Raw genomic sequence first — 56,236 nt, forward strand, 5'->3', positions numbered from 1 at the left:
GTTGATGTCGGCCATCACGCTGTCGACCACGTCGAGCGTCACCCGCTCCACGTGCTCCAGATCGCTCTCGTAGCCCACGCCCACCTGGACCAGGATCGACAACTGCTGTTCCGGCTGGGTGAAGTTGGTCATGTTCGTCCGCGCGAGACGCCCGTTGGGGATGATCACCAGGTTGTTCGACAGGTTGCGGACCACGGTGTTGCGCCAGTTGATGTCGACGACGTACCCCTCCTCCCCACTGCTGAGGCGGATGTAGTCACCGGGCTGCACGGTCTTCGAGGCGAGGATGTGGACGCCCGCGAAGAGGTTGGCGAGGGTGTCCTGCAAGGCCAGGGCCACCGCCAGACCGCCCACGCCGAGGGCGGTGACCAGCGGCGCGATGGACACGCCCACGGTTTCGAGCGCGACGAGCACACCCATCACGAGGACCACGATCCGCGTGATGTTGACGAAGATGGACGCCGATCCGGCGACGCCGGTCCGGGCCCCCGCCACCGACTGGACGAGACCCGCGATGACCCGGGCCGCGCTGAGCGTGGCGATGAGGATGAGCACGGCGGTCAGGGACTGGTTCACGAACCCCAGGACCCGCGCGGTGAGCGGCAGGGTCGAGGCGGCCACCGCGGCGCCGGCGATGACGGCCGCCCAGGGGGCGAGGGTGCGCAGCGCGTCGACGATGATGTCGTCGCCGGTCCACCGGGTCCGCTCGGCGTGCCGGCCCAGCCAGCGCATCAGGGCGCGCAGCAGCAGCCCGGCCAGGCCGCCCGCGGCCAGCGCGATCCCGGCCACCAGCCAGTCGTGCAGGAGGAGTTCCCGGTTCAACGGAGGCCCTCCGCTCGGCGCCGGACCGGGGGAGCGGCGACGGGCCCGGCGGGCCGTCGTATGAGGTGTGTCGTCACCTTGTCACCTGTCAGTTTCTCGTGCGTGGAGCCGCGTTCGGGCGCGTGTACGCATTCCGGAACGGGCTGCCATCCTGCCCCATGGCCCGAGGCCCCCCGCAGGTGGGCCGGTGTCAGGTGGCCGGGACCGTGGCCGTCGGGGTGTTCCAGCCTGTGATCCGGATCCTGGGCGCGGACCCGCGCAGGTCGGCGGTGCGGTAGGTCGCCGTCAGGGTGGCCGACTCGCCGGGCCACAGGCTGATCTGGTTGTCCGACCACTGCACGGGCAGGACGGGGGCGTCCTTGCCGTCGACCAGGTGGAGGTCGGTGAGCAGGGCCGGGGTGTTCCCGGTGCCGGTGTTCCGTACGGTGACGACCGTCGTGGAGGTCGACGGTGCGTCGGCGGCCACGCTCGTCGTCGCCGTGGCGGAGACGGCCGCCTGGGCCATCGACCGCAGCCCGGTGAGATCGGCGTAGGCCGTGGTCGGGGTGTGCCACCAGTCGCTCTCGTCGTAGTCGAGGACGTCCCGGCGCGTGGAGAGCCAGTACACGTTGCGGCTCACCTCGCGCCCGGCGGCGTCGGTCAGGACCAGCCGCGCGAGATGGGTCGTCGACAGCCCGTCCACCGTCGCCGGCAGGGTCAGCGCGATGGCCTTCGCCCCGTCCCCGCCGACGGCGAGGCCCGTCACCGTCCGGTCGTACTTCCGCGTCCCGTCGGTGTTGAAGAGGGAGACCCGCGCGGTCAGCCCCGACACCGCCGCCGTACGGCGGTTGACGACGGCCACCGTCCGGTCGTCGTACGAGTACTGGATGTGCAGCGGCTCGTTCGCCTTCTTCGCGCCGAAGTAGGCGCCGTTCTGGTCGAGGTAGCGGTCCACGAGCTGCCAGTGCAGCGAGGTCCAGCCGCTGTTGAACATCCAGTAGATCACCCCCGTCGACGGCTTCGAGGCGTCGGTGGCGTTGCGCGCGTACGCCTCGTACTGCGCGCGGACGTTCTCGTACTGGGCGAGCTGAGCCTTGGCGACGTAGTCCTCCAGGCTGCGCGGGGCGCCGTACCGGGCGCTCAGCGCATCGTCGTACAGCTTGAGCGTCGCGTACGTGCGCGAGGGCGAGCGGTGGTACTGCGGCGCGGCCGGGTCCTTCCAGAGCGAGGTCAGCTCGGCCGGGGACATCATGCGGCGCAGGGTGTCCAGGGTCGGGATGTCGGGGCCCGCGCTGGTCTCGGAGTTGAAGCCGGTGGCCCCGCCCTCCCGCTTGTCGTACCAGTAGCCCGGCGGCACCCAGTCGTACGGTCCCGGCATCCGCATCCCCGAAGCGCCGGTGAGCGGCGCCGACTTGGCGGTTGCGGCGGGGATCACCGGGGTGGGCCAGTCGGCGGCCCTCAGCGCGTCGACGTAGCCCCGCTCGATCTCCGCGTCCGGGGCGAAATCGCTGCCGATGAGGAAGGAGATGACGCTGGGGTGATCGCGCAGGCGGGCGGCCTCGGCGGCCATGGAGGCCTCGGCGACGGGGTGGTCGGCCTCCGACCAGCTCTCTCCGGCCTCGGTGCCGTTGACCTCGCCCTCCCATTTGGTGCAGCACTGCCAGCCGGGCAGGGTGAGGATCCCGTACCGGTCGGCGAGGTCGAAGAACTCGTCCTGTTCGAGGTGCCCTTCCAGGCGCAGGGTGTTGAGGCCCAGGTCCCGTGCGTACGCCAGCCTGTCCTCCGCGTAGGCGGGGTCCCAGCGCAGCAGCTCGTCGGGGGACCAGCCCGCGCCCCGGATCAGCAGCGGCCGGCCGTTGACGGAGTACTGGCGGGCGCCGTCCTTGTTGAGCGGCGCCTGCACGCTGCGGATGCCGAAGCCGTGGCGGACCCGGTCGGAGACGCCTGCGCCGGCGTCGGCGTCCGATCCCGGGACCGGGACCGTGACCGCCAGATCGAGCTCGTACAGCTCCTGCGCGCCCATTCCGGCCGGCCACCACACCCGCGGCCGGTCGAGGTGCAGCTGCGGGGTGTCGGCCGGGGTGAAGGCCACCGTCTTCGTCTCGTGGGCGCGCAGCGGCACGTCCCGCCGGAAGGCGATCCCCGACCCGATGGTGCCGGAGACCGCGGCGGTGACGTCCTCGGCCGACTCGTTGCGGACCTTCGCCTTCACGGTCAGGTCCGCGGAGTCCAGGGACGGCAGAGCCAGGCTGGTCAGCACGTGCGCGTCGCGCAGGGCGACGGGGCCGCCGCGCCGTACGAGCACGTCGCGGACGATGCCCATGTTCTCGTCCGGGGGCGGCTGCAGCCAGTCGAGCCAGCCCATGGTGAGGTTCTTGCGCGGATTGTTCGGCTGGATCCGGAAGGCCACCGCGTTGGCGCCGGCCCGCACCAGTGCGGTGACGTCGAGCTCGTGGTGCGTGTACGCGCCGACGACCGCGGAGGCCGTGGCGACCTGCTTCCCGTTGACGAACACGTCCGCCGCGGAGACGACCCCGCTGAAGTCCAGGTACGTGCGCGCGGAGGTGTCGGCCACGGTGAACTCGGCGCGGAACCACCACGGCACGGTGAAATCGGCGGCCGGGATGCGCTGCTGGGCGGTGGAGTAGAAGGGGTCGGGATGCGTGCCGTCCGCGACCAGGGCGGCCAGCACGGTCGACCGGGGCCCCGCCGGGTGCCAGCCGGTCGTCCGGTACCCCGGGGCGGAGACGAGGGCCGCCGCGTCGGAGACCTCGGCCGTCGAGCGGATGGCGTACCCGGACAAGGGCGTGGTGCTCCCCGGGTCCGCGGGGACGGCGGTCACCGCCCGTACGTGCGGCGCCCGGGGGGAGGGAGCCGCGGCCGGCGCGCCCGCCACGAGCGCGCCCAAGAGGCCGAGCACGGCCAGGACCGAGGTTTCCCATCGAACGGCGCGGACGACACGGACAGCGCGGACAGCACGGACAGGAGTGGGGAACACGATGGTCTCCGAGAAGCTCAGGCGGCGAGGGCCGAGGTGATCACGAGCGGCGGTTCGGCCCGCTCCGCGGTCCACGGGTAGCGGTGCAGGAGACCCGGGTCGGCGAGGGCCAGTGCCTCGTCCACCGTGGGCCGGCGCTGGGTGACGGCGCGGAAGCGGGCGCTCTCGAGGAGGACCGGCAGCCGGTCGACGGGCCAGGCGTGGTTGCGTACCTCCTGCCAGGTCCCGTCCGTGCGCCGCAGCCGGAGCGGCATCTCCTCGCCCGGCCGGTACGAGGCACCCGCGGTGCCCACGCGCAGCGAGGCGTACTCCAGCTCCGTGCACGTGGGGTCGGTGGACAGCAGGACGAGCGGGGCTCCGGGCCGCAGCAGGCGGCGGATCTCGGCGAACACCCCGAGCAGGGCCTCCTCGGTCGGCAGCGAGGCCAGGACGTGATTGCACATCACCGCGTCCGCGCACCCGTCGGGCAGGCCGGTCACCCGGCCGTCCCTGACCAGGTGGAACTCCGCCACCGCCGTCGCCGTGCTGCGGGCCAGCGCCAGCATCTCGGCCGACGTGTCCACGCCCAGCACCCGCGCGCCCAGCACTCGCGCCGCCCGGTCGGCGACCCGGCCGGGCCCGCAGCCGTAGTCCACGAGCACACCGTCCGTGCCGATCCGGCGGGACAGCGCCTCGAACACGAACGGATAGCCGAGCAGCCAGTCGGTGGCCGCCTCCACCGCCGCGAACGCCTCCGCCCCGGCAGGCCCGGACCAGGCGCCGCCCTCTTCCTCGTGTCCGTCTTCCGCATGTCCCTCTGACGCGTTGTTCACAGCTCCCCACTATCGGCCCGGCGGGCCGGACGGCGGTTGCGGCGCGCCCGTCCGGCACCCCGACGGCGAGGGTCGGCCAACCGGGGCGAGTGCGGTGTTCCACCGGGGCGGCTGGTGTTTCCGGCCACGCGAGCCGGGCAGTGTGGTGGGCCCAGGCCCTCGAACGACGCGAAAGGCACGCCATGACCTCGCCCGTCGGCAGCGAGCCGCTCCCCAACGCCCGCGAGCTGTTCGACATCCCCGACGGCATCGCCTACTTCAACACCGCCAGCGTGGCACCGACGCTGCGCACCGGACTCGTCGCGGGCGAGGCCGCCCTGCTCAAACGTGCCCAGCCCTGGCGGCTCCTGGGCCCCGACTGGTTCAGCGGGGCCGAGGAGCGCCGGGCACTGTTCGCGGGCCTCATCGGGGCCACCGCCGACGACATCGCCCTCGTACCGGCGACCAGCTACGGGTTCGCGGTGGCCGCCGCCAACCTGACGGCGCGGGCCGGCAGCCGGATCCTGGTCCTCGACGGCGAGTACCCGTCAGGGATCTACACCTGGTGGCGGTTCGCCGAGCGTACGGGGGCCTCGATGCTCACCGTCCGGCGCGAGCCCGGCCAGACCTGGACCGAGGCCGTCCTGGACGCCCTCGACGACACCGTGGCCGTGGTCTCGGTGCCCCGGGTGCACTGGACGGACGGCGCCCTGCTCGACCTGGACCGGATCGCCGAAGCCACCCGGGCCGCCGGCGCCGCCCTGGTCATCGACGCCAGCCAGTCCGCCGGTGCCATCCCGATCGACATGGGCACGCTGCGGCCCGACTTCCTCGTCAGCGTCGGCTACAAGTGGCTGCTCGGCCCCTTCGGGCTCGGCTACCTGTACGTGGCTCCGGACCGGCAGGAGGGGCGGCCGCTGGAGGAGAACTGGATCGTGCGCAAGGACTCCGACGACTTCGGGCGGCTCGTCGAGTACCGCACCGAATACCAGCCCGGAGCCCGCCGCTTCGACGTGGGCGCGCGCACCGCCTTCGAACTCACCCCCATGGCGCTCGCCGCCCTGGAACAGCTGTCGGCCTGGACCGTCCCCCGGGTCGCCGTCACCCTGGCGGCCACCACGGCCCGTATCGCCTCGGCGGCGCGGGAGCGGGGGCTGCCGGTCCCGTCGCCGCGCGGCCCGCACATGCTCGGCATCACGGTCCCCGACGGACTCCAGAAGCGCGTGGTGGCGGCGCTGGAGGAGGCGAACGTGTTCGTCGGGGCCCGCGGCTCGGCCATCCGCATCAGCCCCCATCTCCACACCACCGGCGCCGACATCGAACAACTGCTGAGCGCGCTGGACGCCGCGTTGAACCGGCCGTGAGCCGGCCGTGCAGTCGTTCTGGTGGAAACGCACGCCTGTGCGTAGGATTCCGGCGTCCCATCGCACCTTGAACGCAGCTGTCCACAAAGCGAGTTCGGAGGTCCTGTTGAGATCGAACCAGCGTGTCCCGCGTCGATTAGCGGCCTTGGCCGTCGGCTTGGCGGCCGTCCTGGCCGCTCCCGTCGGCTCGTCGGCCGCGGCTGCCGCGCAGCCGGCCGCGCCCGCGGTCACCGCGGTGGCCGCCGCCCCGGCGGTGGCCTTCCCCGGCAACCAGGTCAACTACCAGTACGACAGCGCCCGGCTCCAGATGTCCGCCACCGGCGGCACGACCCCGTATTCCTGGTCGGCGGTCAGCCTGCCGACCGGCCTCACGATCAACGCCTCGACCGGGCTGATCTCCGGCGTGCTGCGCGGCAGCGGCACCCGTACCGTGACGGTCACGGCGAAGGACGCGGTCGGCGCCACGGGCTCCACCACGTTCACCTGGCGCGTGATCCGCGACGCCTGCCCCCGCTGCTGAACCGCCGCTCGGAGCCCCGCGTCGCGGGCGGCGCCGGCGCGCGCCGCGGCGGCCGCCCGCGACGCGGGGCACCCCCGGAAACCATCCGTGCGCCCTGCGGCGTCCCTGCGGGGGAGGGGGGTGGTGTTCATGTCAGAGGCTGAGCCGCGGGTGCGGGGGCTCGCCGCGTTGGTGCCCGTCGTGGCGGCCGCGGCCCTGTACGGCTGGGCGCACTGGTGCTACGCCGGCGCCTCGGCGCCGTCCGGCACGGTCGCGCTGGTGGGCGGAGCGGTCCTGGTCGTCGGCGCCTCGGTGGTGTACTTCGCCTGCGTCGACGGGAGCCGGAGCGTCTTCGGGGCGATCTTTCTGGCCCTGGGGCTGCTGCTCACCGTGACGGCCACGGACCAGGCGGCGGCGCGCGCGGAGGTCGCCCTGTGCGTCGTACGCGAGGTGCAGGAGCAGAAGACGAGCTCCGCCGGCGAGGGCCTCCCGGGCGAGAGGATCGTCTACCGCCACGTACTGAACTGCCCCGGCGGCTATCCGGACGAGCTCGCGGACGACCGGCGCATCGCGGCCGCGGGCGGGGAGGTCCGCGTCGCCTACGACCCCCGGCACCGGGTGTCCCCGGCGCCGGAGGGTGCGAACTCGCCCTGGGCGGCCGCTCTGGGCGCCGTGGCCCTGCTCGCCCTGAGCGCGCTGCTGGCCGGCGCCGGCCGCATCCGGGAGCCGTAGACCTCCCGACGCGGAGCGGGTTATTCCGGCTTCGGGGGTACGTAGAACTCGGTCGTCGCGTGCACCGCCGCGGCCACGGCCGCAGCCGGCTCACCGGACGCCGTGTGCGCCTCGCCCCAGGCCTCGCTGCTGCCCGTCATGAACGCCCGGGCATCGTCCGACGCCATCCACGCGACCGCCTCCGACGGGTGTACGGAATTGCCCGCCAGGTGCATCCCGAGCCCCAGTACGGTGAGGTCCCAGCCGACACCGACCGCCCCGGGCCCGTACTGGCCCCAGAACTTCGGGTCCACCACCGCGACGTGTTCGAGCTCGAAGACGGTCCGCTCCGCGCCCTCGGGAGTCAGCCGCACCTCCACCTCGCTGAACCCGGGCGCCTGGCCCATCACCCAGCTCACCCGCAGCAGCCTCGGCGGCTCGCACCGCAGGATCTCCCCGCCCGCGTTCCCCTCCAGCTGGTAGCGCCCGCCCGGCCGCAGGTCGCCGCTGACCGGGAGGAACCACCGCCCGAGCCGGTCCGGACTCGTACAGGCGTCCCATACGTCCTCGACGCCGGCCGGGTACGTACGGCGCAGCAGTACGGTCCGCGCCTCCTCGCCACCCGCCTCGCGGCGGCCGACCTCGCGGTGGATGTCGTTGATCTGTCCGACGATGTCGCTCATCGCGCTTCTCCTCGTTCCTGTTCCCGCCGCTCGCGGCGGCCCCGCGCGAGCTCCGTGCCCAGCGCGTCCAACCGCTGCTCCCAGAAGCCGCGGAACCTGTCCAGCCAGGCGTCCACCTCGCGCAAGGGCTCGGCCTGGACTGCGTACAACCGCCGGGTCCCTTCCGCCCGTACGACGGCGAAGCCGCTCTCCCGCAGCACCCGCAGGTGCTGCGACACGGCGGGCTGAGAGATCCCGAACTCTTTCCGGATCACTTCGCTGACGGCCCCGGACGGCTGCTCGCCGGCGGCGAGCAGCTCCAATATCCGGCGCCGCACGGGGTCTCCGAGAACATCAAAGGCGTGCACGGCCGCCACTATGCCACTCCTCGCTTATATAAGCAATGGCTTAGATAGCTGGGGCCGTGGCCGACGGCGACGGCCTCGCCGATCGAGTGAATCCGCTTCCCGGACGGACACGCCACCGCGGCCTGCCGGGCGGACGGATGACGGGGCCGGTACGGTCCGGTTCCGTTCAGTTCGGTTCGACGCATCGAGGACGAGGAGGGCCGGACGTGCCCATCGCAACCGTCAACCCCGCGAACGGCGAGACGCTCAAGACCTTCGACGAGCTGGACGCCGGGCAGATCGAGCAGTGCCTGGCGGCCGCCCACGCGGCCTTCCGGACGTACCGCACGACCGGGTTCCCCGAGCGGGCCCGCCTCCTCGACCGCGCGGCCGACCTGCTGGACCACGACCAGGACGACATCGCCCGCACGATGACGATCGAGATGGGCAAGCCGCTCGCCGCCGCCCGGGCCGAAGCGGCGAAGTGCGCGAAGGCCATGCGCTGGTACGCGCGCAACGCCGAGGAACTGCTGGCCGACGAGCACCCCGCGCAGGCCGAGGTGGCGGACGCCGGAGCCTCCCGCGCCCGGGTCCACTACCGGCCCCTCGGCGTGGTCCTCGCCGTGATGCCGTGGAACTTCCCCCTCTGGCAGGTGGTCCGCTTCGCGGCGCCCGCTCTGATGGCGGGCAACGCGGGGCTGCTCAAGCACGCGTCGAACGTCCCGCAGACGGCGCTCTACCTGGGCGACCTCTTCCGGCGCGCCGGCTTCCCCGACGGGGTGTTCCAGACGCTGCTCGTGTCCTCCCGCGCCGTCGAGGGCATCCTGCGCGATCCCAGGGTCGCGGCGGCTACCCTCACCGGCAGCGAGCCGGCCGGCCGGGCCGTCGCGGCGGTCGCCGGCGACGAGGCGAAGAAGACCGTCCTGGAGCTCGGCGGCAGCGACCCCTTCGTGGTGATGCCGTCGGCCGACGTCGAACGGGCCGCGGCGGTCGCCGTCACGGCCCGGGTGCAGAACAACGGCCAGTCCTGCATCGCGGCCAAGCGGTTCCTCGTACACGCAGACGTCCACGAGGAGTTCACCCGCGCCTTCACGGCCCGGATGGCCGCGCTGACCATCGGCGACCCGCTGTCCCAGTCCACGGACGTCGGTCCGCTCGCCACCGAGCAGGGGCGCGCCGACGTCGAGGCCCTCGTCGAGGACGCCGTACGCCGCGGGGCGACGGCCCTGTGCGGCGGGCGGCGGCCGACCGGCCTGCCGGACGACCTGGCGCGGGGCTGGTTCTTCGAGCCGACCGTCCTCACCGGGATCACCCCGGAGATGCGCATCCACCACGAGGAGGCGTTCGGCCCGGTGGCCACCGTCTACCGGGTGCGGGACCTGGACGAGGCGGTGGAGCTCGCCAACGACACGCCCTTCGGCCTGAGTTCGAACGTCTGGACCCGCGACGAGGCGGAACAGGAGCGCTTCGTACGGGACATCGAGGCCGGCGGCGTCTTCTTCAACGGCATGACCGCCTCCCACCCGGCCCTGCCCTTCGGCGGTGTCAAGCGCTCGGGGTACGGGCGCGAGCTGTCGGGCCACGGCATCCGCGAGTTCTGCAACGCGACGACGGTCTGGCACGCGGCCGAGCCCGGCAACGGCGCGTAGGCGCTGCCCGGGCCGGAGGCGGCGCTCGGGCTCAGGCGCGGTGCGAGATGCCCCTGTAGTAGCCGCTCAGGGTGCTGTGGTACGCCGGGTCCCCGAGGTGTTTGTCCTTGTCGAACTCCGGGGCGGACTTGATCTGCTCCTTGGTGAGGTCGACGTGGATCGTGTGCTCGTCCATGTCGATGCGGCTGACGGTGCCGGCCGGCAGCAGTACGTGCCTGCCGAAGATCCACGGACCGGTGTCGACCACGAGGTGGGACGAGTCGGCTTCGTCCGAGTGCTTGTCGACCTTGCCGATGGAGCCGTCCAGCGCCTCGACCTCGTAACCGGTCAGGTCGGTCCCCGCCGGGCGTCCCGATGTCTCACGGTAGATCCACAGACTGGTCATGGCGTTCCGCTCCTCCGTCCTGCTCGATCGCTTCCACGGGCGCGCCTGCCCAGCCGTCCCCGCCCCACACCTCGGCCCGGTCGGGCCGACCGCGCGTACCGGCCGGGCCGAGCGCCCGCCGCACTACAGGTTTCACTCCGGCATCGGGGGTAGGGGCCATGCGTGAACGAGCTGAAGGGGTCAGGTGCCCGGACGAGGCGGCTCGGCCTGTACGGCGCCGCCGCGGTGGTCGGGCGATGCCGGGCCTTCTGCCGCGGCGCGATCGAGGACTGGGCCTGGCCCGCACCGGAACACCACGGCGGGCTCACGGACGAGGAACGGGCCGCCGTCGTCGAGGACGTCCTGCTGCTGGTATCCGAGGCGGTGACCAACGCGGTCAGGCACGGGGGAGGCCCCACGGAGCTCGTACTGAGACTCGGCCCCTCCGGCCCGGACGCCGCGCTCCGGCGAGCGGGAGACCTGCGGATCGAGGTCAGCGACGCCAGCCGTGCGCTGCCGCGGCTCCGGACCCCGACCGTGCGGGGGCTGCCCGGCGGGTACGGCCTGATGGTGATGAACCTGCTGGCCAGGCGCTGGGGAGTGATGCCGCGCGACGGGGGGAAGACCGTCTGGTTCGAGGTGGCGGCCCCGGCTCCGGCCCGCGCGGCGCATTCGTTCCCCGACGGGTCGCCGCAGGCGCGGCGCGGGCGCTGGACCTAGCCGGGGCCCGAGCCGTTCGGGAAGTACGCGAGGGTGCCCGTCAGCTCGAGCAGCCGCGATACCCGGGCACTGGTGTTCCGGACCCGGAAGCGGGGCGCGCGGTGGTCGCGATCGACGCCTGATTCCAGGCGGGCCCGCAGGAGGACGTTCAGGCACGCGCAGTCACAGAAGGTGACGCCGGCCAAATCGAGCACCAGTCCTTCGGGATAGGCGCGCAGGGCGGAGACCAGAGCGTCCCGGAGTTCGGTGGCGCAGTCCTGATCGATCTCTCCGGCGAGGACGACGAGTGCGCCGCCCGTGCCGTCCGGTTCCACACGGAGGGTCGACCTTACGTCGCCCGTCCATGCCGACGTCGTGGGTTCCCGAGCTGGAGACATCTCCCGACTCCCTTGGCCCAGTCGGATCGCTGCCACCTCGATCGTGCGCCGCGAGTCGTCATGCGTCAAGGATTACTGGAAAAGTATTTCGCGTCTTTCCTTACGCGTCTTGCATTACGCGTTTCGTCTCACGCGATCCGGCTTACGCGACTTGTCTCACACGAATGGAGCGGCGCATGATGGAGGCATGGAAAGCAGCTCAGAGCGCCGTCCTTCCTGGACCTTCCTGACCAACCACGCACGGGTCCTGGTGGCGATCTCCCGCGATCCCGGCGTCCGGCTGCGCGATGTCGCGCTCACGTGCGGACTCACCGAGCGCACGGTCCAGGCGATCGTCGCCGACCTCGAAACGGACGGCTACCTGACCCGCTCGCGCGACGGCAGGCGCAACCGCTACGAAATCGCGGAAGGGGCGATGTTCCGGCACCCCGCAGAAGCCGGTCACGAGATCGCCGGCCTGCTCTCCCTGCTCGCCGAGGACACGTCCCCGCTGGGAAGGTGACCACGCGTCCCGCGCGCAGATGCCTGACGCGGGACACCCGTACGGGGGAGAAGGCCGCGGCCGGCCAAGGCGAACGGGCCACAGCCGCCGGGGGAGTGCGAAGTTGCCCGTGGCGGTCGGTGGACACGGCCGTCGCGCCCCGTCCCGTCCCCGGATGCCCGAGGAGCCGGCCATGGTCCAGGTCCCGCGTCCCGCACCGCACGCGGCGTCCTCCGGCGGTGTCGGGCGCCGTTCACTGCTGCTGGGCACGGCCGCCTGGTGCGCCGCCGCCGCAGGGTGCGCGCGGAGTACGGGGCCGTCGGCCGCGACCCCGCCCGCCGCAGGCGTACGTACGCCTCCTGTCGGGGCCGCGCGCGCCACCGCCTCGGCGCCCCCGGGGAGACTTCCTGCCGCGGTGGCGTGGCGGCCGGGGCCGGGCGAGATCGAGCCCGCGGCCAAACTCGCCGCCGTACGGCTCGTCGAGGCTCTCGGGACCTGGCCGGCGGGCCGGGGCGGCCGGAGCAACGCCGCGGCGCGGGCCGCGGCGCTGGGCATCCCCGCGCCACTGGCCGCCGAGCTCGCAGCCGAGGCGGGGCCGTTGACACCGGCCGCGGACCAGGCGGTCGTCCGCGTGATCTACGCCCAGTACGGCGGCCTCCTGCCCGACACGGCGAGCGTCCTGGTCCCCTGTACCCAGTCCACCCGGACCGGCTCCGCCGTCCGCGAGGGGGGAACCACGATCGACGTACGCCTCGACCGCACCCCCGCGGGCTGGGCCGTCACCGCGCTGCACCCGGGGCGCCCGGGCCCCGCGGCACCCCTCGGCGCCCCGGCGCGGGCCGTGCTCGCCCAACCCCGGATCGAGCTGCCGCCCGCCTCGGCCGCGGACGTCCGCAGCGGCGCGGTGCACGAGAGCGTGCTGCGCGCGATGCTCCGGCTCGCGGACACCCACCGGATGTCGGTCAGCGTGGTCCGGTCGGGGCATCCGCTCAACGTGTTCGGCACCGGCCGGCCGAGCGACCACCCGGTCGGCCGCGCCTTCGACGTCTGGGCGGTCGACGGCCGTCCCGTCGTGGACCCCGCGACACCGCGGAGCCTCGTGACCGCGTTCATGCGCGCGGCCGCGGCCGCGGGCTCGTACAACGTCGGTGGCCCCGTGCAGCTTTCGGGTGGAACCCGGCCGAACCAGTTCTTCTCCGACGCCACGCACCACGACCACGTGCACATCGGTTTCGCCACCTGAAGCTCCGCCGCCTCGGCACACGGGTGAACACGCCCGGCTTCGGGGCCGGATGCTTGTAGCATTCCTGCCCATGTCGAAGCCTGACGACCTTCTCGTCGCCATCGCCGCCGCTGTGGAGTCGCAGCAGACCAATCAGATGTCGTTGACCGTCCTGGTGCACGGCGCCGTCATCACCGGCCGCCTCGCTCCCGAGAGCGCGTGGCGCCGGCGGGTGGCCGAGGTCCTGGCGGACTCGGACCGGCTCGGTACGTTCGCGAGCCTGTTCATGGACGCCGAAGACGGCGATTCCGCGCGCAGCGCGCCACCGTCACCCTCCTACCTGCACTTCCACGTGGCCCGGATCCTCCAGGGCACCGTGGGCATCCCCGAGACCGGCGGCATGTACCGGATCGCGATCAAGGACGTAAGCGCCTGGACGATGGGAGACTTCAGCTACTCCGAGCCCGACTGATTTGCAGGCGTACTCCAGGCATGAAACGCGGCGTGGATGGTACACGCAGGGTGTCCTGGTGCACTCGGGTACCGGGGCGCCGGGAGGTAATCGTGATTGTCCTCGGAGTGATTCTTCTGATCATAGGCTTCGTCACCGGAATCTCGATTCTGTGGACGATCGGTCTGATTCTCGCCGTGGTGGGCCTCGTTCTCTGGCTGCTCGGCTCCCTCGGACACGCGGTCGGAGGCCGCAACCACTACTGGTGACGGTGAACCCCTGCGCCATTCGGGCGAGTGGGCGGCATGCCGCCGGACCGGGCGGTGCCTCCCGGGGCAATGTCGATCGCGGGCCGGCCAGGACTGGCGGGCCCGCGACATGTGCCACGGGACGGGAGAAACACATGGGGCAGCGGAACAAGCAGACTCAGACGGTGATGGCGGTGGCCGCCCTGGGGGTGGGGCTGCTGCTCCAAGGGGCGTCGGCGACCGCGGCCCCGCAACGGGCCGCGGCGCAACCGGTACCGGGCTCCGCCACGCCGGCCGCACCGGCCACCGACGCCGCGTCCGCAGAGGCCGCTCGGGCCGCGCACGTGGAGGGCGTCGTGGTCAGCCGCACATCCCTCTACGTCCGGGCCCGGCCCACGACGTCGGCGAAGGCGCTCGGCTCGCTGGACCCCTTCGAGAAGGTGAAACTGTCCTGCCAGGCCAAGGGCCACTCGGTGGAGGGCAACAACATCTGGTACCGGCTGCACGGCGAGCCCGGCTGGGTCTCGGCCCGCTTCGTGCACAACTACACGCCGGTCCGCTGGTGCTGACCGCTGACCGCTGACCGCTGACCGCTGACCGCTGGCCGCTGGCCGCTGACCGCCGGCGCGCCGCGGCGCCCGGCCGGATCGCGTCCTACCGGTCCGCGGCCGAGCGGTCGCGCCACAGCCGGCTGAGCCGCGGGCGCCGGGCGCGCTGCGTGCGCGAGTGCCGGTCGAGCTCCTCCACGAGCCGTTCGGAGCGCTTCTCCACGCCCAGTTCGTCCAGTACCCGGTCGGCTTCCGCGAGCAGGGCCCCGTACAACTGCCACGTCCCGGGCCTCGCCCGCGCCTCCTCCCGCAGGAGTCGCGCGGCCCGCTCGCGGCTGACGCGAGCCGCCGCGAGCTCCTGCGTCAGCCGGGCTTCGGCCTCCTCGGCGCTCGCGCTGATCTGCGCGGTGATCAGCAGGGCGAAGTTCTCGACGGCGCTCGCCATGTGCGCGAACAGCTCCCGCAGCGCCTCCGCGAGGTGTTCCGGGAAGAGGGCGCCGTCCGTACGCGTCTTGGCGAGGTCGGTCAGCGTGCGGCAGCAGACGCGCAGGACCACGGCGCAGATCTCCAGGGTGTCCAGTCCCGTGCGGAGCACGAGACGGAAGAGGAGCCCCTCCTTCACCCGGGGATTGAGCCGCAGGCTGTCCTCGGCCTGCCGCAGCGCCGCGTCCACCCCCGCGATGTCGTTGTCCAGCCGCCGGGCCTCGTGCAGCCGGGCGGCCGCCTTCTCCACCGGGGTGTGCTCCTCCAGCTCGTCGCCGAGGTGGAACAGCAGGTCGCGCATGCGGCCGGCGAGCGAGGTGATCGCCTCGCTCGCCGGCGCCACCCATACGGGCGGCGCGAGGAAGACGTTGAACAGGAGCCCCACGACCGCCCCGATCAGCGTTTCCAGGACCCGGTCCCAGGCGGTGGCCGCCACCTGCGTCACGCCGAGCACCAGCATCGCGCTGATCGCGACCTCGGGGACGAACTCGTCCACCCGAACGAGATGGCCCACGACGAGCGAGGTGAGGATGACCAGCCCCAGGCTCCACCAGGTGAGGCCGACGAGGGCGCTGAACCCGATGGCGACGAGGACACCCGCCACGACCGAGTTCACCCGGCGGATGCCGGTGGTGAGGGTGGTGTAGAGGGTGACCTGTACGACGAGCAGCGCGGTGAGGGGCGCGGTCAGCGGCGCCGGCTCGTTGCTCAGCCAGAGCGCGACGACATAGGACACGACGGCCGCCGCCGTCGACCGGACGGCCTGTACGACGACGGGCTCCCGGCGGCGGTTGACGAGGGTTCGTACGGTGACGATGACTTCGGACATACGTGCCCGCCTTCCCGGACTCGGCGGCACCACGCGTCACACGGATCAAGACGGCACCACCGTACGCGAGGCGGGTTCCTCCCGGCCTCCCGCCGGTTCCTCCCGGCCGCGCCCGCTACCCCGTACGGCCTACGCCGTCTTCGGACCCGAGCGGCCCGGCCTCGGAGCCGGCCGCGCGACCCGGGGCTAGGGTGGATCGGGGGGAGGTCGAGGGAGGTCGGAGCCGGTGTCGACGTCAAGCCATGAGGTGTTCGGGGCGCCGTGCTGGGTCAGCCTGATGACCGGCGACCTCGATGCCGCGCAGCGGTTCTACGGCGCCGTGCTGGGCTGGGGGTTCCGCCCCACCCGCCTCGGCGAGGGGTTCTCCGTCGCGATGCGCGACGGGGCGCCGGTCGCCGGTATCGGCGGGCTGGCCCGGCGCCTGGGGATCCCGGTCGCGTGGACCCCGTACTTCGCCGTCGACGACGCGGACGTCACCGCCGCCCGGGTGCGCGAGCGCGGTGCCACGATGGCGGTGGGCCCGCTGGCCTTCGGGACCGGCCGCGCCGCGCTCGCGGCCGACCCGGACGGCGCGGTCTTCGGGTTCTGGCAGGGCGAGGTGATCCCGGACTGGACGGCGCATCCCGGCGGCGCCGCCGCATGGCTCGAACTGCGCACCCGGGACGCCTTCGCGGCGGCCGTGTTCTACGGCGAGGTCCTCGACTGGGCCTGCGACCGCTCCGGGTGCTGCGACGTCTCGTTCGAGCACGACCACGTCGTCGTCCGCCGCGGCCGCGACACCGTCGCCGTGATCAGCGGCGGAGCCGTGGAAGAGGCCCCCGACCCGCAGGTCCGGCCGCGCTGGCACGTCCACTTCGACGTGCCGGACCTCGAAACCGCCGTCGAGACCGCCACCCGGCTCGGCGGCCGCGCCGTGACACCCGTCCACACCACGCCCACGAGCCGCCGGATCACCCTGGCCGACCCGGACGGCGCCCTCTTCACGGTCGTGACGTTGCAGAACGCCCCGGGGGCAGCCGCCGGGTGAGGGCCGACCGCCCACCTGGGCCGTGTCCTTCGGATCATGCCGGGCCCGCGGCGCCTAACCGCGGGCGGCGAAGGCCTTCGTGAAGGCCAGCGGTTCCTGGACTATGGACGAGCACGTCGCGTCGGCGGAGTTCTTCGCGCCGCCCGGGCACTGCTTGTCACGGGCGCCCGACCACATCGCCAGCCAGCCGAGGCCCTTGGAACGGGCGAAGTCCACGAGCTGCTTGGCGTCGTCCACCTTGAAGACCTCACTGGAGACGTCGTTGACCCCGATCATCGGCGTCACGGCCACCGCCTTCCACGCCGCCGCGTCGCTCAGGCCCAGTACCCCCTTGATCTGTGCCTGCGTCGCGGTGGCCGCCTGGATGGCGTAGCCGCCCATGTCGCCGCTGTACGCCGGGCCGTAGTCCATCGCCATGATGTTGACGGCGGACACCGCCACCCCGTTCTGCTTGGCGTTGGCGATCAGGTCGACGCCCGGCTGCGTGAGCCCCTCCGGCATCACGGGCAGGGTGAACGAGACGTCGAGCCCGGGATGCGACTTCTGGAGCTGCGCGATGGCCTGCGCGCGCCGGGTGTTCGCCGCCGTGTCGGGCAGGGCCGCGCCCTCGATGTCGAAGTCCACCTTGGTCAGCCGGTACGTGTCCACCACCTTGCCGTATGCGGCGGCGAGTTCGGCGGGGGAGCCGCACGCCAGGCCCAGCTCGGAGCCGGCCGCACCGCCGAACGACACCCGGACGTCCCCGCCCTTGGCCCGCAGTGCGGAGATCTGCGAGGCGACCCGGTCGTCCCCGAGGGCCGTGACCCCGCCCCACAGCGGGGAGCAGCCGCCGCCGGAGGTGATGAAGGCCAGGTTGAACTCCTTCACCCCCGTCTTGGCCGCCGTGTCCAGCAGGTCGAAGGCCGGGTAGAGCGAGGTGTCCACGTAGGGCGCGAACCCGGCCGACGTGGTGCTGCCGCCGCCCGGGGGCACGGTCGGGGTCACGGTCGGGGTCGGCTTCGACGTCGCCGTCGCAGTCGCCGTGGGTGCGGCCGTCGGCTTGGCGGTGGGCGAGGCGGAAGCCGTCGGCGCGGTGGTGGGCCGGCCACTCGGGCTGGGCGTCGGCCCGGTGGCCGGTGAGCACTTCTCCTTGTTGATGAGGCACCCGGTGGGACTGCCCGGGTTCCCGCTCGCGTTGGTCACGAACCCGACGGTGACGGAGGCGCCGACCGCGAGCCCGGCCGTGTCCCACCGGGGCGGCTTGACCGTCACGTGCTGCCCGTTGACGGTGTGTTCGCCGTTCCAGAGGGAGGCGAGGGAGGTGCCGGCGGGCAGGTCGAACTCGAGGGTCCAGTCCTTGAGCGCTCCGCCGCTGTGGTTGGTGACGACGTACTGCCCGGTGTAGCCGGTGGTCCAGCTGCTCGCCTTGGTGAAGGTCGCGCCGACCGACGCCGCCTGTGCGGTACCGGTCAGCGCCAGGGCGGTGCCCCCGACGGCCGCCGCGACGGCCAGCGCCGCGGCCGCCTTCGTCTTGGCACTCGTCGTACGGCGATGGGAATGGCCAGCCATGAGGACCTGCCTCTGTGCTTGGGGGATGAGGTTCGAACAGCACGCTAGCGGCCGCAAAACGGACGAATGTGCGGTTCGGGCCCCGCTCCCGCGTTCTTGAGGCCGCCTTAAGGAACGGATCGGGGAGGGTTAATGACCACGGAACGGTGGGCGGCCGCGTGGGCGCTCCCAGGCGTGCGCCGCTGCCCCCGCACGTGACTGCCCGGTGGTGTGTATCCAGGTACACACCACCGGGCAGGGGGGGGGAGCTACTGCTTGTTCTTGGCGAGGTCCTCCTGGAAGGCCTTCGCGCATATCGGGCCGGTCTCCGTCGCGATGAACGAGACGATCAGCAGGGCGCCCGCCTTGCCCTGGTGGCTCGCCTTCACGCTCCAGCCGCTCTTGTCCAGCGACTTGACGACCGTCGCCGGCTGGTCGACGCTCCGGGTCTCCTTCCAGCCCCCCTTGGCCAGGGCGGCGATGGTGGCGTCGTAGGACTTCCTGGAGTCGGAGACCTTCTTGCTGTCCGCGGTCCACGAGACCATGCAGGACTTCAGGTCCGCCGGTACGTCATCGCCGGGCTTCTCCGTGAAACCGGCCGACGTGGCAGCGGCCTCGATCTCCTTCTTCACCGCGGCGGCATCCGTTGCCCCGCCGCCCGGCGTACCCGCGCCCGCCGCCGGAGCCGACGCCCCGGCCGACGGCGCCTCTGCGCCCTTGTCCTTGTCCGTACCGCCCCCGTTGCCGCATCCCGCGGCCAACAGCACCACACCAGCGGCCGCGGCCGCCCACTTCGCCTTGCGCACTACGCGTCCAATTCACCGTGCACGGAGGCCTGATGCCCCCACGATCAAGGAAGCAGTCTGTCACCCCGGCCGTGGACGTAAGACTTTCGTCATCCGGAGATGCTGGCTGCCGGATCCCCGCCCGCATTGAATGTGAGGGAACGGAACGACGAAGAGGGGCTGCCATGACGGGGACGACGACGGGCGCGGTGTCGGGGACGGCGCCGGGGACGGGGACGGGCGCGGGGAAGCGTCGGCGTCGCCCGCTGCTGGCCGGGGTGCTGATCGCGGCCACACTGGTGCTGGGCGCCGGGCTGTACTGGGCCCAGCCGTGGAAGCTCTGGCAGGACTCCACGGTCAACGAGGCACTCCCCACCGCCTCCACCACCTCCGCCGCCTCCGCCGCGCCGGCACCGCGGACCATTGCCCAGGGCACGCTGATCAGCCACGAGCACAGCACCACCGGCACGGCGAAGCTCATCAAGCTGCCCGACGGCTCGCGCACGCTCCGCCTCGAGAACCTCGACACCAGCAGCGGACCCGACCTGCGCGTGTGGCTGACCGACGCGCCGGTGAAGGAGGGCTCGGACGGCTGGTTCGTCTTCGACGACGGCAAGTACGTGAGCCTGGGCAAGCTCAAGGGCAACAAGGGCGACCAGAACTACGAGATCCCGGCCGACGTGAACCTCGCCGACTACTCCAGCGTCACCATCTGGTGCGACCGCTTCAACGTGTCCTTCGGCGCGGCGGCCCTCCAGGCCGGCTGAGCCACCACTCGTCTGCCCGACGTGCCGTCACCCGGAGGGCGTGCGGCGGGGGTCAGGGTCGGGGCTATGAGCCCGGGCCCATGCCGACCAGCTCCACACCGTCAGCCAGGACGCCCGCGGCACGGCCACCCACCTGGCCGTACTCACCCGCTTCGGAGTCGGCGCCCCCCGGCCTCTGGGCCCTGGGCTTCGAGGCCCCCGAGCTGTGGCCCACGCTGGCCGAGCAGTCGCAGAAGTGACGATCCGGTCTCGGATGCGGTGGTCACCGTTGCTTCCGCCGCCGGCCGCCCGTTTGGCGGTCATGGAAGCAGCTTCTACGCGTCCAGTCGTGTCCCCGGATGTTTCTTTCGCAGAGCTCAACGGCGCGTACTGGATCGACTCCGACTCCTCCCTCCACGGTACGGAGGAGTGCGCCCAGTGCGCCCTCCTGCGCGAGGCGGCAACTGGTGAGACCCCGGCCTTACGGGAGGCGGCGGCGGGCGGCGGTATCGGCTGGGTGCTGACGACGGGACGGCCCTTACTGGTGACCTGCGCGGCGATCACCGTCACCGCCGCGCTCGTCGCCGTGGCGCTGGGCTGATGAGTACGGCGGTGCGCCATCGCCGGTGTGGGCCCGCCCGTGGAGCAGCGCCCGTCCCAGCGGCGTCAGCGCATGGCGGACTCCGGACCCGTCCCGCTCCGTCGTGAGCAGCCCGGCGGAGCGCAGGACCGTGGCGTGGTGGCTCGCGGTGGCGGGAGAGGTCCGCGTGCGGCGGGCGAGTTCGGCGGTCCCGGCCGGGCTCGCCGCGGCGTGCAGCGTACGCGCGCGGGTGGCGCCCAGCAGCGCGGCGAGGGCGCCGTCCGGCCCGGCCGGAGCGGCCGCCGACCAGACGGCCTGGTAGGCCGCGAGGTCGCGGGCGACGGGGTAGCGCAGGACGAGCGGCCGCTCGGGGTCCGCATTGTCGCTCAGTACCAGGGGCCGGGGCCAGAAGAAGGTCGGGACGAGCACCATGCCGCGGCCCTCCAGCTTCAGGTCGGCGGAAAGGGCGCACGGCACGGACAGCACCGGAGGATCCCAGCGGATCTCCGGGTGCAGCGTGCCGAGCAGCCCGCCCACCCCGGTGTCGGCGGCCGCCAGCGCCCGCTGCGTGCGGTCGGTGTGCGCGGTGGCGAGGAGCTGCGCCCAGTACGGGGCGACGGCGAGGTCGTGGTAGCGCCGGATCGTCCGGTGGACGACGCCGCTCCACTCCCGCTCGCCCGCGTGCAGCCCGTGGATCCAGCGCGGGGCGCCCGGACGCAGCTGCCGGGTGGCGTCCAGGTCCGCCCGCCACTGGCGGCGCGGCAGCGACCAGGTGTGGTCGAGGCTGTCGTCGAGGGTGGCCGCGGCCGCGTGCATGAACGCCTCGGGTACGTACTCCCCGGCGTCGCCCGGCGCGAGGTCGAGCAGTGGCTTCATCTCGGGCCGCAGGCCTTGCCGGGTGCGCCGGCGCCAGCCGTCGAAGGCGATGCCGCCCGTCTTCCGTGACTGGAGGAGGGGCAGGCTCAGGATCGTTTCCGCGAGCGGATCGGGGGCGCGTGCCATCCGTACGCGGGCCAGGTCGTCGGGGGCGAAGTGGATCCGCAACACCGGCGTTCCTCCCAGGAGTCGGCTTCGCTGAGGTACAGGACGCCCGGGTGACGGCGTTCTCACCGCACCGTAGTCGGCGCGTCCGGGGGCGCGGTCCGGCCCCGGATTTCTGGCCGGAAGGCACTGCGCGCCGGTGCGCGATGTCCGGATTCGAGGGACGTCGAAGGGCTTTGAGCCGGGGTGTCCCGCCCGGCGAGACTGGCGGCCGCGCCGGGCGCCGTACGGCGGCTGCGGCCGACCGTCTCCGGGGGGACGGCGCCCGGCGGACCGACCACGACGTGAGGAGAACACCCGACCATGCGATCTCTGCGCTCACTGGCCGTACGAGCCGGCGTCGTCATCGGCGCGGCGGCGTCCGCCGCGGCCCTGGTGGCCGCGCCCGCCCAGGCCTCGTCCGCCCAGGCCTCGTCCGCCCAGGCCTCGTCCGCTTCGGAGTCAGGCGCGCTGACCGCGCTGAGGTACCAGTACGTCAACGTCGCCACCGGCAAGTGTCTCGACATCCGGGGCGGCTCGTACTACGACTACACCCTCGTCCAGCAGTTCAACTGCAAGAAGGACGCGGCCCACCAGCAGTTCTGGACGGACACCATCCTCGACGACCCGTCCACCGAAATGCGTCCGGCGCACAGCAGCAGCTGCATCGAGCCGACGGGCCTCGACGCCGGCGCCACCATCATCCAGCGGGTGTGCAACCACTCCCAGGGCCAGCGCTGGGAGTTCGACTGGAACGACGGCCGGCACACCATCAGGAACCGGGTCACCGGGCTGTGCCTGGAGGACGCGGGCATGCCCTCGGGCAGCCGCCGCGAGGTGCGCCAGATGCCCTGCAACGGCGGCCCCGGACAGCTCTGGACGCGCCGCTGAACCGCGGGTGCGGCCGTACGCCCCGCGCGTGCGGCCGCACCCCGGCCGTCGGCCCGCTCCGGACCTGCGGGCTTTCGGAGAACCGGTCCGTGCGCGTAGCGTGTTCGCATGACTACGCCACCGGCTGAAGCGGGCGGGCCGAAGGTGCCGCCGTCCTCCCCGCCGGGCACGCCCGTGGAAGCGTCGCGAGACCGGCCCGTCGCGCAGCAGCCGGGTCCCCGGGCCGTGGACCGGCCCCGCCCGCGGATGGAGATCCGCAACCGGCAGACCGCGGGGCTGACGTTCCGCGCGGACCAGTGGGCCGCGAAGAAGGCCGGCGCGCAGGCGACGGCAACGGTCCGGTCCTGGGGGTACGCACACCTCGACGAGCCGGACCTGGACGCCGCCGTACGACGTCTCGTCCAGGCGGCGGTCGCCGACGGCGGGAAGCGGATCAGCGTCCACCTCGCCGACCAGGACCACCGCATCCTCGCCGTCGCGCTCAGCCACGTCGCCGGCGCCGCCCCCGGCGAGGACGCGGTACTCACCGAACTCGCCGCCCTGCGCACCGTCGTGAGCTGCGGCAGCGACGTCGCGCCCGACGGACGCCGGGTATGGGCGCTGCTCGATGCCGCGCCGCGCGCGCCCCGGGACCGGGCACGGCCGTCAGGACCGGCCGCGGCCGGCCCTGACACCGACGGGTGAGGGCAGCTCAGGAAGGGGCTGCCGCGGCCGGGTTCGGGCGGCCGGCCCTCGCCCGTCTCGATCCGGACGTGCGCCGCCCGCGGCGGCGGTGCAGCAGCGCGTCGAGGGAGAGGGCGGGGGCGCCCGCGAGGATCAGCGGGATCCAGGCCATCAGGTACACGAGGTCGTTTCCGTAGTAGTACGGGGTGGTCGGCCAGCTGACGGTCAGCCACAGGCTCAGGGAGATCAGGGCGCCGCCGAGAGCGGCGACCCGGGTCAGCAGTCCGGCCAGGGCGCCCAGTCCGACGGCCAGTTCCCCGAGGGCGATCGCGATGCCGAAGCCCACCGGGCTGTGCGAGGAGAGCTCGACGAGGCCCGGGAGGGCGGCGGAATCCCGTACGGCCTCCATCTGCTGTCCGATCGAGCCGTCACCGGCGGCGGACAGGAACGCCGTGTCCGTCAGCTTGTCCAGCCCGGCGTAGACGAAGGTGATGCCGAGGAAGAGGCGCAGCGGCAGGAGTGCGTACTCGGCCGCTCGCGCGCGCAGGTCGGAGGATGTCGTAGTCACACCCTGCACACGCGGGAACGCGCGTCGCGGTTCGTTCGTAATCGGTTGCGGGGGCGGTGAACCATGAGCCGCATTCCCGCGTGTTCCTGCTGAGGCTGGGGTGGCAAGGGATGCTCCGGTCCGCTTCCGGTACGAGAAGGAGATACGGCAATGGGCGACACCACGCGTCGGCGCACGGTTCTCGCGGCGGGCGCCGCCACGCTGGCAGGCACCGTGCTGAGCGGCTGCGGCAACGACGGCGGCACCGAGGCGGCAGCCGACAACGCACCCGGTTCCGCACCCGGTGACGCACAGGCCCAACCCTCGGCGGGCGCCGCGGCCGGCGGTGGCGGCGGGCAGGCACTCGCGCAGACGTCTGACATCCCGGTCGGCGGCGGCAAGGTGTTCAAGGACCAGAAGGTGGTGGTCACGCAGCCGATGGCCGGGCAGTTCAAGGCCTTCTCCGCGACCTGCACCCATCAGGGCTGCTCGGTGGCGACGGTGAAGGACGGGAACATCGTCTGCCCGTGCCACCAGAGCCTGTTCAAGATCTCGGACGGCACGGTCGCCGGCGGACCCGCCACGCGGCCGCTGGCGGCGGCGAAGATAGCCGTGGAGGGCGACAAGATCTCCCTCGCCTGATCGGTCGAGTCCGCTGCCGGGCTCACCGAGCCCGGCAGCGGGCCGCCGGGCGACCGGGTGCGTTCGGGGGGACACTGGAGCCAGGGGGCCGATGCCGGATGAGCTGCGGCGAACGGAGGACAGCCACCATGCTGGGAGACAGCAAGGGATTCAGCGGCTACTCGGTGGACGACATCGAGGGCGCCAAGGGCTTCTACGGCGAGACGCTCGGCTTGCGGGTGTCCGAGAACAACGGTCTGTTGACCCTGCACCTGGCAGGGGACACCGATGTGATGCTGTACCCGAAGGAGAACCACGAGCCCGCCACCTTCACGGTGTTGAACTTCCCGGTGGACGACATCGACCGGGCCGTCGACGAACTGGCCGCACGCGGTGTGTCGTTCGAGCGGTACGAGGCGTTCGACCAGGACGCGAAGGGAATCGCCCGGGAGACGCCCGGTCCCGCGATCGCCTGGTTCAAGGATCCGGCAGGCAACATCATCTCGGTCCTCCAGCCGAACGGGATGTAGCCGTCCGCCGAACCGGGGCCTGGGCCGAGCACCTGATGGACGCGGGGCTGCTCGAAGCCACGGCGTGAGCCCGGTCAGGCCAGGGCGGTCCCACCGTCGACGGTCACCACGGTGCCGGTGGCGTACGACTGCCGGAGCAGGTAGACGTAGGCCTCGGCGACCTCCGCGACTTCGCCCACGCGGCCCAGCGGAAGGTTAGCGCCGGTCTGCTCGTACATCCGCTCGCGCTCGGCGGGTTCGATCCGCGACCAGAGCGGCGAGCGCACCACCCCCGCCGATACGGCGTTGACCCGGATCGGGGCGAGTTCCACGGCCAGGCCCCTGACCAGGGCCTCGACGGCGCCGCAGATGCTCGCCGCGACGGCCCAGCCGGGTCCGGGCCGGCTGCTCGCGGTGCCGCTGGTGAGGACCACCGAGCCGCCCGGCCGCAGCAGGGGAGCGGCTGCGGCCACCGCGCCGAGGGCGCCGAAGTAGCGCAGGGCGAAGAACTCCCGCGCCGCATCGATGTCCAGCTCGTCGAGCCGCATCAGGGCGAGGGGTTCCCCGGCGGTGAACACGAGGTGGTCGAATGCGCCCACCCGCTCGAAGACCGCCGCGATCTGCGCGGGGTCGCGCAGGTCCGCCACTTCTGCCGACGTGCCGGCCGGGAGGGCGGCGAGCGCGCGGGCGGCGCTGTCGGTGCTGCTCGATACGGTGACCACCTGGGCGCCGTGCCGTGCGGCCAGCGAAGCGGTGGCGAGGCCGATGCCCGACGTGCCGCCGAGGACGACGACACGGCGGCCGGAAAGTGAGGTGTTCATGGACGACCTTCTCGGTGCTGAGTACGGACGGGTGGAGCCTGCGGTGGCTCTTCCGATGCTGCCCCCTGCCCTGGGGCGGCGTCCAAGACCTGTCCGGCCTGCTGTCATACCCTCCGGGTATCAGGGGATGGGCCAGGGCCGGACGGACTTCTCGGGTATAACGGCGGGGTGGACGTCGATCTGAGGAAGCTCCGGTACTTCGTGGCCGTGGCCGAGGAACTGCACTTCGGGCGCGCCGCCGAGCGGCTGCACATCGCGCAGCCGGTGCTGTCGCGGCAGATCCGGGCCCTGGAGAAGGAGCTGCGGGCGCAGTTGTTCCGCCGGGACCGCAGGGCCACGGAACTGACCGCCGCGGGCAGCCGGCTCCTGGAGGACGCGCCGGCCCTGCTCGCCGCGGCCGAGGCGGTGCGCCGGCGCGTGGCGGAAGCGGCGGGCGGGCAACTCCGCTTCACGGTGGGGTTCATGCCGGGCGTGACCGTCACCGCGGCCGTACGGGCCATGGCGGCGCGCCATCCCGACCTCGCCCTGGACGTGGTCCGTACCTCCTGGGACGAGCAGACCCGGGTGGTGCTCGACGGCCGGGTGGACGTGTGCTTCGTCCGCATGCCCGTCGACCGGCAGGGCCTGCGGCTGCGACCGCTGTTCGCGGAACCGCGAGTCGCGGTGCTCCCGGCCGACCACCGCCTGGCGGGCAAGGCGTCCGTCGGCATCGCCGAACTCGCCGCGGAACAACTGCTGCAGGACCCGGACGCGGTGCCGGAGTGGCGGGATCTGCCGGAGCGCCTCACGGAGCAGCGGCGTTCGCGCCCGCGCCTGGTGGCGAACACGGTCGAGGAGAAACTGGAGTACGTGGCCGCGGGGGAGGGGATTCTGGTCCTGCCCGTGTCGGTCGTGACCTTCTACACCCGCCCCGACGTGGTCCACGTACCGATCGAGGACATCGCGGACAGCCAGGTCTGCCTCGCCTGGAGCGCGGGCCGTTCCTCGCAACTCGTCCGGGACTTCGTCGAAGCGGCCGCGGCCGCCCTCGCCGAGTGAAGGGGCCCGCAGCGGTCCTCGGCGCCTGGTTCCGCACCCGCTACGGCGCGACGTCGCCCGCCGTCGGCACGCACAGCACCGGCACCTGCGACAGGTGCAGCAGCTTGTGCGGGGTGGAGCCCAGCAGGGCGCCGCGGATCGGGCTGTCACCCCAGCTGCCGACGATGATGACCCGGGCCCGGTGGCGTTCCGCGGCGTCGAGCAGGGCCTGGGCCGGTTTCTCGTCGACCACCTCGACCGTCGACGGGACGCCGGCCTCGTCGGCGGCCTCGACGGCGCGGGCCAGGGCGCTGCGCCCCGCCTGGCGGACGGCTTCCCGGTGGGCCCGGTACTCCTCGCCGGCGGCAGCGCCGGGCGCGGCGGCTCCGTAGACGAGGACGAGCGGTTCGCCGAAGGCGGTCGCGACCTCGAGCGCCACGTGCAGGGCCCGCTCCGCGCCGGGCGACTCGTCGTACCCCAGGACCACAGACATCAGGGACTCCTTCGGGAATTCCGTTCCGCGAGGGCCGCACGCGCAGCACGGGCCGTACGGGCCGCCGGTCGGCTACGGCTTCTTGCCGTGGACGAGTGCCGGGTCGACCACGCCCCGCCGCTCCCGCCAGAACCTGCCGTCGTGCACCCGCCAGAAGCACATGATCAGCACGCCGACCACGGCGATCCCGATCCCGATCACCAGCGGCGGGCCGAGACCGAACCAGGAGACCCCGCTGGCCGAGTTCTCCGGATTCGACATGTCGCTGATGGACTCCTCCAGCAGCCAGGCCAGCAGACCCGCCCCGACCACCGGCCCGAGGCCGATGAGCAGGAAGTTGTGCAGGTTCTCCAGCAGGTGGCGGCGGTAGTAGACGGCGCAGGCCACCCCGGTCAGCGCGTAGTAGAAGGCGATGAGCAGGGAGAGCGCCGTCAGCGAGTCCAGGAGGGCGTTCTCGCTGATCTGGTTGACGGCGAGGTACCAGGCGATGGCGATGGCGGCGACCCACCAGGTACTCACGTCCGGGGTCCGGAACCGCGGGTGGATGTGCGCGAGCGGCGGCGGCAGCGCGTGCCGGCGGGCCATCGACAGCGCCGTCCGGGAGGCCGGGATGATCGTGGTCTGGGTCGAGGCCAGGGCGGAGGTGCAGACGGCGAGGAGCACGACCCAGTCCCAGCCTCCCATCACCTCGTGCGCGAGCACCGCGAAGATGGCCTCTTCCTCGCCCGCGTTCTCGGCGAGGAACGCGGTTCCGGCGTACGCGACGACGGCGAAGCCGACGGCCAGGTAGGTCACCAGGAGCACCACGGTCGACCAGATTCCGGCCTTGCCCGGCGCGGTGGCGGAGTCCTTCACCTCCTCGGTGAGGTTCACCGCCGACTCCCAGCCCCAGTAGATGAACACGCCGAGCAGCAGGCCGCCGGTGAGGGCGGCGCCGCCGGCACCGAAGGGGTTGAGCCAGGAGAGGGAGGGCTCGATGGAGTCGAGGGTGCTGGTGCCGGCGTACACGCGGTAGAAGGCGACCACCGCGAAGGCCAGGAGGAAGAAGACCTGGGCGAGGATGAGGATGTCCTGGAGGTGGGCCGACAGCTCGGTGCCGATGACACAGATCGCGGTCATGGCGAGGATCACCACGACGGCGAGGGTCTGGCGGATCACCGGGTTCGCGGCCCAGCCGTCGAGGCCGGCGGCGAGCAGGCCGAATTGGACGGCGACGTCGGCCAGCGAGCCGATGACCAGGACGCCGGTCATGGTGATCGCCCAGCCGCCGAGCCAGCCGGCCCAGGGGCCCATGGCCCGCGTCACCCACGAGAACGTCGTCCCGCAGTCCTGGTCGACCTTGTTGAGGTAGTAGAAGGCGGCGGCGATCAACAGCATCGGGACGAACGACGCCAGCATCACACCCGGCGCGTAGATCCCGACCAGCGCCACGATCGGCCCGATGACGGCGGCCAGCGAATAGGCGGGCGAGGTGGAGTTCAGGCCGATGACGAGCGCGTCGAGGAACCCGATCGCGTTGTGTTTGAGCTCCGCGTTCGGGATCTCCGCGCCTGCTGCGCCGCCGCCGGCACTGTCCTGGGCCATGTACGCATCGTCATGCACCCGGCGGCGCCGCGCGAGGCGCGTGGTCTGTCCGGGGGCCCGGCCGGGGCCCGGCCGGGGAGGGCCTCTTGCGCGTCCACCGCCGAGCCGCTTGGGTGACCGGGGCGCGCCGGGGCACCGGGGCACGGGTCACCGGGGCGGGCGGGCCAGGCGGGCGAGCACGGGAAGGCGGCAGGCGGACGAATGGCGGACACCCTCCAGACCGGCACGGAGGAGAGCGAGAACGACCTCCCGCGCAAGGCGAGCTGGCGCCACATCGGACCCGGCATCGTCGTCGCCGCGACCGGCGTGGGTGCCGGAGACCTCGTGGCCACGCTCATCGCGGGCAGCAAGTTCGGCTACACGCTGTTGTGGGCGGCGGTGATCGGCTGCCTGGTGAAGATCTCCCTCGCGGAGGCCGCCGGCCGCTGGCACCTCGCCACCGGACGCACGCTCTTCGACGGCTGGCGCAGCCTCGGCTCCTGGACCACGGTCTACTTCGCCGGGTACGTCGTCGTCTGGGGCTTCGTCTACGGCGCCGCCGCGATGTCCTCCAGCGCCCTCCCGCTCGCCGCCCTCTTCCCGGACACGATGGACCTCAAGGCCTGGGCCGTCCTGTGCGGGCTGGCGGGCCTGGTCTTCGTCTGGTTCAACCGGTACGCCGTCTTCGAGAAGGTCATGACCGTCCTGGTCGGCGTCATGTTCCTGGTCACCGTGTACCTCGCGGTCCGGGTCACGCCGCACCTCGGCGCCGCCCTCGCCGGCCTCGCGCCCGTCCTCCCGGACGGTTCGCTGATCTACACGCTCGGCCTCGTCGGAGGTGTGGGCGGCACCATCACGCTCGCCGCGTACGGCTACTGGGTCAACGCCAAGGGCTGGACGAACGCGGGCTGGATGAAGGTGATGCGCCTCGACAACCGGGTCGCGTACCTCACCACCGGCATCTTCGTCGTGGCCATGCTCTTCGTGGGCGCGGAGCTGCTGCACTCCTCCGGGGTGGCGATCGCGAAGGGCGACCGCGGGCTGCTCGACCTCACCGACATCCTGGCGGACCGCTACGGAACACCGACCGCCAAGCTCTTCCTCGTCGGGTTCTTCGCCACCTCCTTCACCTCCCTGATCGGCGTGTGGCACGGCGTGAGCCTGATGTTCGCCGACTTCGTGACGAAGTACCGCCCCTCCCTGGCCCCGGCCGGCACGAGCCGCGAGAAGTCCCTCCCCTTCCGGGCCTACCTGCTCTGGCTCACCTTCCCGCCCATCAGCCTGCTCTTCCTCGACCAGCCGTTCGGGCTCGTCATCGTGTACGGGGTCATCGGCGCGTTCTTCATGCCGTTCCTGGCCCTCACCCTGCTGTGGCTGCTCAACAGCTCGCGCACACCGGCCGACTGGCGCAACGGGCTGCTGAGCAACGTGATGCTGGCCGCCGCCGGACTGCTGTTCGTGGTGCTGTGCGTACAGCAGGTACGGGAGCTGCCCTGGTAGCGGGCGGGTCGCGGGCCCCGGGGCCGAACCCGTGACGAGGACGACGGGGCAACGGAACGGCCCGGAACCCCAGCAGGGGTTCCGGGCCGAACAGGGCTTGCCATGCGCCACGCGGTCGGGAAGCGGCCGCGAGCCGGCGGTGGGTCAGTTCGTCTGGTAGACGCCGAAGATGTCGACGACCAGGTCGATGTCGTCCCAGCCGCGGTTCCAGACGTCGACGATGCCGTTGTAGCCCATGCCCGCCTGGACCAGGTTCGGGACGGTGTCGCCCCGCTTCCAGTTCAGGTTGGACGAGTTGGGCGGCGTCGGCCAGGTCGCCCAGTTGTTGTCGTAGGCGGCCAGCGAGTTCGGGTCCGGGGACACCGTGAGGTAGCCGTCGCCCCGGGTGTTGGTGACCGTCGTGTTCAGCACGTACGCCGTGTTCTGCGGACGCGAGCTGGACAGCGGCATGTAGATGTAGCCCTGGCCGCCCAGCGGGCCGTACACCGAGTCCGCGGGGTCGCGGGTGTCGAGCAGCCGCTCCGGCAGGAACGGCAGGTAGGCGCCCTGGCTGTCCTTGCTGTAGTAGCCGACCACGTCGACGATGACGTCGGTGCCCTTCCAGGCGCCGTTGCGGATCTTGATCGAGCCGTCGGCGCCGATCGGCACGATGACCGAGTTGGCGACGGTCTGGCCACCGCGGAAGTTCAGGTTGGACGTGCTCGGGGCCGCCCCGCCGCTCGGGTAGACGGTCAGGTGGCCGTCCTCGCGCGGGTTGGTGATGGTCACGTTCAGCGCGACGGCCGTGGCGTTGTACGGAATGCCGTTCCGGCCGGTGATCGGGACCCCGGTGGTGCCCTGGCCGGCGACCTGGCCCTGGCCCTCGCGGGTGTCGAGGAAGCGCGAGGGGCTCAGCGGGGTGTAGCCGCTGGAGGAGGTGCGGGTGAAGTAGCCGGTGATGTCGGCGATGAGGTCGACCGGCTCCCAGCCGCCGTTGTAGAGGTCGACGTAGCCGTTCTTGTTGACCGGCACGATCACCAGGTTCGGGACGGTCTGGCCGGCGGAGAAGTTGACGTTCGACGTGGTCGGGCGGTCGCTGCCCTCGGGGAAGACGGTGACGTGGCCGCCGCTGGTGGTGTTGGTGGCGGTGACGTTGAGCACCACGGCCGTGACCCCGGCGGGGATCGCGCCGTTGCCGGAGATCTTGACCCGGGTGGTGGCGTACGGGGCGACCTTGCCCTGCGGCGCACCCGTGCCGTTGCGCGTGTCCAGCAGGCGGGTGGGCGCGTACGGAGTGAAGTCGGAGCCGGGCGTCACGACGGCCAGCTCGTTGACGCCGCGCACACCGGTACCGTCGGACAGGGTGACCTTGATCGTGTACGAGCCGATCTCCGCGTAGGAGTGCGTCTCGGTCGAGTTGGTCGGCCCGTTGGCACCGTAGGTGACGCTGGTGCCGTCCCCCCAGGCGACGTTGACCGAGAGCGCGGTGCCCGGGTCGCTCGTGACGGCGAGGTCCAGGCTGATGCCGCGCGCGCTGGTGCCCTTGGCGGCCAGGCCGACCGTCGGCTCCGCGGCGGCGCTGCCCTCGGCCTGCGCGGAGGCGTCGGCCTTGCCGTTGCCCTTGGCGGCGGACGGGGTGTGGACCGTACGCTCGGCAGGGCTCTTCACGGTGGTGAAGTTCGACGCCGCGACCTTGTTCAGGTCCACGTCGGGTGCGGAGAGCCCGTGCGGGCCGGCCGCGCCGGGCGTGCCCGGAGCCGCCTGGGCCACGCCCGGTATGAGACCCACACTGGCTGCCACGACGGCAGCGGACATTACGAGTCGGCGATTGCGCACCGGCCCCCCCATTGTCGGTAAACGCTTGAACAGGTTCGAAAGCGTGCTCAGAGTACACAGCCGCAGGACGTTGACGAGGGGGTCCCCCCTTGGATCGCCACCCGCCGCCTGCCGCCGGAAGAGCGCCTTGAGATGCTCGCCGCGATCACCCGGAAAATCAAGGAAATAACACTGCCGGCCGCGTGGCCGTGCGGACGAACTCGTCCGTCACGAGGCCCCTGCTGTCGGAGCGTCTCCCCGGGCCAGCGGATCGGTGACGCCGCCCGGGGAGGCCAGGCGCTCGACGTCCCAGCCGTCCAGGGCGGCCGCGGACCGGTAGAGGGATCCGTAGAAATCGAGGACGGCCTGCCGGGGGTGCGCGCTGCCGCGGACATCGTCGTAGTCCAGGGTGGCCAGGCGCCCGGTGCCCCGCTCGGTCCAGTGCGCTGCCGCCGGCCGCAGCGGCTGCTCGGCCAGGCCCGCCGGCTCCGGCGCGGCGTACGCGTAGAAGGCCGGCCGCGGGGAGTCGTCGTCGCCGAACCAGAAGCCGCAGCTGATGACCTCGCGCGAATAGGCTTCCCGGGTCACCGGGTCTACGTCGGGCCCCAGCGTGACGGCGCGGTCGGAGAACCGGGTGACCGCGATGTCGTACGAGTGCCAGAACAGGTGCACCGGGCTGACCTTCCCGGAGAAACCGGAAGCGAACTCCTCCAGCACCAGATTGACCTGGCTGAGCACCTGCCAGTGCCGGTTGACCCAGAACGGGTCGTAGGAGGCGTGCTCCGTGTCCTCGGCGAACGGCCGGTGCGCGTCGGACAGCATGTACGGATGGGGGTGCGCGAGGATCACCGCCACACCGATCCGGTCCAGAGCGGCGAGCGCCTCACGGTAGAAGGACGCCACCGACTGCCCGAGGAGCGGGAACGAGGTGGTCGAGCCGTCGAGACAGGACACGGTCAGCCAGTGGTCGACGAAATCGAAGTCGATCGTGAAGACCGGATCGCCGTCGATCCCGCCCATCGGGCGGGTCGTCATACCCCGCCCCGTGACATGGAACGGCACATTCCACCAGTGGTTGCGCCGTACGCTGCTCGCCAGCCGGATCTTGCCGACGATCTGGGCGAACCGGTGCAGTGTCTCCTTCGAGTCTCGCCACTCCGACAGCGGAATTGCCGGGAACAGGTCCACCGGGCATCCCCCAGCTCGTTGCGCCACGCCTCACGGCTCGTACAACGACATCTTGACCCCACCCGGCCTCCGCCCCCGGCGCGACCTGCGGGCGGCGGACGAACCGTCAGCCATGCGCTCGGGCCGGCGCCGCGACGCGCGGCCGTCCCGACGGCGTCCGGGCCGGTGCGGTCAGCCGTGAAGACGGCTGCCGACCGGCCCGGACGTCACGATCGGAACGATCGGAACGATCAGACGAGGTCGAACCGGTCCAGGTCCATGACCTTGCCCCACGCGGCGACGAAGTCCTTCACGAACTTCTCCTTCGCGTCATCGCTCGCGTAGACCTCCGCGAGGGCGCGCAGCTCGGAGTTCGACCCGAAGACGAGGTCGGCCCGGGTCCCGGTCCACTTCACCTCGCCCGTCGTGACGTCGCGGCCCTCGAAGGTGTTCGCGTCCTGGGCCGTGGCCTTCCAGGTCGTACCCAGGTCGAGCAGGTTGGCGAAGAAGTCGTTCGTCAGCGACTCGGGGGTCGCGGTGAACACGCCGTACGAGGACTGCTGGTGGTTCGCGCCCAGGACGCGGAGCCCGCCGACGAGGACCGTCATCTCGGGGGCGCTCAGCGTCAGCAGGTTCGCCCGGTCGACCAGCAGGTACTCGGCCGGCAGCCGGTTGCCCTTCCCGAGGTAGTTGCGGAAGCCGTCCGCGACCGGCTCGAGCGCGGCGAACGACTCCACGTCCGTCTGCTCCTGGGACGCGTCCGCGCGGCCCGGGGTGAAGGGGACCTCGACGTCGAAGCCGGCGTTCTTGGCGGCCTGTTCGACGGCCGCGCCGCCGGCGAGGACGATCAGGTCGGCGATCGAGACCTGCTTGTCGCCGCTCTGCGCCGAGTTGAAGGACTCCCGGATTGCCTCCAGCGTACGGAGCACCGTCGCGAGCTGATCGGGGTTGTTGACCTCCCAGCCGGCCTGCGGCTGGAGGCGGATGCGCGCGCCGTTGGCACCGCCGCGCTTGTCGCTGCCGCGGAAGGACGAGGCCGAGGCCCACGCGACGGAGACGAGCTCGGAGACCGACAGGTCCGAGGCGAGGACCTGGCTCTTCAGCGAGGCGATGTCCGCGGAGTCGACCAGCGCGTGCGACACGGCGGGAAGCGGGTCCTGCCACAGGAGCGTCTCGGACGGGACCTCCGGGCCGAGGTAGCGCACGATCGGGCCCATGTCGCGGTGGGTCAGCTTGAACCACGCGCGGGCGAACGCGTCCGCGAACTCGGCGGGGTTCTCCAGGAAGCGCCGCGAGATCTGTTCGTAGGCCGGGTCCACGCGAAGCGAGAGGTCGGTCGTCAGCATCGTCGGCGCGTGGGTCTTCGACGCGTCGTGCGCGTCGGGGACGGTGCCGGCTCCGGCGCCCTCCTTCGGCCGCCACTGATTCGCACCGGCGGGGCTCTCGAACAGCTCCCACTCGTACCCGAAGAGGATCTGGAAGAAGCTGTTGTCCCAGGCGGTCGGGGTGTCCGTCCAGATGCCCTCAAGGCCACTGGTGATCGCGTCGGCGCCCTTGCCGGTGCCGAAGCTGTTGCTCCAGCCGAGACCCTGAAGCTCCATCGGAGCGCCCTCGGGGTCGGCGCCGACGTTCTCCGCCGGGCCCGCGCCGTGGGTCTTGCCGAACGTGTGTCCACCCGCGATCAGGGCGACGGTCTCCTCGTCGTTCATCGCCATCCGGCGGAACGTCTCGCGGATGTCGCGGGCCGCGGCGAGCGGGTCGGGGTTCCCGTTCGGACCCTCCGGGTTGACGTAGATGAGGCCCATCTGGACGGCGCCGAGAGGATTCTCCAGCTCACGGTCGCCGGTGTAGCGCTCGTCGTCGAGCCAGGTGGTCTCGGGACCCCAGTACACGTCCTCGTCGGGCTCCCAGACGTCCGCGCGGCCGCCGGCGAAGCCGAACGTCTCGAAGCCCATCGACTCCAGGGCCACGTTGCCGGTGAGGATCATGAGGTCGGCCCACGAGATGCTCCGGCCGTACTTCTTCTTGACCGGCCACAGCAGTCGGCGGGCCTTGTCGAGGTTCCCGTTGTCCGGCCAGCTGTTGAGGGGGGCGAAGCGCTGCTGACCGGCACCGGCGCCGCCGCGGCCGTCGCTGATCCGGTACGTGCCGGCGCTGTGCCACGCCATACGGATCATGAACGGGCCGTAGTGGCCGAAGTCGGCGGGCCACCAGTCCTGCGAGCTCGTCAGCACCTCGGCTATGTCCCGCTTCACCGCGGGGAGGTCGAGGGTCTTGAACGCCTCGGCGTAGTCGAACTCCTCGCCCATGGGGTTGGCCACGGCGGGGTTCTTGGCGAGGATCTTGAGGTTGAGCCGCTCGGGCCACCACTGGCGGTTGCCGCCGCCCTGGGTCGGGTGCGCGGCGCGCTCGTGCGCGACGGGACACCCGCCTCCGGCCTCCGTTTTCGCGTCTACGGCGTTTGCATCATGGTTCTCAGACATGGGAATCCTTCCAAACCGGGCGGATCACGCTGCTAAGGAAAGGGGGCTGCGGAAGCGTCGTACGGGCGTGGCTGCGGTGAGGGTTGGCTGCCGACCGAACCGATCCTACGATGGACGCAATCCAAGTCAAGAAGAGCACCAGTTGCATATCTGATAGGGATCCGGACACCTTCCTGAACTCCGGGCATCCCGCCTGACCTGATTGGGTGGACCGATATGAGTGACCTGCTGGGACGACTGCGAGAGCGCGGCTGGCGCCTGACCTCCCAGCGGCGGGTCGTTGCGGAGGTGCTCGACGGGGAGCACGTGCACCTCACGGCCGACGAGGTGCATGCCCGCGCGGTGGAACGGCTACCCGAGATCTCGCGGGCGACCGTCTACAACGCCCTGGGCGAGCTGGTCACCCTCGGGGAGGTCGTCGAGCTGTCCACGGACGGCCGCGCCAAGCGCTACGACCCCAACGCCCGCCACCCGCACCACCACCTGGTCTGCTCCCGCTGCGGCACCATCCGCGATGTCCACCCGACGGGCGATCTGATGACGGGCCTCCCCGCTGAGGAACGGTTCGGCTTCACGGTGTCGAAGGTCGAGGTCACCTACCGCGGCCTGTGCCCGTCGTGCGCTGACCGGGCTGCTTGACGCAGGGTGCGGACAGATCCTGACCGCTTCTCCCGCCACTGTCGTCCCGTACGTGACCTCCGTCAGGCGGTCAGGCCGTCAGGCAGTCATGCCGTCAGGACGTCACGCCGTCAGGCCGTCTGGCGGAAGGAGCGGACGGCGGGCGACTTGGCCAGGGCCCGGGACATCCGCACCAGACCCGACGGGCTGTTCGGCGAGGTCAGGACCGGGCTCGCAGCCTCCGGCCCGGCGTCTTCCGGTGTGCTGCGCGCGCGGTCCCAGAGGACGACGGCCGTCGCCAGAGCGACCGCGTCGGCCACGGCGGCGGCCTCGTCGGCCGGACGGCCCGCCTCCAGTTCCTCCCGCAGCGCCCTCTCCCGTACCCCGGCGCGCAGGTACGGGCTGACCGTGAGGATCCCGTCGTGGATGTCCGATTCACGCTGCGTCAACCGGATCTCGATCGGCGTCCACGGCCCGCCGGCCAGCGTGATGCTGTGCCGTGTCGCCCCCCGCAGTTCCCGCGACAACGGGCGGAGCTGGGCGTACCGGCGCCACATCCCCCACTGGCTCGTGACGTGCTGGGAGACGAGCGGCAGGACGAACCCGGTCGCGATCAGGAGCGCGGACACGGAAGCGAGGGCCGGTGCGACCTCGGTGCTGAGGACGTCCCAGTCGACGTCCGCCCAGCGCGCGCCGATCGCGCTGAACTTCGCGACGTCGTAGAGGAGGTTCAGTACGTACCCGGAGGCGATCAGCCCCAGCCCCGCGCGCAGCGCGCCGCGGACCTCGCGCGCCCACCGCCGGCACAGGAGCGTCATGGTGACCGCCGCCGTGGTGTGCGCCGCGAGGTAGAGGAGGATCATCTCCCGGATGTACGGCGTGCACGCGTAGTAGGTGTCCAGATCGCGCAGGCGCTCGACGGGGGCCTCGCCGAGCGCGAAGAGGACGTTGATGGCCGCGATGACCGTGAGGGTCACGAGGTTGCACATGCGGGACCACCGGCGGGTGCGCTCCGCGTCCCGCGGACCGCTGCTCCAGCGGAAGATGAGCACGATGTTGGCCCCGGAGAAGGCCGTGAGCAGCGAGAACACGAGCGGTGCGGCGGCGTTCGGCACTCCCGTGAGCCTGTTGACCGCGACGAGGGTGGGTATCGCGGTGAAGCCGAACACGGCGGTGGCCAGCACGAGGAGGACCAGGACGGACCGCAGGAGTTCGTCGCGGGGGTTGCGCCACAGGGCGGGGAGCTTGAGGCCCGCTGCCGCGAGCAGCAGGGCTCCGGGCAGGTAGAAGCCCAGTCCGTTCGAGTCGTTCACGCCGTGCCCTGCTGCTGGTGCTGGTGTTCTTCGTGCATGGTCGGGCTCAGCGACCGGGGATGTCGAGGTGCCGGTACAGGGCCTCGTGCCCTTCGGCGGTGGGGTGGACACCGTCGACGAGCAGTTCGGTCCTCCCGCGCAGCGGCTCCCACATGTCGAGGAAGTCGACGTGGTGTTCGTCGCACCAGGACCGCATCGACTCGCGCAGCTCCCGTACGCGCGCCTCCGTGAAGCGCAGGCCCTCGTAGTCGCCGGTGCGCGTTTCGTCGATCCAGGCCGGTCCCACGACGACGAGTCGCGCATTGTGGGCCAGGGCCGTGGCGGCCAGTGGGCCGAGGCGGTCCGCGATGTACGCAGGCCCGTCGTAGGGGGCGCGCGGAGTGTGCGGACCGTGCGGGGAAGCGAGCGGCACGGCGGAGTCGTTGAGGCCCGCGGCGACGAGGAGCGTGTCGGGCAGGCGGGGAGCCAGCAGCGCGGGAGTCTGCTCGCTGACATCGGTGAGGAAGCTGCCTGGTACGGCCAGGTTGAAGACGCGGTGTGCGGATTCGTTCCCGGCGATGTGGGCGGCCGCGAAGTGGCCCGCCCACCCTCCCCGCGGGTCACAGCGTCCGTACGCGATGCTGTCGCCCACGATGACGATCCGCTGGGCCGAGCGCAGCGGGTCCGCGTCGAGGTAGGCCCAGGCGCTCTCCCCGGTGGTGAGGACCACCCGGCGGCGGGCGTAGTCGTCGACTTCGTACGCATCGGCCGCGGCCAGGTCCTGGTCGGTGAGGTGCAGGACGGCGCCCTCGACGGCGGAGCCCCGCTCGCGCTCCAGGATCAGGTGTACGTCGAGCCCGCTGGCGGCGATCACGGCCGGGTCGGTGATGGGGAGGGGCCGGGTGGTGTAGCCGGCCAGCGACGCGGCGGACGTGGGCACGGCTCGCCCGAAGAGAGCGGTCTGCACCCGCTCGTCCCTCAGGGTGCCGAAGGAGAACAGGGTGTGGGGGCGTGATTCGGACACTGGGAGCCGCGTGGCCTTTCTTGAAATGATTGATCAACTCACCCTAACGGCCGCCCCCGACCCCCCGGAACCGGCCCCCGCACCCTCAGCAGGACCGGAGTGATCGCCTCCGCTCGGCTGCAGCCCCGTGTCCCGAACGCTTTCGCGGGAATGTGCGCGGTTTGCGGAACTCGGGCGCCTCGACCGGTTTTCGCCACTACGATCGGGCCAACTCGACACCGGTGGGCGGGCGATGACAGCGGTCTTCAAGCAGTACACGCGTGAAATGCACCAGAACTTCGACTACTTCGCCACCTGGGCCCCGAACACCGTGCTGGCCCTCGGGGACATCGGCACGGCGCGCGGGCACCTCTTCGAGCCGGTCACCTCGCTGGCCGAGCTCGGGATCCCCTTCTCCGCGTCCCCCGCGGGACCGGAGAGCACCTTCGCCTACACCTCGGCCGGACAGGTGCGCGTCTCCGTGAGCCCGGAGGCCCAGCTCCCCGGGGTGCTCGGAGTCGACCCCGCCCTGCGGCTGACGGTCACCTTCGACCACGCGAAATCGACGTTCTTCCAGGCCGTACGGTGCGAGACCCGGCGGATCAGCGACCTGGCCGCCCTGGAGGCCGGCATCCGGGAATCGATGGCGGCCAAGCGCTGGCGGAGCGACTACGTGGTGGTGACCGAGGTCGTACGGACCGGTCCCGCCGTGATCCTGGTGTCCAGCCGGGCCGACACCCGCGTCGAGCTGGAGGTGTCCGCCGAGTGGGTTCCGGCGGCGGTCCCGCTGGGCGGCGCGGTCGTCGGACTCGGCTCCGCACTGGACCCCAGGTCGGGGCTGGCCGCCCAGGTCATCACCCCGGAGGGCGGCCTGACACCGCTGTTCCGGGGCTGCGCGATGAGGCGCACGGCCTCGGGCCGGCGCCGGCTCCGGGTGCGTTCGCACCAGGCCCCGGCCGCCGAGGCCTCCGAGCGGCAGCTGACCCCGCTCTCCTGGGCGGAGTTCACCCGGGAACCCGTCGAGCGGATCTGACCCCTCCGGCCGTCGGCCGTCTTTGGCAGTTCGAGAGGAGAGGCCGTGTCCGACACCGCTCCACCGCTCGCCGACAGCGCCCGCCGCGTACTGGCAGCCGTCGACTCGATGAGCGTCCGGATGCCCGAGCGGGAACGCATCATCCTGGCACTGGACCTGCTCGCCACGAACGAGTGGACACGGGTCTGCGTGGTCCTCCCCGACGAGCTGAGCAGACACCTGCGCCGCTCCGGTCCCTCGTTCACCCCTGACGACCTCGCCCACGTCGTCCAGGTCGCGGGCACCATCGCGCGGCTCTACGGGTACGAGAGCGTCGGCATCGGCCACATCGCCGTGGCGCTCGCCGCGACCGCCGAAACCACCGTCAGCGACGGAGTCCACGGCGCCGACGTCGTCGCCGAGGCCTTCGGGCTGGGCGAGCTGGAGAACTCCGGCACGATCGTGGCCCGGCATCTGCGCGCCGTCGAGCAAGAGCCGCAGGAATCACCGGACGAGCCGTCGGACGTACGGTGGGGCCCCACGGCCCGCGCCCTGCGGAGGCAGCGGTGGGCCGTGCGCGCGCATCTCACCGCCCGCGCGCTCGCCGTCGGCCTCCTCCTCGCGCTCGCCGCCGACGCGCACGCGTTCTGGGCCTGGCCCGTGGCCCTGGCGGCCGCCGTGTCCTCGCGGGACAGCCGGGTACGGGAGGACCACCTGCTCGGCGAGCGGGTCGCGCCCCTCGAACTCCGGCTGAAATGGCCGTGGCTGGGATGCCTGGCCGTGCTGGCCGGCACGCTGGGACTCCACCGGTCGGCCCTCGTGATCGCCGCGCTCCACGGGATGCTGGCGGTGATCGCCGGGGCGGGGGAGTACGGCGCCGCCCGCCAGGTGCGCATGGAGGGGCCCGAGATCGACCGGGCCGGCCGCCACACCCGGGACCTGCTGGCCGTCGCCGCGGTCTACCCGGTGCGGCGCCGCATCGTACGCGGCCTGCTCGTGGCCGGTCTGGCGGTGCTGCCCGTCACGGTCCTCGTCCTCGGGGCGGGGCGGACGGCCGGCGGGAGCCCGTCCTGGATGCCTTCCTGGAGCCCGTTCTGGAGCCCGTTCTGGATCCCGCTCGTGTTCATCGCGGTCTTCGCGGCGCAGCGGCTCACCGGACTCGCCCTGCTCTCGGCGGTGGCCGTCACCGCCACGGCGTGGGCCTCCGGCTCCGGCGACTCCGGCGCGCCGGCTCGGCTCGTCGCCGGGGTGGCCGTCGCACTGCTGTGCGGACTGCTGGCCCGCGCGGCCGTCGCCCGGGCCGAGCGGCTGCCCGCCGCCGAGGTGCCGCTGGCGCGGCCCGGTCCGCTCGCCCTGCTCACCCCGGGCGGCCGCGCGGTGCGCGCCGCCCACCGCATGCTGCGCGGCGGCCGGCCCGCCGCAGCCCTGCACCACCTGGAGGCACGCGCGTCCGGGAGCCCCCGCCGGGACCCCCGGGCGGCGGCCCTCCGCGGATGGGCCCTCCTCCAGAACGGCCGCCCCGGCGAGGCCCGGCGCGCCGTGGCCCCGTACACCGGGCAGGGCTCCCGTTCCCACGTACACCTGCTGGTCCTGCTCCAGGCGGCGCTCGAACTGTCCGACCGGGACGCCGCGGAAGAGGCCCTCGCCTCGATCCGAGGCATCCCCGGGCCCGTACCCGCCGCCGTCCGCAGACCGCTGCTGACGGCATGGCTGCAGCTCGCGCTCCTGCGCGACGAAGGCACCCACCTCACCGACCACATCGCCGAACTCGTGCCCCGCTCCCTCACCCGCTCCCGTCTCCTCCACGCCGTGACCCTCCTGAGGCTCGCGGCCGAGGCGGCGCTGCCGCACACCCCCACGCTGGCCGTCTACCTGGCGGGGACCTCGGTGCCCCTGATCATCGCGAGCGGCGACGAGGACGCCGTGACGGAGCGCTCGCTCATCGGCCCCGGACGCCCGCTCGGCCTGGAGTCCGTACGCTGCGGGGCCATCGTTGAGCGGTCCTCCCTCGTCATCGACGGGGCCACACCGCGGACCGTGGGCCAGTTGGGCACCGCCGCCGGCGCCGCCGGGCTCCTGATGAGGCTCGAGCGACCGCTCGAAGCGGCGGCGACCCTCAACGCGCTCGCCGACCGGCTGCGGGACCGGCCCGAATTCCGGCGTACGGCACTCGCCAGCCGCATCGAGGCACTGGCCGTGCTCAACACGACGCGCCACCAGCTGCGCGCCACGGAGGAACGGCAGCGCTGGTGGACCGTGTTCGGGCAGACGATCGAACAGGCCATGGAACAGGCCGTGGCCGGCCGTGACTGGGAGACCCTCGCCGAGCTGATCGAATCCGCCCGCCTCCAGCTGGGCCCGCACGAGGACGGCTCCGCGCCCCTCGGCGCAGCGGAGTCGGCCGCGCCGTTCATCCGCGTGCGGGGCAGGTCGCAGCTCGAAGCCACCCACTGGTACCAGCCGCAGGACCGGCCGCGCGCCTTCGCCCTGGAGGCCCTCGCCGAAGCCGTGCTCGGCCCGGACACCTGGTGGTGGAGCACGTGGGCGGCCGGACCGGTGATCCACTGGTCCCTCGTACCGCCCGAAGGCCCCGTACGCGGCGGGCAGTTGCGCATCGACCCCGGGTCCGAACTGGCCTCGGCCCTGTCCGGTCTGCGCGACGCGCTGCCGATGCCGTACGCGGGCGAGGACGACACCGCCTGGGAGGACCGCGTCCTGTCCAGCCCGCTGCTCGCCGGGCCTCCCGTCACCGAGGCGGACCTGGCGCGCAGGCTCGGCCGGCTGCTGCCCGCCGAGCTCGCCGAGGCGCTCCGCACGGCCGGTGCACGGGGACGGCCGCTGAGGCTGGCGATCGCCCCCGCGGCCCCTCTGGCGAACGTGCCGTGGGCGATGGTCGGGGTCCCGTACGAGGACGCGGGCGGGTCGGGAACGGGCGGCTCGGGAGCGGGCCGGTCGGGAGCGGGCGGGTCGGGTGCGGCCCGTACGGACCTCCGCATGGTCGAGTGCTGCACGATGGCGATCGCCCCGCCGGCCGCGCTCCTGGTCGCCCTGTCCGAACGGCCCCGCGCCATGGACGCGCCGCCGCTGGGCCTCGCCGTCATCGATCCCGGCGCCGACCTCGGAGAGCCGGACGCAGCGTACGAACTGCCCGGAACCCGCGCCCTCCTGGACCGCCTCCCGGACGACATCGCGGCCCTCACCCCGTCCACGGACGTCTCCCTGGACGGACTGAGCAGCACGCTCCGGGCCCTCGGCGCCCGGGGCGAGAGCAGCGCCGTCATCGCCTGCCACGCGGTCGAACGCGTCCCCTCCCCGCTCAAGGGCGGCATCGTCCTGCGCCCGGCCCTCGACACCGGGGGCGAGCCGGAGGCGCCGCGGGTACTGACCGCGGGCATGCTCCTCGCCGAACCGGGGCGGTTCCCCATGCCCCGCCAAGTGCTGATGCTGTGCTGCGACAGCGGCGACGTCTCCGGAGCGCTGAACGGCGAGTGGCTGGTCCTGGGGACCGGGCTGCTGTGGGCGGGCTCCGACCGGCTCGTCGTCACCTCGTACCCGACCGTCGACGACGCGGAGGGGCAGGACCCGGACGACCTCATCGATCCCCTCCTGGTCCGGCACCTGGTGGAGGGCCGGCCGCTGCTCGACGGACTGCGCGCGGTGCAGCTCGAGGCACTGGCCGCCTGGCGGGCCACCGGCGCGCGCAGCGCTCCGCTCCACTGGGCGGGCCACATCGCGATGGGCGCCTTCGGCCCCCGTGCTCCGCTCGGCCCGCTGCCCCCGGCGCGGCGCCGCATGGTCGAGGAGGGCGTGATCAGGCTCGTCGACGAGGCGGCCGGTACGGCGGCGCTCGCCGGACGCGACCGGGTCACCGGCTGGGACCTGCTCGTACACCTGGGCATCTACGGTTTCGAGGACGACCTCCCGCTCTGGCGGAGGCTGGCCGTCCGGGCCGTCCTGTACCCGTACCTCATGGCGAACGGCGTCAGGCGGGGGAGCGGGAAGGGCGGGAGCATCGATCTCGCCCCGCACGTCCTGGACGTCCTGCGGACCTCGGCCGAGCTCGCCCGTACCTCCGGACACGAGACGGTGGAGATGGAGCACCTCCTGGTGGCCTACCTGCGGTCCCCGGGCCGACTGCCGGCCGCCGCACGCCTGTTCACCGGCTGGGACGCCCGCATGAGCGACGTCCACCGAGACCTCCTGGACGAGGCCCGCCCCGGCCCCCACCCACCCCGACCCCCCACGCCCCAGCACCTGTCCGCGGACACGATCGCCCGCATCTACGCGACCATGGACGCGGACGTCCCCGCTACCTTGGGGGCATGAGTGACAGGAGTGCGCTGGGAGAGTTTCTGAGGGCGCGGCGCGAGGGACTCAAGCCCCATCAGGCGGGTTTGCCCGCGCACGGTCGACGGCGTGTGCCGGGGCTGCGGCGGGAGGAGGTCGCGCTGCTCGCGGGCGTGAGTCCCGACTACTACATGCGGCTGGAACAAGGCCGCGAGACCAGCCCGTCGCCGCAGGTCATCGACGCGATCGCCGCCGCCCTGCGGCTCGACGGCGAAGCGCACGACCACCTGCGCCGACTGCCCCGGGCCCCGACCCCGGGCCGCGGCACTCCCACCGGTGGCCAGGAGCGGGTCGGCCCGCAGCTCCGGCGACTGCTCGACAGCTGGCCCGACACCCCCGCCTTCGTTCTGGGACCGGCCCTGGACGTCCTGGCGTACAACGCCCTCGCCGCCGCCGTGCACAGCGGGTTCCGGCGCTTCGACAACCTCGCCCGCATGGTCTTCCTCGACCCGGCCGGGCGCGACTTCCACCGGGACTGGGACCGGGCTGCGCACTCCTGCGTATCCGAGATCCGCGCTGCCTACGGATACGACCCCGGCTCCCCGCGGATCACCGAGGTCGTCGAGACGCTCTGCGCGCAGAGCCCGGAGTTCGCCGAACTGTGGTCACGGCACGAGGTGAAGGGCAAGACCCGGCGGGAAAAGGTCCTCGTGCACCCCGAAGCCGGCGCCCTGGAGCTCCAGTTCTCGGCCTTCACCGTGAACGATGCCCCGCACCAGCAGTTGGTCGTCTACCAGGCCGAGCCGGCCAGTGCCACCGCGGCCGCCCTCGCGGAACTGCGTTCCCGTACCTGAGGCCCGCGGATCGTGGGTGGGTGTCCGACACCCGGGTTGAAGGCGGCCTGGTTCGGTGTCCGGACCGCGGCGAGGCTGGTGGCGCGGCGGCCCCGGCGCCCGCCCGGCCGCCACCACCGCCCTGTCCGGCGTACGGAAAGAAGCCCCCATGACCGTCCACGACACCGTCCACGACACCACCAACGGCGCCGCCCTCGCGCAGATCCGGCGCCGCCCCGCCGACCGGCGGCGCATCCTGTTCACCGGCGCGACCCTCGTCACCATGGACCCCGGCCTCGGCGTCATCGACCGCGGCGAACTCCTCGTCGAGGGCGACACGATCACCGCCGTCGGACAGGGCCTGCACGTCGACGACGCCGCCGACGCCGTCGTCATCGACTGCACCGGCACCATCCTCACCCCCGGCTTCGTCGACACCCACCGGCACGCCTGGCAGGCCCCGCTGCGCCGGATCATGCCGGACGTCGACGACCTGGGCGGCTACGTCATGTCCACCCTGGCCGGGCACGCCACCGTCTACCGGCCCGAGGACATGTACGTCGGCACCCGGCTGGCCGCCCTCACGGCGATCGACAGCGGCATCACCACGATGCTGGACTTCTCCCACAACTCCCGCAGCCGCGAGCACTCCGACGCCGCGATCCGCGCCCTCCTCGACACCGGAATCCGCGGCGTACACGCCTCCATGGGCCCGCACTTCGGCACCTGGGACCGGCAGTGGCCGGGAGACCTGACCCGCCTCAAGGACACGTACTTCAGCAGCGGCGACCAACTGCTCACCCTGCGCCTGGCGGCCCTGGCCACCGACGAGATCGCCGGTCCCGCGCTCGCCTACGGCCCCGGACTCGCCCGCATCGCCCAGGACCTGGGCATCGGCGTGAGCGTCGACGCCGTCTTCGGCGCGGCGTCCTCCGAGGCGGTGCTGCGCTGGGCCAAGGACGGCGTCCTCGGCCCCGACGTCACGCTCATCCACTCCACCGGACTGACCCCCGAGGCCTGGACGGCCATGGGGGAGACCGGTACCACCGTGGCGCTCGCCCCCACCTCGGACGCCCAGATCGGCCTGGAGACCGCGATTCCCGCCGTCGACGAAGCCCTGTCCGCCGGCATCCGCCCGGGCCTCAGCATCGACGTCGAAGTCGCCCTGGCCAGCGACATGTTCACGCAGATGCGGACCCTGCACGCCATCCAGCGGATGCGGGCCGTCAACGCCGCCTACGGGACCGACCGGCAGCCCTCCCGCATCACCACGCACGACGTCCTGGACTTCGCCACCCTCCAGGGCGCCCGCACCAACGGACTCGCCGCCGTCACCGGCTCACTCACCCCGGGCAAGAAGGCCGACCTGCTGGTCATCCGGGCCGAGGACCTCAACAACATGCCGCTCAACGACCCGATCGGCACCGTCGTGCTGGGCTCCGACGCGCGCAACATCAGCGCCGTCCTGATCAACGGCGAACCCCGCAAGTGGAACGGGCAGGTCCTGGACGTCGACCTGACCGCGCTGCGCCGTGAGGTTCACGCCTCGCGCGCATACGTGCTGAACACCCCTTCGCCGGGTTCCCGTTCATGACCAATGGCTGCCCTTTGCGTCAACTCACATGCCATCATGTCGAGTTGTGGCTGAGGGGGAGGCTATGGCGAATACCGCGATCCGCGTGCGCCTCACGCAGGGTGCGAGCGAGAGCGACATCGGGGCGCTGAAGGCGTGGCTCGAGCGGGAGCAGAAGCTCGAAGCGCTCAGGAACAGCGGCCGACTGGAGATCCACGAACGCGCGGGGACGGAGGACGGGCCCGCCAGCCCGATGGGGGCCGGCATGGACATCATGCTGGTGCTGATCGGCGCGGTCGCCCCCAAGCTGTTCGACGAAGTGTTCGAGCAGGTCAAGAGCGGGGTCCGCGCCTGGCGCGAGAACCGCCGCTCCGTGGAACGGGGCGAACCCCCGGAGGTCGTGGTCGAGCCGGGCGGCGACGGGAGATAGCCCCGTGGCACGCTTCGACCCGCGCGGGAAAGAGAACCGGGCGCTGCTCGTCGGTGTCCCCGGCTACGACTTCAAACAGCCGGAGCACCCCTTCGGCGTCTCGGGCGACCTCCAGGCGGTCGAACACAACCTCACCGGACTCGAACGGGCCCTCCGCGCCGGCGGGGTCTTCGCCGAGGACGGGATCACCGTCACCCGGCCGGGCACCGTGGACGAGTTCGACCGGCACCTGGACACCGCCGTCGACGCGGCCGAAGGGCTCCTCCTGCTCTACGTCTCCGGCCACGGAGCCGTGCCCAGCACCGGTGACGAGCTGTGGCTGCTGATGCGGCGGGCGACGATCGTCCCCGGCACCGAGTCCGTGTTCCGCGGCGCCGTGCCCTGGAAGAGCGTCCTCACCGTACTGTCCCGGGCCAGGGCGGAGCGGGTGGTCGTCATCCTCGACTGCTGCTACGCGGGCAACGCCTCGGCGGCATGGGACGCGCTCGGCGCCGCCCAGCGGCAGCGGACCTCGCTGCTGATGAGCGTCCAGGCCAACAACCGCATCGACGCGGGCGACGGCGACGGCCCCACCCCGTTCACCACGCAGCTCGTACGCCTGCTCCAGGACGGCGAGGTCGGCTTCGACGACCTGGCCGACCGGCTCAGGGCCCACATGTCCGCGCACCACACGACGTTGCGCGAGCCCCCCGAGCCGTGGGAACCGCAGAGCCGATCGGCCACCTCCGGAGCCGACGTACTGCTCGCCGCACCTCCCGTCCCCCCGCCGGGCACGCGCCCGCCCCCGCCCCCGTCGGTGCTCTTCGCCGAGCCATACGGGACCGCCGGCCGGCGTCCTTCGCCGCAGTCGGCGTCGCGAGCACCGGGCGGCTTGAGGCCTCCCGGCCGAAGACCCCGTGGGCGCGGCAGGCTCCTGCCCCTCACCGGCCGCCGCAGGCTCGCGGCCGCCATCGGCGTGCCCGTGGCGATCGCCGGCCTCGTCGCCACCGGCCTGGCCGTCCTGGACTTCGACGGCGGTGACGGGGCGCCCTGCAAGCCGCCGCTCGAACTCCGGCTGCTCACCGACCCCGATCTGGAACCCACCCTCCGAAAGGCGGCGGAGGCGTACCTCATGTCGAAGGCGAACCGGACGGCGGACGGTTGCAGGGGGAGCGGCATCACCGTCTACAGCGCCGGAGCCGCCGCCACCGTCGCCGCGTTCAACCGGCAGTCCGACCCGTGGCAGCGGCCGACGGGGGACGACAACAACCCGCAGCGCGACATCGGCCCCCAGCCGGACATCTGGATCCCGGCCTCGTTCGCGAGCGTCGACCGGGCCCGCCTCACGTCCCCCGAGCGGACCTACGTCACCCTGGAGGCCGATCCGGAGCCGTTCGCGTACTCGCCGGTGGTGCTCGCCGTACCGCAGAACCTGGCGGCGGAGCCGGCCGCCGAGCGGGTGGGCAGCCTCGCGGCCTTGACGGAAGCGGTCAGGAAGCGCGAGGCGAGGGCCGAAGTGCGGCGCACGGACCCGGAGAACACCGACGCCGGCCTCCTCGCGACGATCGGCCTGTACGGCGGAGGTACGGCAGGCCAGGACCCGGCCTCCGCCGAGCGCGGCGTGGCCCAGGCGGGACCGCCCTCGCGCACCGGCGCGGAGCTGCTGTGCACGCTGCCCGACGACGACGCGGTCGACGAGCGCACCACGGCCCTGGTCCCGGAGTTCCTGCTGAAGACCGCGGTGGGCTGCGACAGCGCGACGCGGACCGGGCGGATGGCCGAGTACCCCGTCGACGTCCCGGGCCTGAGCCCGACGTTCGTACGGGTGCGCTGGCGGGGCGCCGACCGGGACAAGGGCGCGCGGGACAACGCCGTGCAGCGGTTCCGTACCTGGCTCACCGGCAAGGAGGGCAAGACGACGCCCGAGTCCCCGGCCTCCGGCGGACTCGCCGTATTCGGGCAGGACGGCTTCAGGAGCGGATCGGGCGGCCACCGGCCCCTCGGCGGCACCGACTTCGGAGCCCTGGCCGATCCCGGCCTCCTCCCCGGCCCTGCCCTCCCGTCCTCGATGACCGAGGCGCTCAAGCGCTACCGGGAAGCCAACGGGCCCGGCCGGGTGCTCTTCCTGCTCGACTCGTCCGGATCCATGGGCAGCCTGTGGGAGGGGCCCGGCGGCGCACCCGGCATCATCGCCCAGTCCCTCGCCGGGCTCGGCGGCCAGGACGAGTACGGGGTCTGGGGCGTGGCCACCGAGCCGGGCACCTCCCGCCCGTACGGCGAAGTGCTGCCCTTCGGCAAGCACGAGCGCGCCGAGGCGCAGCGTACGATCCCCGCTTCGGCGCAGGTCAAGGACCTGGAAGCCGACCCCTACCAGGCGCTGGTCGCGGCCCTGGAGTACATGGCTCAGCGGGGTACCGACGACCACCGCCCGCAGCTGATCGTCTACATCACGGACGACGAGGACAACGACCGGCTGACCGAGGGCGGCCGGCTGAAGGATCTGCTCGCCTCCGCGCGCGCGAGGAAGACACCGGTGGTCATGGCCTCCCTGGACAGCGGCGGGTGCGACAAGGGCAAACCGGACGCGGCCGTCTCCGAGGCGAGCGGAGGCCGCTGCCTGGACACCAAGGGCGATCTCGTCGCCCGGCTGCGGGACGAGGTCGCCAGGACCGGAACGGGGGAGGAAGGATGAACCACGGCCCCAGCCCCAGCCACGGCCCCGGACGCGTACGGCGGGGTGCGTCCGCCGTCCTCCTCCTGCTCGTTCTGCTCGCGGTGGGGTGCGACGCGGGCGGTGGCGTCGGCAACGGATCCGACGTACGCGGCGGCCCTGGCGGCGGGCAGTCGGCCGCCGCGGGCAGCGCCGACGTCCCGGGCGAGATCGTGCTGGCCAGCGGCCGGGACGTCACCGGCAAGGGCGGCATCCGCCAGCAGCTCATCGCGGAGTGGAACCGGCAGCAGGAGGCCAAGGGCTCCTGCTGCCGGGCCCGCCTGGTGGAGCTGCCCGGCTCGGCCGACCAGCAGCGCAGCCAGCTGCTCGGTGCGCTGCAGTCGGGCAGCGCCGAGTACGACGTGGTCAACCTCGACGTCACCTGGGTACCGGAGTTCGCGGCGGCCGGTCTCGTCCAGCAGCTCCCCGACCAGATGGTCGACTCCGACGTCATCAAGTCCGTTGCGGGAACGGCCCGTTGGGGAGGCAAACTGTACGCCGTCCCCTTCAACAGCGACGTCGGGCTGCTCTTCTACCGCCGCGACTACCTGGCGAGCGCGGGCGTCACCAACACCGACCTCGGCAAGGGCACCGGCTGGCCCGCCGTCCAGCGGCTGATCGGCGCGCTCGACGCCGCCGCCAAGAAGCTGCCCGGCCCGTACGCGAAGGGCTGGACCTCACAGCTCGACGCGTCGTACGAAGGCCTCACCGTCAATGGCATCGAGGCCTTCGCGTCAGCCGCCGACGGATTCGCCGTCACCGACAAGGACGGCCGCTACGCAGGCTCCGTGGCCGACCTGCAGGCGGGGCTGGACGAGCTGCGCAACCGCACCCAGGCCGCCTACACCCTGCCGGACGCCGTTCACTCCGATGAGGCGGACACGCTCACCGACTTCGCCGGCGGCCGTACGGGCTTCCTGCGCCACTGGCCGTACGCGTACCGCACGCTCCACCAGTCCCTGTCCGACCAGCAGCTCGGCGTGGCCCCACTGCCCGGGAAGGCGGTGCTGGGCGGCCAGAACCTGGCCGTGGCCCGGGGCTCGCAGCGCAGCGCCATTGCCCGGCAGCTGGTCGGGTTCCTCACCGGAAAGGAGAGCGAACGCTGCCTGCTCGACGCGGGGTTCGCGGCCACCAGGCTCTCCGCGTACGAGGACAACGGCCTGATCTGCAACACGGCCAAGCCGTCCGGCCAGGCCACGGCCTCCCCGACGGGCGAGCGGACCGACCGGATGCCGCGGGACGCGAACGGCCGCCCCGCCTACGCGCGCGGCACCCTGCTGCCGGCCCTGGAGAACGCCGTCCAGCGGCCGCGCACCCCCCTCTACGGTGCCTTCAGCCAGACGTTCACCGCTCAACTGTCCCGGCTCCAGAGCGACAAACCACCCTCCGACGCCCAACTCGCCAAGGAACTGGACGCACAGCTGAAAAGGGCTCTGCCGTCACGCTGACCCGCGGTCCGAACAGTCCGCCTCCCCACCGTCCGCGAGGGCCCGCCAGGCCCCGCTCGCCGCACGGAAGCCCCGGACATAGGCTGGCCTTACCGAAGGCGGCCATGGTCCGCCGATCAGACCGTGCCGATCAGGCCGCCTCGTCGCCGATGGCCGCGCCTCGGCCATCGCACGGTCGGCCCGTGCGGCTGCCTACGGACGGCCGCGATCCCCGCCGGCACCTCCCGGCAGCCCTCGTCGTGCTGCTTTTCCGTGCGACCAGGGAGTCGCAATGAGGAACCTCACTCGGGTACACCACCGGGCCGGGGCCTTCGCCGCAGCGGCGCTGATGGCCGGAGGCGCGATGTTCGCGACCGGCGCCACCGCGACCGTCGCCGGCTCGGCGGTACGCCCCGCCGAGCTCAGCCCCGCCCAGGAGCAGGCCATCCTCGCCGAGACGAACACCGTACGCCAGCAGGCCGATCAGCCGCCTTTGACCTGGGACAGCTCGCTCGCCGAACAGGCTCAGGCCTGGGCCGACGACCCGGCGTCCACCGCGGGCGGCGAACTGACCCACGCCCCGGTGGACAACGCCGCCGAGAACATGTCCGGCTATCCGCCGGACCAGGCGACGGGGAGTTGGGCCACCGAGAAGAGCGCCTACGACGCCGACCCGGACCACGACTACGAGAGCAACCCGGCCGGGTACCGGACGTGGGGCCACTACTACAACATGATCGACGCCAAGTGGCACAAGATGGGCTGTGGCGCGAAGAGCGGCGTTCCCATCCCGGGTGGAGGCTGGGTCGTCGTGTGCCGCTACGGCGGCTGACGTACGGCGCGGGCTGACGTACGGCGCGGGCTGACGTGGGGCACGGGCAGGCGTGTGTCACGCCGGACGGCCGTCCCCGGCCTCGTGGTGCATGCCCGCGCACAGGGCCCAGACGATGAAGAGGTTGACGGCGACCAACACCGTGGCCCAGACGGGGTAGTACGGGATCCACAGGAAGTTGGCGAGCGCGCCCAGACCTGCGACGAACACGCCGAAGAAGCGTGCCCACAGGGCTCCGGTGGCGAGCACGGCGCAACCCGCCAGGACGAGGAGGATGCCCACGATGAGGTGGACCCAGCCCCAGCCCGCCAGGCTGAACTCGAACACGTAGTGGCGCGTCGCGAGGAACAGTTCGTCGTTGGCGATGGCCGCGATTCCCTCGAAGATGGCCATCGCGCCACCGAAGATCATCAGCGCTGCCGCGAGGGTGGTGGTTCCGGATCTGGGCCCGTGCCACGGGCTCGGGGCGGCGTCGGGCGCTCTGGTCCGGGCGGAGTCACTGGCCATGTGGGCCTCCTTGCTTGGAGCGGCCGTCCGGTCAGCCGAGCGTTGCCGGACCGTCGCGATCTCCATCTCAGCGTGGCACGGGGGTCCTCCATCGGCACTCCGTCGGCATCCCGTCGAGACCTCGGGGTCAAGAATTCTTGACATCGTGTTGCGGCTGCTTGACACTCCGAGTGTCTGGTTTTCTTGACATCGGGAGTGGCAGTGGCAGTCGAGGAGAAACGTGCCTGGAGCATGTTGGTGGTCGCGATCGGGTCGTACGCGCTGTACCTGTGGGCCGTACTGGAGCGCCCCGCGGGAGTGCCGCTGACGCACGCGCCCTACGCGGGAACCCTGCTGTGGACGGTCGGCCTGTCGATCGTCGTGTCGATCGCCGCCCACATCGCGATCGCCGCGTCCTCGCCGCAGGACGCGAACGTCAAGGACCAGCGAGACCGGGAGATCCACCGCTTCGGCGAGTACGTGGGGCAGTCGTTCGTCGTCATCGGCGCCGTGGCCGGTCTGCTGCTCGCGATGGCCGAGGCCGCACCGTTCTGGATCGCCAACGCCATCTACCTGGCTCTCGTCCTCTCGGCGGTGCTCAGCTTGGTGGTCAAGGTCATCTCGTACCGGTTCGGTTTCCACCCGCGGTGAAGCCGACGAGGGTCACCAACACCATCCGCGCCCAGCGCTTCGCGCACGACGAGATGACCCAGGCCGAGCTCGCCCGCCGCATCGGCGTGAGCCGCCAGACGGTCATCGCCATCGAGCAGGGCCGCTACTCGCCCTCGCTGGAGATGGCCTTCCAGATCGCCCAGGTGTTCGGGGTGCCCCTCGACAGCGTCTTCCAGTACGCGGCCGGCAGCGGCACCGGCGGCGCGAACGGCACGAGCACATCCGGTGGCACGGACGACGACAGGGGAGACAGCTGATGAGAGCCATCGTCCAAGACGTGTACGGACCGCCCGAAGTCCTGCGTCTCGAGGAGATCGAGCGGCCCGTTCCCGGGCCCGGCGAGGTGCTGCTGCGCGTGCACGCGGCCGGCCTCGACCAGGGGGTCTGGCACCTGATGACGGGCACGCCCTACGCACTCCGCGCGGCCGGATTCGGCCTGCGCGCACCCGGACAGCGGGTCCGGGGCATGGACGTCGCGGGCCGCGTCGAGGCCGTCGGAGCGGGCGTCACCCGCTTCCGGCGGGGCGACGAGGTGTACGGCACCTGCGCCGGCTCCTTCGCGGAGTACGCGTGCGCCAAGGAGGACGGCCTGGCTCCGCGGCCGGCCCGGCTCACCCCCGAAGAGGCGGCGGTCGTCGCGATCTCGGGGAGCACGGCCCTCCAGGCGCTGCGGGCAGGCCGGCTGACGCCCGGTCAGCGGGTCCTGGTGATCGGCGCCGCGGGCGGGGTGGGGACGTACGCCGTCCAACTGGCCAAGGCGCTCGGGGCCGGACACGTCACCGGGGTGTGCAGCACCCCCAAAACGGAGCTGGTCCGCTCCCTGGGAGCCGACGAGGTCGTGGACTACACCCGCGAGGACCCCACCGACGTGGTCCACCCGTACGACCTCGTCCTCGACATCGGCGGCAACCGCCCCCTCCGCCGGCTGCGCCGGGCCCTGGCCCCGCGCGGGACCCTGATCATCGTCGGCGGCGAGACCGACGGCCGCTGGATCGGCGGCCACGACCGGCAGTTGCGCGCCCTGCTGCTGTCGCCGTTCACCCGTCACCGCCTGCGCGGACTCGTCGTCACCCCGCGCCCCGAGGACCTGCGGGCCCTCGGGGAGTTCATCGAGTCCGGCGCGCTCACCCCGGTGGTGGACCGTACGTACCCGCTGCCGGAAGTCCCGGACGCGATACGCCGCCTCCGGGAAGGCCACGTACGCGGCAAGATCGCGATTCGCGTCCAGGAAATCGTGTCGGCGGTGAGCGTGCGGTAGTGGGCGGCTATGCGCAGCAGCCAGGCGACCTCCTCGCGCGGGGTGCGGCCGCCGGCCAGGCCGTCGAGCACCGAGGGCAGGCCGGGCGAGGGCAGGCCGTGCCCCCGCTGCCGTACGGCGGCGCACAGCCAGCGGGCCTCGGTGAGCGCGGGGTCCTCTCCGGGAGCGGCGGGCGGCCCCGGCGGGGCGCCGTCGCGCAGGGCCAGGGCCGCGTCGCGGATCGCGAAGGCGCGGTGGGCCACGTCGAGGCTGCGGTCGCCGGAGGTGAACAGGCCCCGCAGCCGGCTGGTCGGGGTGCCGAGGACGACGTGGGGCACGGCGTGGACGAGGTCGGCCCACAGCGGGTGCAGCCGCCAGAGCGCGCACTGGTCGCGCAGGTAACGCAGGAACGTACGGGTCGGGGGCAGGGTGATGCCCAGCGCGAGCAGCACCATGGCCAGGGCGGGGAGGATCTCGGACATGGTGTCCGAAGGGAGTACGGGCTTGCCGTCCGGGCCCGTCTCGCGGGAGTTGCCCAGGTGCAGGACCAACCAGATCCGGTAGACCGTGTAGACGACGGTGGTGGCGGTGGCGCCGGCGAGGCAGAGGATGCCGGCGCGCAGCAGTCCGGGCTCCACGGTGTCGCGGTTGGACCAGAACAGGACGGTGGCCTGGGCGGCGGAGGTGGCGAGGAAGGCGTAGAAGATGGCCATGTAGAGCAGCACGGCGGGTTCGCCGAAGTGCGCGTCGATGCCGTACCCGCCGGCGTCGTGCGGGAGCCAGACGACGTAGAGGACGGTCAGGGCGCAGGCCGCGGCGATGGCGAGCAGGTGCCGGGCGTGCACGCGGCGCCGTCCCACGGACGCGCGCCGGTTGACGGTGTGGACGAAGTCGAGCATGAACGACGTCCCGGCGATCCCGGTGAGGTGCTTGAGGAGCTGGGTGATGTCGCCGACGCCGGACGCGTCCTGGAGCAGCCGGTCCACCAGGGGGATCCGGACGATCTGGGAGGCGTCGATGCACACGAGCGTGCACCACAGCGTGCGGCTGGTGGGGGTGGCGAAGGCGGTGGGCGCCCGCCAGACCACCAGGACCGTGAGCAGGAGGGGCATGAGCCATTCGTTGACGGAGCGCACGGCTTACTTCCTGCGGCGGCGTATGGGGTGGAGGAGGTTCTCGGCGAGGCGGCGGGAGACGGCCGTGGTCGGGGTCTCGCGGCCGATGCGGTCGGCGAGCAGCAGGGCGATCATCTCGGCCTCCTGCTCCTCGGCGGTGCGGTAACTCGTCCGCCCGGCGGCCATGGCTCCGTTCACCAGTTCCGGGGTCAGGTCGGGGAGCAGCTCCGTGAGCCGGGACAGCTCGAACTCGCCTTGGTGACCGCAGATGACGTGGCCGAGCTCATGGAGCTTGATGAGGTCCTGGTGGGCCGGGCTGGTGTGCGGTTCGTAGAAGACGACGTCCACGCTGGGCAGGGCTATCCACAGCCCGCAGGGCGCGTCGGGGCCCAGCAGGGGCAGCGGTTCCATCACGATCGGGCGGCCGCGCTGCTCTTCGAGCGTGGCCCTGAAGCTGTCCACGGTGAACGGGCTGGGCAGGTCCAGGCCGGCCAGGATGCCTTCACAGCGTTTGCGTAGACCTCGCGGCAGAGGCATGAGCGGGTCGAAATCCTCGTGTCGGTGCGACCGCGGGCGGTGCGCCGACGGCGGGAGGGAGGGGGAACAGGAACAGGGGGAGTGGGCCGGGCTAGGACGGCGGCTTGGCTTCCTGTTCCAGTTGGACGAGCTTGTCGGCGAGGGCGACGAGCATGTTCAGGCTGCTGTCGGACAGCCCGGACGCGCGCTGGACCAGGCCCACGACCTCGGAGTTGTCCAGTGCCTGGCGCAGGCCGCTGATCTTGTCGAGCCGGGCGAGCTGGTCGTCGACCGCGGCGGCCTTCATGTCGTCGAGGAAGTAGCCGGCGCCGGCCTGGATGCCGAAGCCGCGGCCCAGCCAGTCGAGTGTGTCCACGGTGGGGTTGGGGGCCTGGCCCTTCTGGTTCACGCCGTGGTGAAGGTTGCGGATGGTGTCCTTGGAGATGACGTCCCGGCCCGCGAGGGTGTTGATGCGCTCGGCGAGCTCGCGGTAGGCCGGAGCCCGGCCGCCCGTGCGCTCGGTCTCGCGCGCGATGAGCCCGTCCAGGCGGTCGGCGATCTTCCGAGCCCGATCCGCCGGGTGGTCCGCGGCTTCGCCGGCGGCCTTCCGGGGCCCTGGTCCGCTCACTGTTACGCCTCCGATCAAGATCTTCATACGGTACCGCCGTGTTTCGCTGTGACGATTTTGATCGCTCCAGCCGTCAAAGCGGAACCCCTGATCGGTTGCCCGCGGACTCCGCACCGAAACGATCAAGTGTCCTGTCCGGGCGGATCGAGCAGGCAAAGAGGGCGAACCGCCTCAACATAAGCGGAATTTACGGAGCATCTCCGACCGGTCTGGAGGGGGTGAGGCGCGCTTGACCTGGCGATCTAAATCGCCGAATCTGATCCCTGTTCGGCGATTTAAATCGCCAG

Annotated in this window: 54 protein-coding genes and 1 pseudogene (1 of these 55 running past the window's edge); 31 read left to right on the plus strand and 24 right to left on the minus strand. The window is 72.3% G+C overall.

Translation table 11 applies throughout. The features are described from left to right. From IF02_RS0110790 to IF02_RS0110800, 3 genes are all read right to left on the minus strand, one after another. Positions 1 to 822 carry the 5' portion of a mechanosensitive ion channel family protein gene (locus IF02_RS0110790; protein WP_030155697.1) on the minus strand. 291 nt of this gene lie to the left of the window's left edge, so the window shows 822 of its 1,113 coding nt (coding positions 1–822); it begins with the start codon at positions 820 to 822; the stop codon falls past the left edge of the window. A 190-nt stretch (positions 823 to 1,012) separates the two neighbouring features. Further along, positions 1,013 to 3,721: a glycoside hydrolase family 2 protein gene (locus tag IF02_RS0110795; protein ID WP_037836001.1), complete on the minus strand. Its 2,709-nt coding sequence runs from the start codon at positions 3,719 to 3,721 to the stop codon at positions 1,013 to 1,015. A 95-nt stretch (positions 3,722 to 3,816) separates the two neighbouring features. Beyond that, a complete protein-coding gene (locus tag IF02_RS0110800; RefSeq protein WP_078622009.1) occupies positions 3,817 to 4,611 on the minus strand; it encodes a class I SAM-dependent methyltransferase in 795 nt (264 codons plus the stop codon). A gap of 182 nt (positions 4,612 to 4,793) precedes the next feature. Here IF02_RS0110800 and IF02_RS0110805 point away from each other — a divergent pair, with 182 nt between their 5' ends. The 3 genes from IF02_RS0110805 to IF02_RS34305 all read left to right on the plus strand — a co-directional run bounded on the left by IF02_RS0110805 (position 4,794) and on the right by IF02_RS34305 (position 7,185). Then, complete coding sequence (locus IF02_RS0110805) at positions 4,794 to 5,954, plus strand: aminotransferase class V-fold PLP-dependent enzyme (protein WP_030155702.1); 1,161 nt, start codon at positions 4,794 to 4,796, stop codon at positions 5,952 to 5,954. A 145-nt stretch (positions 5,955 to 6,099) separates the two neighbouring features. Further along, entirely contained in the window at positions 6,100 to 6,474 is a 375-nt protein-coding gene (locus tag IF02_RS35465; RefSeq protein ID WP_030155704.1) for an Ig domain-containing protein, read from the plus strand. Positions 6,475 to 6,603: 129 nt separating this feature from the next. Beyond that, entirely contained in the window at positions 6,604 to 7,185 is a 582-nt protein-coding gene (locus IF02_RS34305; protein WP_158708483.1) for a hypothetical protein, read from the plus strand. Positions 7,186 to 7,205: 20 nt separating this feature from the next. Here the strand turns inward: IF02_RS34305 and IF02_RS0110820 are convergent, their stop codons facing one another. Beyond that, entirely contained in the window at positions 7,206 to 7,847 is a 642-nt protein-coding gene (locus IF02_RS0110820; protein WP_030155708.1) for an SRPBCC family protein, read from the minus strand. Further along, the gene (locus IF02_RS0110825; RefSeq protein WP_030155710.1) at positions 7,844 to 8,194 is read right to left on the minus strand and encodes a winged helix-turn-helix domain-containing protein; all 351 of its coding nucleotides are present in this window, start codon (positions 8,192 to 8,194) and stop codon (positions 7,844 to 7,846) included. Before IF02_RS0110825 ends, IF02_RS0110820 begins: the two co-directional genes overlap by 4 nt. Before the next feature lie 206 nt (positions 8,195 to 8,400). Between IF02_RS0110825 and IF02_RS0110830 the strand changes: the two genes are divergently transcribed. Then, positions 8,401 to 9,822 carry an NADP-dependent succinic semialdehyde dehydrogenase gene (locus IF02_RS0110830; protein WP_030155711.1) on the plus strand — a complete coding sequence of 474 codons (1,422 nt, stop codon included), beginning with the start codon at positions 8,401 to 8,403 and terminating at the stop codon, positions 9,820 to 9,822. A 31-nt stretch (positions 9,823 to 9,853) separates the two neighbouring features. Here IF02_RS0110830 and IF02_RS0110835 read toward each other — a convergent pair whose 3' ends face one another. Beyond that, on the minus strand, positions 9,854 to 10,207 hold the full coding sequence (locus tag IF02_RS0110835; protein WP_030155714.1) for a PRC-barrel domain-containing protein: 354 nt from the start codon (positions 10,205 to 10,207) through the stop codon (positions 9,854 to 9,856). A 162-nt stretch (positions 10,208 to 10,369) separates the two neighbouring features. Between IF02_RS0110835 and IF02_RS0110840 the strand changes: the two genes are divergently transcribed. Then, the gene (locus IF02_RS0110840; RefSeq protein WP_324603762.1) at positions 10,370 to 10,906 is read left to right on the plus strand and encodes an ATP-binding protein; all 537 of its coding nucleotides are present in this window, start codon (positions 10,370 to 10,372) and stop codon (positions 10,904 to 10,906) included. Here IF02_RS0110840 and IF02_RS33075 read toward each other — a convergent pair. Further along, positions 10,903 to 11,220 (minus strand): STAS domain-containing protein, encoded by a 318-nt coding sequence (locus tag IF02_RS33075; RefSeq protein WP_051696121.1) that lies wholly within the window; start codon positions 11,218 to 11,220, stop codon positions 10,903 to 10,905. The two genes, IF02_RS0110840 and IF02_RS33075, sit on opposite strands and share 4 nt — an antisense overlap. A gap of 250 nt (positions 11,221 to 11,470) precedes the next feature. Here IF02_RS33075 and IF02_RS0110850 point away from each other — a divergent pair, with 250 nt between their 5' ends. The 5 genes from IF02_RS0110850 to IF02_RS0110870 all read left to right on the plus strand — a co-directional run bounded on the left by IF02_RS0110850 (position 11,471) and on the right by IF02_RS0110870 (position 14,254). Next, positions 11,471 to 11,785 carry a helix-turn-helix transcriptional regulator gene (locus IF02_RS0110850; protein WP_030155718.1) on the plus strand — a complete coding sequence of 105 codons (315 nt, stop codon included), beginning with the start codon at positions 11,471 to 11,473 and terminating at the stop codon, positions 11,783 to 11,785. 154 nt (positions 11,786 to 11,939) lie between these two features. Continuing rightward, entirely contained in the window at positions 11,940 to 13,007 is a 1,068-nt protein-coding gene (locus IF02_RS0110855; RefSeq protein ID WP_234318159.1) for a hypothetical protein, read from the plus strand. Between the two features lie 70 nt (positions 13,008 to 13,077). Further along, positions 13,078 to 13,458 (plus strand): hypothetical protein, encoded by a 381-nt coding sequence (locus IF02_RS0110860; RefSeq protein WP_030155722.1) that lies wholly within the window; start codon positions 13,078 to 13,080, stop codon positions 13,456 to 13,458. A gap of 92 nt (positions 13,459 to 13,550) precedes the next feature. Continuing rightward, the gene (locus IF02_RS35125) at positions 13,551 to 13,706 is read left to right on the plus strand and encodes a DUF6131 family protein (protein ID WP_234318160.1); all 156 of its coding nucleotides are present in this window, start codon (positions 13,551 to 13,553) and stop codon (positions 13,704 to 13,706) included. A 134-nt stretch (positions 13,707 to 13,840) separates the two neighbouring features. Continuing rightward, positions 13,841 to 14,254 (plus strand): SH3 domain-containing protein, encoded by a 414-nt coding sequence (locus IF02_RS0110870; protein ID WP_051696122.1) that lies wholly within the window; start codon positions 13,841 to 13,843, stop codon positions 14,252 to 14,254. A gap of 85 nt (positions 14,255 to 14,339) precedes the next feature. Here the strand turns inward: IF02_RS0110870 and IF02_RS0110875 are convergent, their stop codons facing one another. Then, positions 14,340 to 15,545 carry an FUSC family protein gene (locus tag IF02_RS0110875; protein ID WP_030155726.1) on the minus strand — a complete coding sequence of 402 codons (1,206 nt, stop codon included), beginning with the start codon at positions 15,543 to 15,545 and terminating at the stop codon, positions 14,340 to 14,342. Between the two features lie 277 nt (positions 15,546 to 15,822). Between IF02_RS0110875 and IF02_RS0110880 the strand changes: the two genes are divergently transcribed. Beyond that, complete coding sequence (locus IF02_RS0110880; RefSeq protein WP_030155728.1) at positions 15,823 to 16,572, plus strand: VOC family protein; 750 nt, start codon at positions 15,823 to 15,825, stop codon at positions 16,570 to 16,572. A 54-nt stretch (positions 16,573 to 16,626) separates the two neighbouring features. Here IF02_RS0110880 and IF02_RS0110885 read toward each other — a convergent pair whose 3' ends face one another. Continuing rightward, positions 16,627 to 18,120, minus strand: coding sequence for a cellulose binding domain-containing protein (locus IF02_RS0110885; protein ID WP_030155730.1), 1,494 nt, complete (start codon positions 18,118 to 18,120; stop codon positions 16,627 to 16,629). A 248-nt stretch (positions 18,121 to 18,368) separates the two neighbouring features. Continuing rightward, on the minus strand, positions 18,369 to 18,905 hold the full coding sequence (locus tag IF02_RS0110890; protein WP_030155732.1) for a hypothetical protein: 537 nt from the start codon (positions 18,903 to 18,905) through the stop codon (positions 18,369 to 18,371). 164 nt (positions 18,906 to 19,069) lie between these two features. On the opposite strand from IF02_RS0110890, the gene IF02_RS0110895 reads away from it, so the two are divergent. Further along, positions 19,070 to 19,651 (plus strand): DM13 domain-containing protein, encoded by a 582-nt coding sequence (locus IF02_RS0110895; RefSeq protein WP_078622011.1) that lies wholly within the window; start codon positions 19,070 to 19,072, stop codon positions 19,649 to 19,651. A 328-nt stretch (positions 19,652 to 19,979) separates the two neighbouring features. Next, positions 19,980 to 20,231, plus strand: a complete 252-nt coding sequence (locus IF02_RS0110900; RefSeq protein ID WP_030155736.1) for a hypothetical protein — start codon at positions 19,980 to 19,982, stop codon at positions 20,229 to 20,231. Here IF02_RS0110900 and IF02_RS0110905 read toward each other — a convergent pair. Then, positions 20,169 to 21,257: an ArsR/SmtB family transcription factor gene (locus IF02_RS0110905; protein ID WP_051696123.1), complete on the minus strand. Its 1,089-nt coding sequence runs from the start codon at positions 21,255 to 21,257 to the stop codon at positions 20,169 to 20,171. The genes IF02_RS0110900 and IF02_RS0110905 overlap by 63 nt on opposite strands. Before the next feature lie 297 nt (positions 21,258 to 21,554). On the opposite strand from IF02_RS0110905, the gene IF02_RS0110910 reads away from it, so the two are divergent. Beyond that, on the plus strand, positions 21,555 to 22,121 hold the full coding sequence (locus IF02_RS0110910) for an RICIN domain-containing protein (RefSeq protein WP_030155739.1): 567 nt from the start codon (positions 21,555 to 21,557) through the stop codon (positions 22,119 to 22,121). A 108-nt stretch (positions 22,122 to 22,229) separates the two neighbouring features. Further along, on the plus strand, positions 22,230 to 22,805 hold the full coding sequence (locus IF02_RS35130; protein ID WP_199809205.1) for a hypothetical protein: 576 nt from the start codon (positions 22,230 to 22,232) through the stop codon (positions 22,803 to 22,805). 7 nt (positions 22,806 to 22,812) lie between these two features. Here IF02_RS35130 and IF02_RS0110920 read toward each other — a convergent pair whose 3' ends face one another. Continuing rightward, positions 22,813 to 23,352: a DoxX family protein gene (locus tag IF02_RS0110920; RefSeq protein WP_078622013.1), complete on the minus strand. Its 540-nt coding sequence runs from the start codon at positions 23,350 to 23,352 to the stop codon at positions 22,813 to 22,815. A gap of 150 nt (positions 23,353 to 23,502) precedes the next feature. Between IF02_RS0110920 and IF02_RS0110925 the strand changes: the two genes are divergently transcribed. Together IF02_RS0110925 and IF02_RS0110930 are read left to right on the plus strand one after the other, a co-directional pair. Beyond that, positions 23,503 to 23,973, plus strand: coding sequence for a Rieske (2Fe-2S) protein (locus IF02_RS0110925; RefSeq protein ID WP_030155745.1), 471 nt, complete (start codon positions 23,503 to 23,505; stop codon positions 23,971 to 23,973). A gap of 128 nt (positions 23,974 to 24,101) precedes the next feature. After that, positions 24,102 to 24,482: a VOC family protein gene (locus IF02_RS0110930; protein WP_030155747.1), complete on the plus strand. Its 381-nt coding sequence runs from the start codon at positions 24,102 to 24,104 to the stop codon at positions 24,480 to 24,482. Positions 24,483 to 24,556: 74 nt separating this feature from the next. On the opposite strand, the gene IF02_RS0110935 is transcribed toward IF02_RS0110930, so the two are convergent. Continuing rightward, entirely contained in the window at positions 24,557 to 25,282 is a 726-nt protein-coding gene (locus tag IF02_RS0110935) for an SDR family oxidoreductase (RefSeq protein WP_030155749.1), read from the minus strand. 168 nt (positions 25,283 to 25,450) lie between these two features. On the opposite strand from IF02_RS0110935, the gene IF02_RS0110940 reads away from it, so the two are divergent. Continuing rightward, on the plus strand, positions 25,451 to 26,320 hold the full coding sequence (locus IF02_RS0110940) for a LysR family transcriptional regulator (protein WP_030155751.1): 870 nt from the start codon (positions 25,451 to 25,453) through the stop codon (positions 26,318 to 26,320). A 40-nt stretch (positions 26,321 to 26,360) separates the two neighbouring features. Here the strand turns inward: IF02_RS0110940 and IF02_RS0110945 are convergent, their stop codons facing one another. Both IF02_RS0110945 and IF02_RS0110950 read right to left on the minus strand, forming a co-directional pair. Then, positions 26,361 to 26,792, minus strand: coding sequence for a universal stress protein (locus IF02_RS0110945; RefSeq protein ID WP_030155753.1), 432 nt, complete (start codon positions 26,790 to 26,792; stop codon positions 26,361 to 26,363). A gap of 72 nt (positions 26,793 to 26,864) precedes the next feature. After that, positions 26,865 to 28,376, minus strand: coding sequence for an APC family permease (locus IF02_RS0110950; RefSeq protein WP_030155755.1), 1,512 nt, complete (start codon positions 28,374 to 28,376; stop codon positions 26,865 to 26,867). A gap of 201 nt (positions 28,377 to 28,577) precedes the next feature. Here IF02_RS0110950 and IF02_RS0110955 point away from each other — a divergent pair, with 201 nt between their 5' ends. After that, on the plus strand, positions 28,578 to 29,855 hold the full coding sequence (locus tag IF02_RS0110955) for an Nramp family divalent metal transporter (RefSeq protein ID WP_030155757.1): 1,278 nt from the start codon (positions 28,578 to 28,580) through the stop codon (positions 29,853 to 29,855). Positions 29,856 to 29,999: 144 nt separating this feature from the next. On the opposite strand, the gene IF02_RS33635 is transcribed toward IF02_RS0110955, so the two are convergent. The 3 genes from IF02_RS33635 to katG all read right to left on the minus strand — a co-directional run bounded on the left by IF02_RS33635 (position 30,000) and on the right by katG (position 35,299). After that, the gene (locus tag IF02_RS33635) at positions 30,000 to 31,634 is read right to left on the minus strand and encodes a hypothetical protein (RefSeq protein ID WP_158708484.1); all 1,635 of its coding nucleotides are present in this window, start codon (positions 31,632 to 31,634) and stop codon (positions 30,000 to 30,002) included. 243 nt (positions 31,635 to 31,877) lie between these two features. Continuing rightward, a complete protein-coding gene (locus IF02_RS0110965; RefSeq protein WP_030155761.1) occupies positions 31,878 to 32,837 on the minus strand; it encodes a DUF5996 family protein in 960 nt (319 codons plus the stop codon). A 230-nt stretch (positions 32,838 to 33,067) separates the two neighbouring features. Next, on the minus strand, positions 33,068 to 35,299 hold the full coding sequence (gene katG / locus IF02_RS0110970) for a catalase/peroxidase HPI (protein WP_030155763.1): 2,232 nt from the start codon (positions 35,297 to 35,299) through the stop codon (positions 33,068 to 33,070). Between the two features lie 216 nt (positions 35,300 to 35,515). Here katG and IF02_RS0110975 point away from each other — a divergent pair, with 216 nt between their 5' ends. Further along, positions 35,516 to 35,938 carry a Fur family transcriptional regulator gene (locus IF02_RS0110975; protein ID WP_030155764.1) on the plus strand — a complete coding sequence of 141 codons (423 nt, stop codon included), beginning with the start codon at positions 35,516 to 35,518 and terminating at the stop codon, positions 35,936 to 35,938. Between the two features lie 110 nt (positions 35,939 to 36,048). Here the strand turns inward: IF02_RS0110975 and IF02_RS0110980 are convergent, their stop codons facing one another. Both IF02_RS0110980 and IF02_RS0110985 read right to left on the minus strand, forming a co-directional pair. Continuing rightward, a complete protein-coding gene (locus IF02_RS0110980) occupies positions 36,049 to 37,230 on the minus strand; it encodes an MAB_1171c family putative transporter (protein WP_030155766.1) in 1,182 nt (393 codons plus the stop codon). 46 nt (positions 37,231 to 37,276) lie between these two features. Then, positions 37,277 to 38,233, minus strand: a complete 957-nt coding sequence (locus IF02_RS0110985) for a GDSL-type esterase/lipase family protein (RefSeq protein ID WP_030155768.1) — start codon at positions 38,231 to 38,233, stop codon at positions 37,277 to 37,279. Positions 38,234 to 38,465: 232 nt separating this feature from the next. On the opposite strand from IF02_RS0110985, the gene IF02_RS0110990 reads away from it, so the two are divergent. From IF02_RS0110990 to IF02_RS0111025, 8 genes are all read left to right on the plus strand, one after another. After that, positions 38,466 to 39,245: a hypothetical protein gene (locus IF02_RS0110990; RefSeq protein WP_030155770.1), complete on the plus strand. Its 780-nt coding sequence runs from the start codon at positions 38,466 to 38,468 to the stop codon at positions 39,243 to 39,245. Between the two features lie 45 nt (positions 39,246 to 39,290). Continuing rightward, the gene (locus IF02_RS0110995; protein WP_030155771.1) at positions 39,291 to 43,550 is read left to right on the plus strand and encodes a CHAT domain-containing protein; all 4,260 of its coding nucleotides are present in this window, start codon (positions 39,291 to 39,293) and stop codon (positions 43,548 to 43,550) included. After that, a complete protein-coding gene (locus IF02_RS0111000; protein WP_030155773.1) occupies positions 43,547 to 44,365 on the plus strand; it encodes a helix-turn-helix transcriptional regulator in 819 nt (272 codons plus the stop codon). Before IF02_RS0110995 ends, IF02_RS0111000 begins: the two co-directional genes overlap by 4 nt. Positions 44,366 to 44,513: 148 nt before the next feature. Further along, entirely contained in the window at positions 44,514 to 45,938 is a 1,425-nt protein-coding gene (locus IF02_RS0111005; protein WP_030155775.1) for an amidohydrolase family protein, read from the plus strand. A 64-nt stretch (positions 45,939 to 46,002) separates the two neighbouring features. Then, complete coding sequence (locus IF02_RS0111010) at positions 46,003 to 46,347, plus strand: hypothetical protein (RefSeq protein WP_037836005.1); 345 nt, start codon at positions 46,003 to 46,005, stop codon at positions 46,345 to 46,347. A 4-nt stretch (positions 46,348 to 46,351) separates the two neighbouring features. Further along, positions 46,352 to 49,018, plus strand: a complete 2,667-nt coding sequence (locus IF02_RS0111015) for a VWA domain-containing protein (RefSeq protein WP_030155779.1) — start codon at positions 46,352 to 46,354, stop codon at positions 49,016 to 49,018. Then, entirely contained in the window at positions 49,015 to 50,484 is a 1,470-nt protein-coding gene (locus tag IF02_RS0111020; protein ID WP_078622015.1) for an extracellular solute-binding protein, read from the plus strand. Before IF02_RS0111015 ends, IF02_RS0111020 begins: the two co-directional genes overlap by 4 nt. Before the next feature lie 271 nt (positions 50,485 to 50,755). Next, positions 50,756 to 51,295, plus strand: coding sequence for a CAP domain-containing protein (locus IF02_RS0111025; RefSeq protein WP_030155783.1), 540 nt, complete (start codon positions 50,756 to 50,758; stop codon positions 51,293 to 51,295). Between the two features lie 57 nt (positions 51,296 to 51,352). On the opposite strand, the gene IF02_RS0111030 is transcribed toward IF02_RS0111025, so the two are convergent. Beyond that, on the minus strand, positions 51,353 to 51,802 hold the full coding sequence (locus IF02_RS0111030; RefSeq protein ID WP_037836008.1) for a DUF7144 family membrane protein: 450 nt from the start codon (positions 51,800 to 51,802) through the stop codon (positions 51,353 to 51,355). 201 nt (positions 51,803 to 52,003) lie between these two features. Between IF02_RS0111030 and IF02_RS35135 the strand changes: the two genes are divergently transcribed. Genes IF02_RS35135 through IF02_RS33645 form a run of 3 tightly spaced genes read left to right on the plus strand, consistent with a single transcriptional unit; the run spans position 52,004 to position 53,711 of the window. Continuing rightward, entirely contained in the window at positions 52,004 to 52,432 is a 429-nt protein-coding gene (locus tag IF02_RS35135) for a hypothetical protein (protein WP_030155787.1), read from the plus strand. Then, positions 52,429 to 52,710: a helix-turn-helix transcriptional regulator gene (locus tag IF02_RS35140; RefSeq protein WP_199809206.1), complete on the plus strand. Its 282-nt coding sequence runs from the start codon at positions 52,429 to 52,431 to the stop codon at positions 52,708 to 52,710. Before IF02_RS35135 ends, IF02_RS35140 begins: the two co-directional genes overlap by 4 nt. Next, a complete protein-coding gene (locus tag IF02_RS33645; protein WP_078622016.1) occupies positions 52,710 to 53,711 on the plus strand; it encodes an NAD(P)-dependent alcohol dehydrogenase in 1,002 nt (333 codons plus the stop codon). The genes IF02_RS35140 and IF02_RS33645 overlap by 1 nt, the downstream gene beginning before the upstream one ends. A gap of 53 nt (positions 53,712 to 53,764) precedes the next feature. Here IF02_RS33645 and IF02_RS36080 read toward each other — a convergent pair. The 3 genes and pseudogenes from IF02_RS36080 to IF02_RS33080 all read right to left on the minus strand — a co-directional run. Beyond that, positions 53,765 to 54,802: pseudogene (locus IF02_RS36080) on the minus strand (MAB_1171c family putative transporter); the annotation flags it as partial. A 27-nt stretch (positions 54,803 to 54,829) separates the two neighbouring features. Further along, the gene (locus IF02_RS0111050; RefSeq protein WP_030155792.1) at positions 54,830 to 55,342 is read right to left on the minus strand and encodes a hypothetical protein; all 513 of its coding nucleotides are present in this window, start codon (positions 55,340 to 55,342) and stop codon (positions 54,830 to 54,832) included. Between the two features lie 91 nt (positions 55,343 to 55,433). Next, positions 55,434 to 55,949, minus strand: coding sequence for a hypothetical protein (locus IF02_RS33080; protein WP_051696126.1), 516 nt, complete (start codon positions 55,947 to 55,949; stop codon positions 55,434 to 55,436). Positions 55,950 to 56,236: the final 287 nt, after the last annotated feature.

The sequence above is a fragment of the Streptomyces sp. NRRL S-244 genome, assembly GCF_000717915.1.
In the GTDB taxonomy this organism is placed as follows: domain Bacteria; phylum Actinomycetota; class Actinomycetes; order Streptomycetales; family Streptomycetaceae; genus Streptomyces.

Coding starts and splice junctions, on each gene's coding strand:
- IF02_RS0110805 (WP_030155702.1), top strand. CDS start 4,794: ATGACCTCGCCCGTCGGCAGCGAGCCGCTCCCCAACGCCCGCGAGCTG.
- IF02_RS34305 (WP_158708483.1), top strand. CDS start 6,604: ATGTCAGAGGCTGAGCCGCGGGTGCGGGGGCTCGCCGCGTTGGTGCCC.
- IF02_RS0110820 (WP_030155708.1), bottom strand. CDS start 7,847: ATGAGCGACATCGTCGGACAGATCAACGACATCCACCGCGAGGTCGGC.
- IF02_RS0110835 (WP_030155714.1), bottom strand. CDS start 10,207: ATGACCAGTCTGTGGATCTACCGTGAGACATCGGGACGCCCGGCGGGG.
- IF02_RS0110850 (WP_030155718.1), top strand. CDS start 11,471: ATGGAAAGCAGCTCAGAGCGCCGTCCTTCCTGGACCTTCCTGACCAAC.
- IF02_RS0110855 (WP_234318159.1), top strand. CDS start 11,940: ATGCCCGAGGAGCCGGCCATGGTCCAGGTCCCGCGTCCCGCACCGCAC.
- IF02_RS0110860 (WP_030155722.1), top strand. CDS start 13,078: ATGTCGAAGCCTGACGACCTTCTCGTCGCCATCGCCGCCGCTGTGGAG.
- IF02_RS0110870 (WP_051696122.1), top strand. CDS start 13,841: ATGGGGCAGCGGAACAAGCAGACTCAGACGGTGATGGCGGTGGCCGCC.
- IF02_RS0110875 (WP_030155726.1), bottom strand. CDS start 15,545: ATGTCCGAAGTCATCGTCACCGTACGAACCCTCGTCAACCGCCGCCGG.
- IF02_RS0110880 (WP_030155728.1), top strand. CDS start 15,823: ATGACCGGCGACCTCGATGCCGCGCAGCGGTTCTACGGCGCCGTGCTG.
- IF02_RS0110885 (WP_030155730.1), bottom strand. CDS start 18,120: ATGGCTGGCCATTCCCATCGCCGTACGACGAGTGCCAAGACGAAGGCG.
- IF02_RS0110895 (WP_078622011.1), top strand. CDS start 19,070: ATGACGGGGACGACGACGGGCGCGGTGTCGGGGACGGCGCCGGGGACG.
- IF02_RS0110910 (WP_030155739.1), top strand. CDS start 21,555: ATGCGATCTCTGCGCTCACTGGCCGTACGAGCCGGCGTCGTCATCGGC.
- IF02_RS35130 (WP_199809205.1), top strand. CDS start 22,230: ATGACTACGCCACCGGCTGAAGCGGGCGGGCCGAAGGTGCCGCCGTCC.
- IF02_RS0110925 (WP_030155745.1), top strand. CDS start 23,503: ATGGGCGACACCACGCGTCGGCGCACGGTTCTCGCGGCGGGCGCCGCC.
- IF02_RS0110930 (WP_030155747.1), top strand. CDS start 24,102: ATGCTGGGAGACAGCAAGGGATTCAGCGGCTACTCGGTGGACGACATC.
- IF02_RS0110935 (WP_030155749.1), bottom strand. CDS start 25,282: ATGAACACCTCACTTTCCGGCCGCCGTGTCGTCGTCCTCGGCGGCACG.
- IF02_RS0110945 (WP_030155753.1), bottom strand. CDS start 26,792: ATGTCTGTGGTCCTGGGGTACGACGAGTCGCCCGGCGCGGAGCGGGCC.
- IF02_RS0110950 (WP_030155755.1), bottom strand. CDS start 28,376: ATGGCCCAGGACAGTGCCGGCGGCGGCGCAGCAGGCGCGGAGATCCCG.
- IF02_RS0110955 (WP_030155757.1), top strand. CDS start 28,578: ATGGCGGACACCCTCCAGACCGGCACGGAGGAGAGCGAGAACGACCTC.
- katG (WP_030155763.1), bottom strand. CDS start 35,299: ATGTCTGAGAACCATGATGCAAACGCCGTAGACGCGAAAACGGAGGCC.
- IF02_RS0110975 (WP_030155764.1), top strand. CDS start 35,516: ATGAGTGACCTGCTGGGACGACTGCGAGAGCGCGGCTGGCGCCTGACC.
- IF02_RS0110990 (WP_030155770.1), top strand. CDS start 38,466: ATGACAGCGGTCTTCAAGCAGTACACGCGTGAAATGCACCAGAACTTC.
- IF02_RS0111000 (WP_030155773.1), top strand. CDS start 43,547: ATGAGTGACAGGAGTGCGCTGGGAGAGTTTCTGAGGGCGCGGCGCGAG.
- IF02_RS0111005 (WP_030155775.1), top strand. CDS start 44,514: ATGACCGTCCACGACACCGTCCACGACACCACCAACGGCGCCGCCCTC.
- IF02_RS0111010 (WP_037836005.1), top strand. CDS start 46,003: ATGGCGAATACCGCGATCCGCGTGCGCCTCACGCAGGGTGCGAGCGAG.
- IF02_RS0111020 (WP_078622015.1), top strand. CDS start 49,015: ATGAACCACGGCCCCAGCCCCAGCCACGGCCCCGGACGCGTACGGCGG.
- IF02_RS0111025 (WP_030155783.1), top strand. CDS start 50,756: ATGAGGAACCTCACTCGGGTACACCACCGGGCCGGGGCCTTCGCCGCA.
- IF02_RS0111030 (WP_037836008.1), bottom strand. CDS start 51,802: ATGGCCAGTGACTCCGCCCGGACCAGAGCGCCCGACGCCGCCCCGAGC.
- IF02_RS33645 (WP_078622016.1), top strand. CDS start 52,710: ATGAGAGCCATCGTCCAAGACGTGTACGGACCGCCCGAAGTCCTGCGT.
- IF02_RS0111050 (WP_030155792.1), bottom strand. CDS start 55,342: ATGCCTCTGCCGCGAGGTCTACGCAAACGCTGTGAAGGCATCCTGGCC.